48 protein-coding genes, 1 tRNA gene and 1 pseudogene (1 of these 50 running past the window's edge) are annotated in these 57,671 nt (G+C 46.3%); 27 read left to right on the top strand and 23 right to left on the bottom strand.

Translation table 11 applies throughout. The annotated features are described in order from the left end of the window. The 5 genes from DWX62_RS14530 to DWX62_RS14510 all read left to right on the top strand — a co-directional run. Positions 1-193: the 3' portion of a hypothetical protein gene (locus DWX62_RS14530; RefSeq protein ID WP_057253201.1), read on the top strand. The gene continues 1,328 nt to the left of window position 1, outside the view; only the last 193 of its 1,521 coding nucleotides appear in the window; its start codon lies beyond the left edge, outside the window; its stop codon occupies positions 191-193. Between the two features lie 22 nt (positions 194-215). Further along, positions 216-3,266 carry a TonB-dependent receptor gene (locus DWX62_RS14525; RefSeq protein WP_120172964.1) on the top strand — a complete coding sequence of 1,017 codons (3,051 nt, stop codon included), beginning with the start codon at positions 216-218 and terminating at the stop codon, positions 3,264-3,266. 13 nt (positions 3,267-3,279) lie between these two features. Beyond that, positions 3,280-4,941: a RagB/SusD family nutrient uptake outer membrane protein gene (locus DWX62_RS14520; RefSeq protein WP_005824219.1), complete on the top strand. Its 1,662-nt coding sequence runs from the start codon at positions 3,280-3,282 to the stop codon at positions 4,939-4,941. A 119-nt stretch (positions 4,942-5,060) separates the two neighbouring features. Beyond that, positions 5,061-6,668, top strand: a complete 1,608-nt coding sequence (locus DWX62_RS14515; protein ID WP_005824217.1) for a glycoside hydrolase — start codon at positions 5,061-5,063, stop codon at positions 6,666-6,668. A 36-nt stretch (positions 6,669-6,704) separates the two neighbouring features. Then, positions 6,705-9,146, top strand: coding sequence for a sugar-binding domain-containing protein (locus DWX62_RS14510; protein ID WP_034525340.1), 2,442 nt, complete (start codon positions 6,705-6,707; stop codon positions 9,144-9,146). A gap of 121 nt (positions 9,147-9,267) precedes the next feature. Here DWX62_RS14510 and DWX62_RS14505 read toward each other — a convergent pair whose 3' ends face one another. From DWX62_RS14505 to DWX62_RS14490, 4 genes are all read right to left on the bottom strand, one after another. Further along, positions 9,268-10,041, bottom strand: coding sequence for a biotin--[acetyl-CoA-carboxylase] ligase (locus tag DWX62_RS14505; RefSeq protein ID WP_005835105.1), 774 nt, complete (start codon positions 10,039-10,041; stop codon positions 9,268-9,270). Further along, positions 10,025-10,381, bottom strand: a complete 357-nt coding sequence (locus DWX62_RS14500; RefSeq protein ID WP_005824210.1) for an MmcQ/YjbR family DNA-binding protein — start codon at positions 10,379-10,381, stop codon at positions 10,025-10,027. Before DWX62_RS14500 ends, DWX62_RS14505 begins: the two co-directional genes overlap by 17 nt. Before the next feature lie 69 nt (positions 10,382-10,450). Then, positions 10,451-10,816: a YraN family protein gene (locus DWX62_RS14495; protein WP_005824208.1), complete on the bottom strand. Its 366-nt coding sequence runs from the start codon at positions 10,814-10,816 to the stop codon at positions 10,451-10,453. Then, the gene (locus DWX62_RS14490) at positions 10,816-12,618 is read right to left on the bottom strand and encodes a S41 family peptidase (protein ID WP_008665734.1); all 1,803 of its coding nucleotides are present in this window, start codon (positions 12,616-12,618) and stop codon (positions 10,816-10,818) included. Before DWX62_RS14490 ends, DWX62_RS14495 begins: the two co-directional genes overlap by 1 nt. Before the next feature lie 180 nt (positions 12,619-12,798). Between DWX62_RS14490 and DWX62_RS14485 the strand changes: the two genes are divergently transcribed. Then, positions 12,799-13,032, top strand: a complete 234-nt coding sequence (locus tag DWX62_RS14485; RefSeq protein ID WP_005824205.1) for a hypothetical protein — start codon at positions 12,799-12,801, stop codon at positions 13,030-13,032. A gap of 25 nt (positions 13,033-13,057) precedes the next feature. Further along, positions 13,058-13,492, top strand: a complete 435-nt coding sequence (locus DWX62_RS14480) for a nucleoside deaminase (protein WP_009037193.1) — start codon at positions 13,058-13,060, stop codon at positions 13,490-13,492. Between the two features lie 24 nt (positions 13,493-13,516). Here DWX62_RS14480 and DWX62_RS14475 read toward each other — a convergent pair whose 3' ends face one another. The 3 genes from DWX62_RS14475 to DWX62_RS14465 form a co-directional block, all read right to left on the bottom strand. Further along, a complete protein-coding gene (locus DWX62_RS14475; RefSeq protein ID WP_005824202.1) occupies positions 13,517-13,816 on the bottom strand; it encodes a DUF4834 family protein in 300 nt (99 codons plus the stop codon). 67 nt (positions 13,817-13,883) lie between these two features. Beyond that, on the bottom strand, positions 13,884-14,591 hold the full coding sequence (gene pssA / locus DWX62_RS14470; protein ID WP_005835110.1) for a CDP-diacylglycerol--serine O-phosphatidyltransferase: 708 nt from the start codon (positions 14,589-14,591) through the stop codon (positions 13,884-13,886). A gap of 13 nt (positions 14,592-14,604) precedes the next feature. Next, entirely contained in the window at positions 14,605-15,291 is a 687-nt protein-coding gene (locus DWX62_RS14465; RefSeq protein WP_005835112.1) for a phosphatidylserine decarboxylase family protein, read from the bottom strand. Positions 15,292-15,461: 170 nt separating this feature from the next. Between DWX62_RS14465 and dnaE the strand changes: the two genes are divergently transcribed. The 3 genes from dnaE to DWX62_RS14450 all read left to right on the top strand — a co-directional run bounded on the left by dnaE (position 15,462) and on the right by DWX62_RS14450 (position 20,184). Then, positions 15,462-19,259, top strand: coding sequence for a DNA polymerase III subunit alpha (gene dnaE / locus DWX62_RS14460; protein WP_057089757.1), 3,798 nt, complete (start codon positions 15,462-15,464; stop codon positions 19,257-19,259). Between the two features lie 166 nt (positions 19,260-19,425). Beyond that, a complete protein-coding gene (trxA, locus tag DWX62_RS14455; RefSeq protein WP_005824191.1) occupies positions 19,426-19,740 on the top strand; it encodes a thioredoxin in 315 nt (104 codons plus the stop codon). Positions 19,741-19,851: 111 nt separating this feature from the next. Beyond that, positions 19,852-20,184: a hypothetical protein gene (locus DWX62_RS14450; RefSeq protein WP_005824189.1), complete on the top strand. Its 333-nt coding sequence runs from the start codon at positions 19,852-19,854 to the stop codon at positions 20,182-20,184. Between the two features lie 61 nt (positions 20,185-20,245). Here DWX62_RS14450 and DWX62_RS14445 read toward each other — a convergent pair whose 3' ends face one another. The 5 genes from DWX62_RS14445 to DWX62_RS14425 all read right to left on the bottom strand — a co-directional run bounded on the left by DWX62_RS14445 (position 20,246) and on the right by DWX62_RS14425 (position 23,748). Further along, on the bottom strand, positions 20,246-20,464 hold the full coding sequence (locus DWX62_RS14445; protein ID WP_005835118.1) for an immunity 17 family protein: 219 nt from the start codon (positions 20,462-20,464) through the stop codon (positions 20,246-20,248). 39 nt (positions 20,465-20,503) lie between these two features. After that, positions 20,504-20,929, bottom strand: coding sequence for a tRNA (adenosine(37)-N6)-threonylcarbamoyltransferase complex ATPase subunit type 1 TsaE (gene tsaE, locus DWX62_RS14440; RefSeq protein ID WP_005824185.1), 426 nt, complete (start codon positions 20,927-20,929; stop codon positions 20,504-20,506). Between the two features lie 13 nt (positions 20,930-20,942). After that, positions 20,943-21,755: a metal ABC transporter permease gene (locus tag DWX62_RS14435; RefSeq protein WP_005824182.1), complete on the bottom strand. Its 813-nt coding sequence runs from the start codon at positions 21,753-21,755 to the stop codon at positions 20,943-20,945. A gap of 50 nt (positions 21,756-21,805) precedes the next feature. Further along, positions 21,806-22,234 (bottom strand): hypothetical protein, encoded by a 429-nt coding sequence (locus DWX62_RS14430; RefSeq protein ID WP_034523094.1) that lies wholly within the window; start codon positions 22,232-22,234, stop codon positions 21,806-21,808. Between the two features lie 254 nt (positions 22,235-22,488). Further along, positions 22,489-23,748, bottom strand: coding sequence for a 3-phosphoshikimate 1-carboxyvinyltransferase (locus DWX62_RS14425; protein ID WP_098032358.1), 1,260 nt, complete (start codon positions 23,746-23,748; stop codon positions 22,489-22,491). 177 nt (positions 23,749-23,925) lie between these two features. Here DWX62_RS14425 and DWX62_RS14420 point away from each other — a divergent pair, with 177 nt between their 5' ends. Beyond that, a complete protein-coding gene (locus tag DWX62_RS14420; protein WP_005824170.1) occupies positions 23,926-24,315 on the top strand; it encodes a DUF2721 domain-containing protein in 390 nt (129 codons plus the stop codon). Between the two features lie 5 nt (positions 24,316-24,320). On the opposite strand, the gene DWX62_RS14415 is transcribed toward DWX62_RS14420, so the two are convergent. The 5 genes from DWX62_RS14415 to DWX62_RS14395 form a co-directional block, all read right to left on the bottom strand. Then, positions 24,321-24,929, bottom strand: coding sequence for an aminotransferase class IV family protein (locus DWX62_RS14415; RefSeq protein WP_005835123.1), 609 nt, complete (start codon positions 24,927-24,929; stop codon positions 24,321-24,323). Then, a complete protein-coding gene (locus DWX62_RS14410) occupies positions 24,913-25,920 on the bottom strand; it encodes an aminodeoxychorismate synthase component I (protein WP_005824166.1) in 1,008 nt (335 codons plus the stop codon). The genes DWX62_RS14415 and DWX62_RS14410 overlap by 17 nt, the downstream gene beginning before the upstream one ends. A gap of 3 nt (positions 25,921-25,923) precedes the next feature. Then, positions 25,924-27,522 carry a TrkA C-terminal domain-containing protein gene (locus DWX62_RS14405; RefSeq protein WP_005824164.1) on the bottom strand — a complete coding sequence of 533 codons (1,599 nt, stop codon included), beginning with the start codon at positions 27,520-27,522 and terminating at the stop codon, positions 25,924-25,926. 180 nt (positions 27,523-27,702) lie between these two features. Continuing rightward, positions 27,703-30,975 (bottom strand): S41 family peptidase, encoded by a 3,273-nt coding sequence (locus DWX62_RS14400; protein ID WP_120137814.1) that lies wholly within the window; start codon positions 30,973-30,975, stop codon positions 27,703-27,705. 76 nt (positions 30,976-31,051) lie between these two features. Next, positions 31,052-31,831, bottom strand: a complete 780-nt coding sequence (locus tag DWX62_RS14395) for a DnaJ domain-containing protein (RefSeq protein WP_120137815.1) — start codon at positions 31,829-31,831, stop codon at positions 31,052-31,054. A gap of 880 nt (positions 31,832-32,711) precedes the next feature. Between DWX62_RS14395 and DWX62_RS22020 the strand changes: the two genes are divergently transcribed. Together DWX62_RS22020 and DWX62_RS22330 are read left to right on the top strand one after the other, a co-directional pair. After that, positions 32,712-32,876: a hypothetical protein gene (locus DWX62_RS22020; protein WP_005824152.1), complete on the top strand. Its 165-nt coding sequence runs from the start codon at positions 32,712-32,714 to the stop codon at positions 32,874-32,876. 187 nt (positions 32,877-33,063) lie between these two features. Further along, positions 33,064-34,065 carry a DUF3871 family protein gene (locus DWX62_RS22330; RefSeq protein WP_005824146.1) on the top strand — a complete coding sequence of 334 codons (1,002 nt, stop codon included), beginning with the start codon at positions 33,064-33,066 and terminating at the stop codon, positions 34,063-34,065. A gap of 837 nt (positions 34,066-34,902) precedes the next feature. Here the strand turns inward: DWX62_RS22330 and DWX62_RS14375 are convergent. Genes DWX62_RS14375 through DWX62_RS14365 form a run of 3 tightly spaced genes read right to left on the bottom strand, consistent with a single transcriptional unit; the run spans position 34,903 to position 37,337 of the window. After that, positions 34,903-35,574: a hypothetical protein gene (locus DWX62_RS14375; protein ID WP_008665713.1), complete on the bottom strand. Its 672-nt coding sequence runs from the start codon at positions 35,572-35,574 to the stop codon at positions 34,903-34,905. Between the two features lie 27 nt (positions 35,575-35,601). Continuing rightward, on the bottom strand, positions 35,602-36,498 hold the full coding sequence (locus DWX62_RS14370; RefSeq protein WP_227238988.1) for a BT4734/BF3469 family protein: 897 nt from the start codon (positions 36,496-36,498) through the stop codon (positions 35,602-35,604). 17 nt (positions 36,499-36,515) lie between these two features. Next, a complete protein-coding gene (locus DWX62_RS14365; protein ID WP_016274150.1) occupies positions 36,516-37,337 on the bottom strand; it encodes an SEL1-like repeat protein in 822 nt (273 codons plus the stop codon). Positions 37,338-38,154: 817 nt separating this feature from the next. On the opposite strand from DWX62_RS14365, the gene DWX62_RS14360 reads away from it, so the two are divergent. The 10 genes from DWX62_RS14360 (at position 38,155) to DWX62_RS14320 (ending at position 51,114) form a co-directional block, all read left to right on the top strand. Further along, complete coding sequence (locus tag DWX62_RS14360) at positions 38,155-38,823, top strand: GDSL-type esterase/lipase family protein (protein WP_005824132.1); 669 nt, start codon at positions 38,155-38,157, stop codon at positions 38,821-38,823. Positions 38,824-38,844: 21 nt separating this feature from the next. Next, complete coding sequence (locus DWX62_RS14355; protein ID WP_005824130.1) at positions 38,845-39,441, top strand: RNA polymerase sigma-70 factor; 597 nt, start codon at positions 38,845-38,847, stop codon at positions 39,439-39,441. 355 nt (positions 39,442-39,796) lie between these two features. After that, the gene (locus tag DWX62_RS14350) at positions 39,797-40,465 is read left to right on the top strand and encodes a FecR domain-containing protein (protein ID WP_229031936.1); all 669 of its coding nucleotides are present in this window, start codon (positions 39,797-39,799) and stop codon (positions 40,463-40,465) included. A gap of 267 nt (positions 40,466-40,732) precedes the next feature. Next, positions 40,733-43,984: a TonB-dependent receptor gene (locus DWX62_RS14345; RefSeq protein WP_227238993.1), complete on the top strand. Its 3,252-nt coding sequence runs from the start codon at positions 40,733-40,735 to the stop codon at positions 43,982-43,984. A gap of 11 nt (positions 43,985-43,995) precedes the next feature. Beyond that, positions 43,996-44,493 carry a RagB/SusD family nutrient uptake outer membrane protein gene (locus DWX62_RS22325; RefSeq protein ID WP_262715211.1) on the top strand — a complete coding sequence of 166 codons (498 nt, stop codon included), beginning with the start codon at positions 43,996-43,998 and terminating at the stop codon, positions 44,491-44,493. Further along, a complete protein-coding gene (locus tag DWX62_RS22320) occupies positions 44,453-45,898 on the top strand; it encodes a RagB/SusD family nutrient uptake outer membrane protein (protein ID WP_279387163.1) in 1,446 nt (481 codons plus the stop codon). The genes DWX62_RS22325 and DWX62_RS22320 overlap by 41 nt, the downstream gene beginning before the upstream one ends. A gap of 16 nt (positions 45,899-45,914) precedes the next feature. Further along, complete coding sequence (locus tag DWX62_RS14335) at positions 45,915-46,607, top strand: DUF3823 domain-containing protein (protein ID WP_005824122.1); 693 nt, start codon at positions 45,915-45,917, stop codon at positions 46,605-46,607. A gap of 82 nt (positions 46,608-46,689) precedes the next feature. Beyond that, a complete protein-coding gene (locus tag DWX62_RS14330) occupies positions 46,690-48,051 on the top strand; it encodes a glycoside hydrolase family 125 protein (protein ID WP_005824121.1) in 1,362 nt (453 codons plus the stop codon). 98 nt (positions 48,052-48,149) lie between these two features. Continuing rightward, a complete protein-coding gene (locus DWX62_RS14325; RefSeq protein ID WP_227238996.1) occupies positions 48,150-48,854 on the top strand; it encodes a DUF5040 domain-containing protein in 705 nt (234 codons plus the stop codon). Positions 48,855-48,858: 4 nt separating this feature from the next. Beyond that, positions 48,859-51,114: a GH92 family glycosyl hydrolase gene (locus DWX62_RS14320; protein WP_005824115.1), complete on the top strand. Its 2,256-nt coding sequence runs from the start codon at positions 48,859-48,861 to the stop codon at positions 51,112-51,114. A gap of 177 nt (positions 51,115-51,291) precedes the next feature. Here the strand turns inward: DWX62_RS14320 and DWX62_RS14315 are convergent. Further along, positions 51,292-51,414: pseudogene (locus tag DWX62_RS14315) on the bottom strand (Arm DNA-binding domain-containing protein); the annotation flags it as partial. A gap of 136 nt (positions 51,415-51,550) precedes the next feature. Further along, positions 51,551-51,624: transfer RNA gene (locus DWX62_RS14310), tRNA-Pro, on the bottom strand. A 522-nt stretch (positions 51,625-52,146) separates the two neighbouring features. Here DWX62_RS14310 and DWX62_RS14305 point away from each other — a divergent pair. From DWX62_RS14305 to DWX62_RS22145, 4 genes are all read left to right on the top strand, one after another. Beyond that, complete coding sequence (locus tag DWX62_RS14305; RefSeq protein WP_117688902.1) at positions 52,147-53,391, top strand: site-specific integrase; 1,245 nt, start codon at positions 52,147-52,149, stop codon at positions 53,389-53,391. A gap of 2 nt (positions 53,392-53,393) precedes the next feature. Next, a complete protein-coding gene (locus DWX62_RS14300) occupies positions 53,394-54,185 on the top strand; it encodes a helix-turn-helix domain-containing protein (protein WP_117688901.1) in 792 nt (263 codons plus the stop codon). A gap of 52 nt (positions 54,186-54,237) precedes the next feature. After that, positions 54,238-55,233: a phage/plasmid replication protein gene (locus DWX62_RS14295; protein WP_117688900.1), complete on the top strand. Its 996-nt coding sequence runs from the start codon at positions 54,238-54,240 to the stop codon at positions 55,231-55,233. An 883-nt stretch (positions 55,234-56,116) separates the two neighbouring features. Then, the gene (locus DWX62_RS22145) at positions 56,117-56,866 is read left to right on the top strand and encodes a hypothetical protein (protein ID WP_008764216.1); all 750 of its coding nucleotides are present in this window, start codon (positions 56,117-56,119) and stop codon (positions 56,864-56,866) included. A 618-nt stretch (positions 56,867-57,484) separates the two neighbouring features. Here the strand turns inward: DWX62_RS22145 and DWX62_RS22140 are convergent. Continuing rightward, positions 57,485-57,671: hypothetical protein (locus DWX62_RS22140; protein ID WP_207806024.1), on the bottom strand; the 187-nt coding region annotated here is incomplete at its 5' end.

The following is a 57,671-nucleotide window of genomic DNA, read 5'->3' as shown; positions in this document are numbered from 1 at the left end:
GAATGTAGAGAAGTTTGGTTACTTCAGTAAGAAAGGGGATGTGAATCCTAATTGGGAAGGCACCAATCAGCGTTGGGAAGACGGCTCGATGGTAGGTGACAACTGGATGAAGCCTACGGTTACGGTGACCGGCAACTACCGCTTTGAGTTTGACGCGCATTTGGGTCGCGGCAAGATTGTGCCTGCTAATTAAAAAGTAACATTAGATTTAAGATATGAAAAAGCAAATTCTATTATTATGTCTTGCGCTGATAAGCCTTTGCGGTTATGCGCAGCAGATAACGGTTAAGGGTGTGGTGACTTCGGCCACCGACCAGCAGCCGTTGATTGGAACTACAGTTCAAGTGAAAGGTACCGGTACGGGTACAATTACCGGTATCGACGGTGATTATACATTACCCAATGTAGACAAGAATGCAGTGTTGGTATTCTCTTCTATTGGTTTTGAGTCTCAGGAAATAGCTGTAGGTGGACGTACTACGATTAACGTGGTACTGAAGGAGGCTGCGGAATTACTGGATGAAGTGGTGGTTATCGGTTATGGTGCTGTGAAAAAGAGCGATTTGACCAGTTCTATTGCTACAGTAAAAGGCGATGAAATCACTGAAACCGTGACCGGTAATGCTATGGATGCTTTGCAGGGTAAGGTAAATGGTGTACAAGTCACCAGTGGTGGTGGCCCTGGAGCTACTCCGAAGGTGCTGATTCGTGGTGTAACTACCGTAAACGGTACGAATCCGTTGTATGTAGTGGATGGTATGCCGGTAGGTGACAATATCAACTTTCTGAATAGTAACGATATTGCTTCCATGGAAGTATTGAAAGATGCTTCGGCTGCCGCTATCTATGGTACACGTGCATCAAACGGTGTCATCCTGATTACTACAAAGAAAGGTAAGACTGGTAAAGCCCGCATCAATTGGAATTCTTCTGTTGGTTTCCAGACCGTGGCCAAACCTAATATTGCCGGTGCGGCTGAATATAAAGAAGTGTTCAATACTCGTTATACGAATGATGGCCTTTCTTCTATCTGGAACGATACGGGTGCTACGACCAATCCCGGTGGTACAGACTGGTGGGATACTGTAGTCAATAAAACAGCTTTGGTGCAGAACCATTCACTTAGTGTTGCCGGTGGCTCAGAACAGTTTGTTTATAACTTTAGCGTGGGCTATTATCGTAACAACTCACAGTTTGATGTAGGTTATTGGGATAAGATAAATATCCGTCTGAATACTGAATATACATTTAATAAGTATGTAAAATTGGGAGTTGATATTGCTCCACGTGTCGAATCATGGGATGATACCCCAAACCAGTTCTCGGCAGCCATGGCTATGGACCCGACAACTCCGGTATTCCGTCCGCAGGACCAATGGGAGGATAATGAGTACAACAACTATCAACGCTCTTACAACAACCAGGAGTGGAATCCCGCCGGTTCAATTGCCCGTAGCAATGCTCATTCTCGCGAGTTGGGTGCCATTCTGAATACCTATCTGCAGGTAAACCCGATAGAAAAGCTGACGTTGCGCACCCAGTTCGGTGCCAATGCACACTATCGCCGTTCTGATTCATTCGTTCCGAAGTTCAATATGGATCCGTTGGAGAAACAAGACTTGAACGAAATCCCCCGCCGCAATCAGGAGTGGTTTGACTGGAACTGGACGAATACAGCCACTTACATGGACACTTTCGCTGAAAAGCACAACTTGAATGTAATGGCTGGCTTTACTGCCGAACGTTTTGCATGGTACAATACTCAGGCACGGCGTGATAATGTTCCCAATAATCTGGACCAGATGCAGGAAGTGAATGCCGGACAGCAGGGTACGGACGAGGCCAACGGTGAAACCACTTACAATACACTGGTTTCTTTCCTGGGCCGTGTCATGTACAACTACGATAACCGTTACTACATTTCGGCATCTCTCCGTGCCGACGGTTCCTCCCGTTTCCCGAAGGGCAGCAAGTATGCCCTCTTCCCGTCTGTTTCCGCTTCCTGGCGTGTCATCAGTGAGGCATTTATGCAGGACCAGGACATCTTCAGTGACCTGAAGTTTCGTGGAGGCTGGGGCCGTGTAGGTAATCAGAATATCAACAATAATGCTACCCTTACTTTGTTGAGCGAAACCCAATACTATTATGGCAATACGTTGGCAAATGGTTACTTCGTGTCTACAGTAGGTAACAACCAGTTGAAGTGGGAGACTGTGGAAGATTGGAACGTAGGCGTGGATATGTCATTCCTTGATTCACGTTTGGGTGTAACATTCGAATATTTCCAGAAAAAGTCCATTGACATGCTCTACCAGAAACAGAACATCCTCTCTTTGGGATATGATAACTGGAACAGCCAGATTTGGATGAACATCGGTAGTATGCAGGCCCGCGGTTGGGAAGTGGGACTTACCTGGCGCGATGAAATCGGCAAGGATTTCTCTTACGATCTTGGTCTGAACCTTTCTGCCGTGCGCAACAAGGCCATCAAGTTCTCGGGCGACGGTCCTATCAATGTCGGTGGATTCAATAGCGACCAGATTATCCGTAACGAAGATGGTGGTTTTATCTCCCGTTTCTACGGTTACGTGGCCGATGGCTTGTTCCAGAATTGGGAAGAGGTGTATGCGCACACTGACGAACACGGAACACTGATTCAGCCCAATGCAAAACCGGGAGACATCCGCTTCAAGGACCGGGACCATAACGGAGTGCTCGATGCCAATGACAAAGATTATATCGGTAATCCTTATCCTGATTTAATGATGGGTCTGAATATTGGTATGCGTTATAAGAACATTGATTTTGCAGCCAATTTCTATGGTACGTTCGGTAATGATATTTACAATGTCACCAAAGGACGGTACTCCGGTTCAGGCGGACAGAATGTTTGGGCAGGTACACTGGAGAAAGCATGGCATGGAGAGGGTACCGGCAATGATATTCCCCGTTTGTCGAGCAATGACTTGAACCTGAACTATAACCGTGTTTCCAGTTTCTATGTGGAAGATGGTTCCTACTTGCGTTGCAAGCTGTTACAGATAGGCTATACGCTTCCTAAGAAATGGGTTGGAGGTGCTGACTTGCGTCTTTCCTTCTCTGCACAGAATCCGTTTACCATTACCGGTTATTCGGGAATGGACCCCGAACGCCCGATGGTTGACGGTACTACCGACAGCTCTGGCAGTGCCATCAATACCGGTATTGACAACGTGGCTTATCCTAATCCGAGAACATTCTTGTTTGGCATTGACTTCAAATTTTAATTCTTGATTATCCATGAAACGAATATTTACAATAGTAGTTCTGATTGCTTCGCTGGTGTTTACCTCTTGCGAGGACTTCCTGACCGAAGACGTACGCGGGCAATTGAACGTGGACACTTATTATAAGTCCATAGAAGAGTGTGAATCCGCAGTCACGAGCTGTTATCAGGCCATGACATATGGAGGATGGTGGCAAATCAACACCGTGTGGTTACTTTCCGAAATGTGTGGAGATGATGCCTGGATGGGGAATACCTCTCAGTCTCAGAGTGATTATATCTCATTGGCACATTATCAGGGAAACGGTGCCAGCAATGGTCCTATCTCCAATTTTTGGCAGTACCGTTACAAAGGTATTTTACGTTGTAACATAGCCATAGATCGCATTGCGGCTCTCGAAACCCAAGAGACAGAAACCAGAGACCGTCTGGTGGCAGAAGCCCGTTTCCTGCGTGGCTACTATTACTTCGAACTGGTGAGAAATTTTGGCGGGGTGCCCTTGATGACCAGTTTCCAAATGCCGGAAGAAGTGGAGGGAACAGAACGTGCTACGGCAGAAGCCGTGTACAAATTCATAGAGGATGACCTGATGGCAGCTGCCGAAATACTGCCGCAACGCAGTACTGCGCAAGTAGGGCATGCTACCCGTGGCGCCGCTTTAGGATTATTGGGTAAAGTGTACCTCTATCAGGAGAAATGGCAGGCTGCCCATGATGTGTTGAAGACTGTGATAGATGAAGGCGAATACCAATTGCTTCCCGATTTCGGGCAGGTATGGAATGTCGACTATGACAACAGTGCGGAGAGCCTTCTGGAAATCCAGTATGAATATCATCCCACTTTGGGCTTAGGAGGGGCGCTTGCTACGGTAACCGGTGCCCGTAATGGTCCTGGTGATGGTTGGAGCTGGTGTCAGCCTACGGCAAATTTGGAGCAAGCTTATATTGAGGCCGGTGATACGGAACGTTTGAAATGGACAATAATCAAGTCGGGCTGTACAGAAATTGCCGGCGAAGACCAATTCGAAGATTTCATTGACGCAAGCAAAGCGTTGAATAAGTATCAGGAATATCTTGATAAATATGGTTGGGACCCCAATTGCTATATTATCAATCCCGCTGACCATAAGTCTGCGCGTATCATCCGCAAGTATTTCCTGCCGATGAAATATCGTGCTCAAGGCGATGCAACGGCTTACGCCACGGACAAGAGTCCTTTGAATCACCGTATTCTGCGTTATGCCGATGTCCTTTTAATGTATGCTGAGGCTTGCAATGAACTGGGTGATGACGCTTCTGCCCGTGATGCTCTCAATCAGGTGCGCAGACGTGCCAAGTTGGATGACGTTACGGCAAGTGGAAAGGCATTGCAAAGTGCCATTCGCCTGGAGCGCCGTTTGGAATTGGCTTTCGAGCAGAACCGTCTGTATGATATCCGCCGCTGGACTGATACAAATGGTAAAAAGGTGATTAGCAATATCCTGGGACCGAACGGTTCCTTTGTGAAGTGGAACACTGAAGAGGCTACCCGTGACGCTCTTGAGTGGGAAAATCAAGGTGAAGCAAGTGACAAAGGCATCACTTTCAATGAAAACCGCGACATGGTGTTCCCCATTCCTTTGTACGAAATCACGATGTCCAACGGTTCCATTACCCAGAACCCGGGTTGGAATTAAACACATTCTGATGAAAACAGATTGTTGCAGGAACTGATTATTCAATAGGTCTTTATATTCTGTCGCGGATAGTTTGCAATGGATTATCCGCGGCAGTTTTTTTAATCCGAAACAATATCATGAATTTGAGACACATTTTTATTCTTCCGGCACTGCTTGCTGCAATGGCTTGCAGCGACGATTCTCCCGTTACGCCGGATACTCCAGACACTCCTGAGGGTCCGGACATTACAAACAGCGTAGAGAAACTGGTGAGCATCGATGCCGGACAGACTTTCCAGACAATAGCCGGCTTTGGCGCTTCGGACTGTTGGTCGCCTGCCTTTGTGGGCAAGTCATGGACTTCGCACCGTGCGGGGATTACGGAACTGCTTTTTTCTTCAGAGATTGTGGGCGGCAAGCCGAAAGGAATCGGCCTTTCCCAATGGCGGGTGAATCTTGGTGGCGGCAGTGCCGCGCAAGGTGAAGCCAGCGGCATCGAGGATAAATCCCGTCGTGCGGAATCCTATCTTACGGATGACTTGACGTACGACTGGACCCGTTGCGAGGGACAACGTTACTTCATGGACCGTGCCAAGGAGCTGGGATGTAACAATTTCGTTCTTTTCAGCAATACACCTCCCGTGCAGTACACCTATAATGGAAAAGGATTTTCCGCCAGAGGGGGACTTTCCAATCTGAAACCGGAGCATTATGGTGACTTTGCAGGATATATGGCCGATGTAGCGGCCCGTTATACCGGTGAAGGCTATCACATAAGCCATATCTCGCCCGTCAACGAGCCGCAGTACAACTGGGACAGCGGTCAGGAGGGCAGTGGCTGGACCAATGACGAAGTGGCTGCACTGGCACGCGAGTTGGATATGTCGTTGGATGACCGGGGGCTTTCCACAGACATTCTCTTGGGCGAATCCGGTGATTGGGAGTATCTGTATAAAGTGAAAGGCGATGCCAACCGCAGTAATATATTCTCAGCTTTCTTTACACCCGGCTCTTCCGCCTACGTGGGTGACTTGGCACACGTGAAGAATCTCATTTGCGGACACAGCTATTGGACTGACGGCACATGGGACGGTATGCGCAACGTGCGCAAGCAAGTGGCCCAGGCTGCCGGTCAGTATAATCTGGATGTTTGGCAGAGTGAATGGAGTATGCTGGGCGATAATTACAGCAGTTCCGAATTCGTGGGCTACGAGCAGGCTTCTGAGATGGATATCGCTTTCTACATGTCGAAGGTCATCCACAATGACCTCACTGTGGCTGGGGTGTCTTCCTGGAGTTACTGGACATCGATGGATGTTTCCCGTTGGGGGCATAAGAACCGTTTTCTCTTGATTTCGCTGGTACCTGCCGGTGGCGAGTATGGTGATATAGAGCAGGAGGGAAGCTATCAGGCTACTGCCACTCTTTGGGTACTGGGCAATTACAGCCGCTTTATCCGTCCGGGATACCGCCGTATTGCCCTCGACTTGAACGAATCGCGTACTTTTTTCGGTTCCGCCTGGCTTTCTCCCGAGGGGGATAAGGTAGTGGCCGTCTATACAAACATGTCTGATAAGGCGGTTCGCTTAGGTGAAACGCATGTGGGATGGAGCAATGAAGCGAAGTCAATAGCTACTTATACAACTACCGGTAGCAAGAATCTGGTGGAAGGAACGGTGGCGGCAGGCAAGCAGGTGATTCTGGAAGCCAAGAGTGTGACAACCGTGGTGTATAGCCTGAAGTAAGGAATTAGTTTAACTTCAAAGAAAATCTATATGAAAATGTATTTTAAGAATAACAGGACTGCTCTTATCTTTTTGCTGGCAATGCTGGTCGTTGCTCCGATAAAGGCGCAGGTGGCATTTGGCGATGCCGCAAAATTCAATGACGGATGGCTGTTCCGGCTGACGGACGACTCGGCTATTGTCCGGACTGACTATGACGACAGCGAATGGCGGAAGCTTTCTTTGCCACACGATTGGTCCATAGAGGGGCAATTGTCGCCCACACTGGCCAGTTGCACCGGGTACCTGCCGGGTGGGATAGGCTGGTATCGCAAACACTTCAGGGTTGAAGACAACGCAACACGTCATTATATCTATTTCGAAGGGGTATATAACCGGAGCGAGGTTTACCTGAACGGGCATCTGCTTGGCAGGCGCCCCAACGGCTATGTATCGTTTCTTTACGACATGACCCCTTACCTGAAGGAAGGCGACAATGTGCTGGCTGTCCGTGTAGACCATAGCCGTTATGCCGATTCACGTTGGTATACGGGGTCGGGCATCTATCGCGATGTATGGCTGGTGGCTGCTCCCGATACACATATTGCGCAATGGGGTGTGGGCTGGCATGCCGCTTCGCTGACAGACAAGCAAGCCGTCGTTGCGGTCGATGTAGAGGTGGAGAAGCACAAGGCAACTTCCGACAAACTGGAACTGAAGGCTTCACTGTACGATACTGCCGGAAAGAAGGTGGCACAACGCCGTGTGCGTGTTGCCGATGGAAAAGAGGGCATTGCCAAGCAAAGTCTTGACTTGAAAGTGTCCAAACCCCATCGTTGGAATCTGGATAATCCGTATCTGTATACATTGAAAACCGAATTGCTTGCCAATGGCAAACGCATTGACGGCAGTGAGACCAAAGTGGGACTGCGTACGCTGGAATTTGATGCCAACAAAGGTTTTGCCCTCAACGGCAACTGGATGAAGGTAAAAGGTGTATGCCTGCATCATGATGCAGGAGTGCTGGGTGCAGTAGTGCCGCCGGAGGTATGGGAACGCCGCCTGAATAACTTGAAAGGGATTGGCGTAAATGCCATCCGCATGAGCCATAACCCACAAGCCCCCGTTCTTTATGAACTGTGTGACCGCCTGGGATTTCTTGTAATGGATGAAGTCTCTGACGAATGGGAGTTTCCGAAACGCAAATGGGTACAAGGCTGGAATGTGGGTACTCCGAGTTATGACGGTACTTTCGACTTCTTCGAGGAGTGGATAGAACGGGACGTAACCGATATGGTACGTCGTGACCGCAATCATACCTGTATTTTCTTGTGGAGTATCGGCAATGAAGTGGATTATCCGAACGACCCTTATTCGCATCCCGTTCTTGATGGAGCTAAAATCAACCAGCCTATGTTCGGGGGCTATAAGCCGGATGCTCCCGATGCCATGCGCATCGGAACCATAGCAAAGCGTCTGGCTGCCTGTGTACGTGCCGTGGACACTTCCCGTCCCGTGACCGGAGCTTTGGCGGGTGTCGTGATGTCGAACGAGACGGAGTATCCCGATGCTGTGGATGTGGTGGGGTATAACTATACGGAAAACCGCTACGACCAAGACCATGCCACTTATCCGGACCGCATTATCTATGGAAGCGAGACGGGTTCGGGGCTTGATGCCTGGTATGCCGTCCGCGACAAGGATTTCATCTTCGGGCAGTTCATCTGGACCGGTACGGATTATCTGGGTGAATCGGGCAGATGGCCGTCCCGCGGTTTGTACACGGGTTTGCTCGATTTCGGAAGTTTCCCCAAGCCACGCGGACATTTCCGGGCTTCGTTGTGGTGCGAGAATCCGGTCACGTATGCAGGAACATATCCGGTATATGCCCATCCCAAGCATCCCGAGCATGTATTCCTTTCGCCTGATGCATGGGACATCTGGAACTATGACGAGGGGCAGAACATACGTGTGGTGTGTTATACCAATGCTCCGCAGGCGCGTTTGCTGCTCAACGGCAGGGTGGTAGGCGAGATGAAACCTTATGATGAAAAGACCGGCATCATCTACTGGGATATTCCTTTCCGGGCTGGTGAGCTTCGTACTGAGGGCTGCGATAAGGAAGGAAATGCCTTGTCGAGCTATTCCATCCGGACATCCGGACGTCCTTATGCCATCCGTGCCACGGCGGATCGCACTATTTTGTCCGGCGACCGCGCCACTGCGCACATCACCGTAGAGGTGGTTGACGAAGAAGGTACTGTTGTGAAACTTGGCGACAATGAAATTACGTGTACAGTTGAAGGAGCGGCGCGTCTGCTTGGGCTCGAAGGCTCTGACAACAGTGACATGAGTGATTATACCGATAACCGTCACCGCGTATACCACGGGCGTTTGCTGGCCTATATACAGACTACCGGAGGAGAGGGACCGGTTAAAGTAAAGTTTGCTTCCCCCCTTCTGAAAGGAACTGAAGTAAAGTTTGAAGTAGGGCAGTAGTACACTACTATGGACTTATGTTTGTGCCATCGTATTGGCACAGTCGTGCCAGTACGATGGCAAGGCTGTGCCAGTATGGTGGCACAACTTTGCCAATGCGATGGCACGGGTTGTGCATTTCTTACAGAATGTATTGCACTTCCTTGAACAGATATTCCCGTTCACTTCCTCCTTCATCCTCCAGCACGAACCGTCCGTCTTGCTCTACACGCAGCAACCGGGCAAGGAACTTGCCGTTGGCATCTTCATAAGGGTGCAATCCCCGGCGACGGAAAAGGGAGCGGGCATACCGTGTGGATATCTCGTCGGAGTAGACGGCGAAGTCCTCCATTTGGAGGCTGTTGTAGTAGATTTGTACACGTCTTAGGATATGGGCAAGGATTTCATAACGGTCGTGCTCCTTTCCGGTGATTTGTTTCAGTGAGACGGGGTTGGGAGCATCACTGTTGAAGACTTCCTGGTTGATGTTGATACCGATTCCGGCAATGCTGCGCCTGATATGATGTCCGGAAAGGTCGTTCTCTATCAGTATGCCGCAGATTTTCTTGTCTTTCCAATAAATGTCGTTCGGCCATTTGATGGTGATTTCATCAGACCATCTGCTCAGCTCTTCCTTAATGGCGAGGGAAACGATTTGTGAAAGGATGAACTGCCGGCGGGCTTCCAGAAAAGAAGGGTAGAGTACAAAGCTGAAAAGCAGGTTCTTGCCTTCTTCAGCTTCCCAGGTGTTGCCGCGCTGGCCTTTACCGGCAGTTTGGAACTCGGCAGTCACGGTTGTTAGTTCGGCAACGGATTCTTGCAACTGGTTGCAAAGCTGGCTGAGGTATTGGTTGGTCGATGCCGTCTCGTCCAATGCCACCAGCGGGAACGGGAATGTGTCAGGGCAGGGCTTCATATTCGGTACGCATTTTTTTGGTGAACTTCTTCAATACTTCTTCCACGGAGTGGTCTATCAGTTGCTTCAACAGTTTGTCGTCGACGTCACCGTCAAGGAACACCTGGTTCCAGTACTTTTTGTTGAAGTGATAGGCACCTTCGATGGCAACATAGTGCTCCCGCAGTTCGAGTGCATATTCGGGGTCGCATTTCAGACAAATCTTGTTGGCGCTTTCCAGGTCGATAAGTGCAAACATTTTATTCATGACTTTCATCACGAGCGAGTATTCGTCAAACGGAAAGCATTCCGTGACGGCTTTTTTGCTGAGGCAATATTCGCGGGCGGTTTCGATGTCCATGATGGTATTTACGGTTTTACGGTTTACAATTTACGATTGAAATAACTCTTGCTTGTCAATTTTCAACTCTCAGAACATCGGCGGATAGAAGGCTTCTTTGAGATGCTCTATCCTGAATGCACCCGGTTCGCCTACAGCCGTTATGATGTCGAAGCGGACGGGTGCATCCAAGCAGAAGTGCTTGATATAGGCATCGGCCGCTACGACAATACGTCGTATTTTCTGCCAGTTCACGGCATCCTGCGGCTCAATGTAATCCGTATTGCTACGGGTTTTCACTTCCACAATAATCAGTTCCTTATCTTTGTCGGCTACAATATCCAGCTCAAGGTGATTCTTCCGCCAGTTACGGTCACGTATGGTGTAACCGTTCTGTTCCAAGTATTTGGCAGCGGCGTCTTCACCGGCTTTTCCAAGAATATTGTGTGCACTCATTATTCTGCGTGTCTGGCAGGCATCAGCATACCGTCGTGTCCAGGACGGAAGATAGCGGGCAACTTATAAGTTTTACCATCCAATGTATTGACCACTGCACTGCGCGTTTGGGGGGCTGGATTTGTACCGGTAATCAGTTCAATGGCCTTGGCATACAGAGGTTCTTCATTGTTTCCATAATCTTTATGAATATAGAATACACCTTGTTCGTTATAAGGATTGGTTTCATCCATCAATATATCGGGTTCAAATCCTTTTTCATACTCCCCGAATCCTTTGGCGTTATAGCTTTGGAAGGTGATAGGAACAACACGATATGTGTTATTCCGGACAGTGTACTCCTCATATTCCATACCTACGTTCTTACCAGTGGTCTTTTCACCTATAAGTATTACGTCCAAATCTATTCCTTCTAAGGAATTAATGACGAGTTCACTGGCAGAGGCCGTTCCATTTCCGACAAGGCAGTAGACGCGGGGAAGGTTGAGGCTTCCGGCTGATAAGGAAGTACCCAAGTTGGGATAACTGGAGTATGCAAATAATTCATCTTCCCGTTTGTTATTGAGTTTTGCCATTCTTTCATCATTGTATCGTAAACTGCTGAATACTTTACCTTGAGAGGCAGTACCGGCAATACAAGTTGCTATCAGATTAGCCGACATGGTATGCCCACCACCATTGTACCGCAAGTCCAGAATCAAATCTGTGACGTTCTTGTTTTTAAAATCTTTGAAAACATTGAATAATTCTTGGTCAAAGCCTGCCTCGAACCCAGAATAAACGAGGTAACCGATTCTATGTCCTTCTATATCTTCCTTGACATTACTGAAGATGACGGGGTTGTTGTATGTGGCTTTGGAAGTTATGGTGTATTCCTTTTGCCCGGTAATGGTGCCTCCTTCTACGACATCTTCTGTCAAAGTATAGTTGATAGTTGCATCTGGTGACAATATGTCGTAATAGAAGTTATTAATATTGTTATTATTTATCTTCTTTCCATTTATCAGGCTTATCATTGCTCCTCGTTTGAGTCCAGCTTCGGAGGCCGGTGAATCGGGATATACACCTTGGAGGCAGAAATAAATGGTATTTTCTGCTTGTGTGCCAATGCTTATGGGGGTTATACCGGTGATACCGAAACTATATGCCAGTTCCTTGTTTACAATTTTGGTGGTACGGGTTGAACTAATATTGGGCAATAGCTGGATATAAGAGAAAAGATTATAATATGTCTTGCCGTCGCTACCGACATATGTTTTTTTATCCAATGTATTGGTAGTCATACTTCCCAATGCATCATAGAAGAAGTCTTCATAGCCTTTGTTATGGTCAAGATTCAACGTTTTGTATTCATCGTTCCAGAGATACATTTCCCTCAGATATTCATCAACTTTTGCGTTAATCTCCATATCTTCAGTGGTTTGGGGAACACTGGTCCCCTTTTGTGTAACTTCAAAACTTGCAGGAGAATAGCCGTCTATATTAATGGAAATTCTGGCTGTCCGGTCGGTGGTGGAACTTGTACTTACAGATAATTTCAAGGTGCTTTGTCCTTTTGTACCCGAGGTCGTATTCAGTTTGCACCAATCCGCTCCTGAGGTGACGGAAGCTACCCATTTGGCTGCAGCATTGAAGCTTACAGACAACTCATTATCCTGGCTGATCTCCAGGGATTTTCCCTCTGTCCAACTCTGATTGGTTATGCCGGTATTAAGTTTATTATCGTCATCGTCACTACATGAGATAAAACTTATACTGAACAATGTGAGTAGAAAGAAACTAAGATAATTTACATGTTTCATACCTTTTAAATTTAGAACTCTCCAAAAATACGTTTTTAATTACTAAATTAAAATGTTTTTAAGAAATACTTTAAGTTTACCGGTCAAAAAAATATTTCAGTGCTATTTAAGTGTTTCCGATATAAAAATTACGTAGGTTCGTTTTGTTTTTACAGAAGTAAAAGTAATTTTGCAGGAAATATGAGAAAGAGAGATAAAACGTGTGCGAAAGCAACGCCCGAAGAACCGAAACGCGAGCAGCGCATGGTATGCCTGATGAGCGAGGAAGAGCAGCGGATTGTGGACCGTTATCTGGAGAAATACAAGATAACGAACAAGTCGCGTTGGCTGCGGGAGACTATTCTCATGTTTATCCATAAGAATATGGAAGAGGATTATCCTACTTTGTTCGGTGAGCACGACATGAGGAGGTGAAAATTAAAAATTAAAGGGGGTGGCGTTGGACGATAGCTATTATATGAAGCAGGCGCTTTTGGAAGCCCATAAGGCCGGTGAACGGGGAGAAGTTCCCGTAGGTGCAGTTGTGGTGTGCAAGGACCGTATCATAGCTCGTGCCCATAATCTGACGGAGACTTTGACGGATGTCACCGCCCATGCCGAGATGCAAGCCATTACCGCTGCCGCTGCAACTCTTGGCGGCAAATATCTGAATGAATGTACTCTCTATGTCACAGTGGAACCCTGCGTGATGTGTGCCGGTGCCATTGCCTGGGCACAGATGGGGCGTCTGGTGTTTGGCGCCGAAGATGAGAAAAGAGGGTATCAGCGCTATGCCTCGCAGGCATTGCATCCCAAAACACAAGTAGTAAAAGGAATTCTGGCAGATGAATGTGCCGCCCTGATGAAAGAGTTCTTTGCCGCCAAGCGCAAATAATCTCTAATCCTTTATCCCTAATCCCTACTCCTTGATTTCTTCAAAATCCACATACTCTCCCTCGTCTTTGGAGAACAGTTTCTTGTGGCGGGGACGTATTTCACCTTCTTCAGTTTGTGCCTCCTCAGACGATTGTCTATTATCATTGTAGGAATACCCTCCCGGCTGGTAATTACCATTTCCTTTTTGGTAGGGACCGGAGTTGGAGGAAGTACGGCGTCCGCCCAATCCGAATATGTTCCGGATGACAGTACCGATAATGCTGAGGCCAATGAGCAGAATGGCAATTATGATGATGAATAAAAATCCTAAAATATGAAACATGGGCTAATGTCTTTTTATGTGTTCGTTTTCTGCGAACTTCAATACAACAACCGTGCCAAAGATTTGTTTATTTACTTTTCCTTGTAATAAGCGAAAGCAGTATATACCAGACGATGATTGCAGAAAAGCTGCAGATTCCCAAGAAGATGAGGAACGGAATGCAGACAAGCAGGAAAATGAAGCTTGTTTTATTGTCTTTCCATGACAGATTCTTGAATTTGAGTGAGAACATTGGAATCTCCGATACAAGCAGCCATGAGAAAAGGCAGACCAGCAGCAACAGATAAACCGGATGGAAATTGCTGCTCACCAGCCAGTCGTGAGCGCCCGTCACCAATGAAGCCCAGAACAAGGCGTTTGCCGGGACGGGAAGTCCTACGAAAGAGCTCGTCTGGCGGGTATCGTTGTTGAACTTGGCAAGCCGCAGTGCAGAGAATACGGACAAAAGAAATGCGAGATAGGGGAAAACGCCGGCCAAGCTTTCCATTGCGCCCGAATAGTCCATTTCCTTGAACAAGGAAAATACAATCAGGGAAGGGGCCACTCCGAAACTGACATCATCTGCCAGAGAATCCAAATCCTTGCCGATAATGGAGTGTGCGTCCAGTGCACGTGCCATCATGCCATCGAAGAAATCGAATACGGCACTGAAGATAATGAAAGCGAGTGCCCATTCATATCTGGCTTCGAATGCCATGACACAAGCAATACACCCGGAGAATAGGTTCAGGCAGGTCAGAGTATTTGGAATATGGCGGGTAATGCAGTTTGCCATTGTTGTTCTTTTATTATTTAAGTTTGGCTATCACAGTCTGATTGCCGGTAGTCAGTTGTCCTAGTTTAACGAATACTTCGGTGCCCAACGGTAGAAAGACATCCACGCGGGAGCCGAATTTGATGAAACCCATATGTTCGTCAATATAGCATTCCTCGCCCGGTTCGGCATAGGTCACGATGCGGCGCGCCATGGCTCCGGCTATCTGTCGTGCCATAATCTCCACGCCTTCCGGAGTTTCTATTACTACGGTGGAACGCTCGTTGTCGGTGCTGGCTTTGGGCAGCCACGCTTTCATGAACTTTCCGTTTTGGTGCCATACCTTCTTTACCGTGCCGTCTACCGGATACCAGTTGGCGTGTACATTGACCAGACTCATGAATATAGATACCATGATACGGCGGTCGTGGAAGTATTCGTTTTCCTCCACTTCTTCCACCACTACGATTTTACCGTCGGCAGGAGCTACCACGACTTTCTCCGTTTCTTGTCCGAACAAACGGATGGGGCAGCGGAAGAAGTTCACGAGTATGCCATATACTATGAGGCTGATGACCGCTACTACGTAAAAAGGAACTTTGCATTCCAATCCGAAGTAAAGGGCAGTGTTGACAGCCAGAATCAGAACCAGGCTGCCTGCCAATGTATGTGTTCCTTCACGGTGTATGCGTATCTTTTTTAATCTTTTTAATCGACCCATGTATATCGTATTTGCTAATTTAGATAGAAATTATCTGCAAAAATAGGCTTATTTTGAAAATCTAACAAGGATTTGGAGAGAGAAATGTGCATGTTGATAACTTTTTGGGAAATATTTTTGTTAGCTGTGATAGAGGTTGTAATTTTAGGCTCTCAATAGAAAGGATATATATGCAAGATTTTGTTCATTTACATGTCCATACCCAATACTCTCTTCTGGATGGTCAGGCAAGTGTCAGCAGGCTGGTTGACAAGGCCATGAAGGATGGTATGAAAGGCATTGCCGTGACCGACCATGGAAATATGTTCGGTATCAAGGAGTTCACCAACTATGTCAACAAGAAGAACAGCGGGCCAAAGGGGGAGATAAAGGACCTCAAGAAAAGGATTGCCGGTATTGAAAGCGGTGAGATAGAGTGTGAAGACAAGGAAGCGGAGATTGCCGATTGTCGTGCCAAGATGGCAGAAGCGGAAAGCAAGCTGTTCAAGCCGATTGTAGGCTGTGAAATGTATGTGGCCCGCCGAACCATGGATAAGAAGGAGGGGAAGCCGGACCAGAGTGGCTATCACCTGATTGTGCTGGCAAAGAATGAGAAGGGGTATCACAATCTGATAAAACTTGTATCGCATGCCTGGACAAGGGGATACTATATGCGTCCGCGTACAGACCGCAGTGAACTGGAAAAGTACCATGAGGGGCTGATTGTCTGCTCGGCTTGTATCGGTGGCGAGGTTCCTAAGAAGATTATCAATGACCAGCTGGAAGAGGCAGAAGAAGCTGTACGCTGGTATAAGAATCTGTTTGGCGATGATTACTATCTGGAGCTTCAGCGCCATAAAGCCACTGTTCCCCGTGCCAACCACGAAGCCTATCCGCTTCAGCAGAAGGCGAATGCCAAGTTGCTGGAGCTTGCCCGGAAATATGACATTAAGGTTATCTGCTCCAATGACGTCCACTTTGTGGATGAAGAGAATGCAGAAGCGCACGACCGCCTGATTTGTCTGAGCACGGGTAAAGATCTGGATGACCCTACCCGAATGCTTTATACCAAGCAGGAATGGATGAAGACAAAGGCTGAGATGAACGCCTTGTTTGAGGATGTTCCCGAAGCCTTGTCCAATACCTTGGAGATTTTGGACAAGGTGGAATATTATTCCATCGACCACGCTCCTATTATGCCTACGTTTGCTATTCCGGAAGATTTCGGAACGGAAGAGGGCTATCGGCAGAAATATACCGAAAAGGACTTATTTGATGAGTTTACCCAGGATGAAAACGGCAAGGTGGTGCTGGATGAGGATGCCGCCAATGCCAAGATAAAGCGTCTGGGGGGCTACGACAAGCTGTACCGTATCAAGCTGGAAGCCGACTATCTGGCAAAATTGGCATTCGACGGTGCTAAAAAACTGTACGGTGATCCCTTGTCCGACGAGGTGAAGGAACGTCTGGTCTTTGAGCTGTACATCATGAAGACGATGGGTTTCCCGGGATACTTCTTGATTGTGCAGGACTTTATCAATGCCGCCCGCACACAGCTGGGCGTTTCGGTAGGACCGGGACGTGGTTCGGCTGCCGGCTCGGCGGTGGCCTATTGCTTGGGCATCACGAAAATAGACCCGATTCAATACGACCTTCTGTTCGAGCGTTTCTTGAATCCCGACCGTATCTCTTTGCCTGATATCGATGTGGACTTCGATGATGACGGGCGTGGAGAAGTGCTCCGCTGGGTGACGGAGAAGTACGGGCAAGAGAAGGTGGCGCACATCATTACATATGGCACGATGGCGACCAAGATGGCCATCAAGGACGTGGCGCGCGTGCAGAAACTGCCTTTGAGCGAATCGGACCGTCTGTGCAAGCTCGTGCCGGATAAGATTCCCGACAAGAAACTCAACCTGCCCAATGCCATTGCCTACGTGCCCGAATTGCAGGCTGCGGAGGCTTCGCCCGATCCCCTGGTGCGCGATACGATGAAATATGCCAAGATGCTGGAAGGTAATGTACGCGGTACGGGTGTGCATGCCTGCGGTACTATTATTTGCCGTGACGACATCACGGATTGGGTACCCGTCAGCACGGCGGATGATAAGGAGACGGGCGAGAAGATGCTCGTTACCCAATACGAAGGTTCCGTCATCGAAGATACGGGACTTATCAAGATGGACTTCCTCGGACTGAAAACCTTGTCCATCATTAAGGAAGCCGTTGCCAATGTACGTCTGCACCGCGGCTTGGAACTCGACATCGACAAGATATCCATTTCCGACCCTGCTACCTATAAACTCTATTGCGACGGCCGCACCATCGGTACGTTCCAGTTTGAATCGGCCGGTATGCAGAAATATCTGCGTGAGTTGCAACCGAGCACTTTCGAGGACTTGATTGCCATGAACGCCCTCTACCGTCCGGGACCTATGGATTATATCCCCGACTTCATCGACCGTAAGTGGGGACGCAAGCCCATCGAGTATGACATCCCCATCATGGAGAAGTATCTGAAGGATACCTACGGCATTACGGTCTACCAGGAGCAGGTCATGCTTCTGTCGCGTTTGCTGGCAGACTTCACCCGTGGTGAGTCCGATGCCTTACGTAAGGCGATGGGTAAGAAACTGCGTGACAAGCTGGACCACATGAAGCCGAAATTCATTTCGGGTGGACAAAAGAACGGCCACGACCCGAAAGTGCTTGAGAAAATCTGGGCCGACTGGGAAAAGTTTGCGTCCTATGCCTTCAACAAGTCACATGCCACTTGCTATTCGTGGGTGGCCTATCAGACGGCTTTCCTCAAGGCCAACTATCCGGCCGAATACATGGCGGCGGTCATGAGCCGAAGTTTGGCGAATATTACCGATATAACCAAACTGATGGACGAATGCAAGGCAATGGGCATCAATACATTGGGGCCGGATGTGAATGAAAGTAACCTGAAGTTCACCGTGAACAAGGAAGGCAATATCCGTTTTGGTCTTGGCGCGGTGAAAGGGGTAGGCGAGGGTGCTGTGCAGAGCATCATGGAGGAACGCGAGAAGAATGGTCCTTTCAAGGGTATATTTGATTTTGTGCAGCGTGTCAATCTGACAGCCTGCAACAAGAAGAATCTGGAATGTCTTGCTTTGGCGGGCGGGTTCGACAGCTTCCCGGAGCTGAAGCGAGAGCAGTATTTTGCCGTAAATTCCAAGAACGAGGTCTTCCTCGAAACCTTGGTGCGGTATGGTAACCGTTACCAGGCCGACCAGGCTGCGGCTGCAAACTCCTTGTTCGGCGGTGAGAATGTGGTGGATATCGCCACTCCGGAAATACCGGTAGCGGAACGTTGGAGCGACCTCGACCGTTTGAACCGGGAGCGCGATTTGGTAGGTATCTATCTGTCCGCACACCCGTTGGATGAGTATTCCGTAGTTCTGGAGCATGTTTGCAACACTCACATGGCAGAGCTGGAAGATAAGACGGCACTTGTGGGACGCGAAATAACAATGGGTGGCATCGTGACCGCCGTGCGTCGCGGTATCAGTAAAAATGGAAATCCTTACGGCATAGCCAAGATTGAAGACTATTCCGGTTCGGCAGAGCTTCCTTTCTTCGGAAATGATTGGGTGACCTATCAGGGGTATCTGGGTGAACGTACCTTCTTGTTCATCAAAGCCCGTTGCCAGCCCAAGCAATGGCGGCAGGATGAGTTGGAGCTGAAGATAACCTCCATGGAACTGTTGCCTGACGTCAAGGAGAAACTGATTGAGAAGATAACCATTCTCATTCCGCTGAGTGTGCTGAACAAGGCTTTGATAACTGAACTGGCAGAACTGACCAAGGAACGTCCGGGCAGTACGGAGCTTTATTTCAAAGTCAGAGATGAGGATAGCAAGATGACGGTCGATTTGATTTCCCGTCCCGTGAAGCTTTCCGTGGGGCGTGAACTGATTACTTATTTAAAAGAGCGTCCGGACCTTGAGTTCAGGATTAATTAGTTATCTTTGTTGGAAAACGAAGATAGGCTGCACCTCGGCATAAAAAATGAACAAGTTCATTTTGTTTTGCATTCGGTTTGCACTATCTTTGCTTCGAAAGCGAAGGTTGATAAAACGCAATTGACAGTAAATTAATAATTATAGTTGACATTTAATATTAAAAGAAATGGCTTTAGAAATTACAGACAGCAATTTTCAAGAAATCCTGGCAGAGGGAAAGCCGGTCGTTATGGATTTCTGGGCACCTTGGTGCGGCCCTTGTAAGATGGTGGGACCAATCATCGATGAATTGGCTACTGAATATGAAGGAAAGGTGATTATTGGCAAATGTGACGTGGATGAGAACGGTGATGTGGCTGCCGAATATGGTATACGCAACATCCCTACAGTCTTGTTCTTCAAGAATGGAGAGCTGGTGGACAAGCAGGTAGGTTCTGCTCCGAAATCTGCTTACGTGGCCAAGATAGAAGCGATATTATAAGGTACTATTTGACGATTTACGATTTACCCTTTCGGCATCATGGCGCAGCTAAATAGTAAATAGTAAATCGTCAAATAGTCAATAACATTAACCCTTTAAGCAATAGTAAGTATGGGAATGGAAGACGATTTTTTGCAGAATGATGTCGATGATGAAAAGACCATCGAGTACATCAAGAATTATTTGCCGCAGGAGTTGAAAGAGAAGTTCTCTGACGACGAGTTCTATTATTTTCTCGATTTGATTGACGAGTACTATTCCGAGAGCGGCATCCTTGATGCACAGCCGGATGCGGATGGGTACATCGAGATTGATTTGGGGAAAATCGTGGACTATATTGTCAAGGAAGCCCATAAGGATGAGATGGGTGACTATGATCCGGAAGAAATCCTTTTCATCGTACAAGGTGAGATGGAATATACGGAATCTTTGGACGAAGAATAGTCTGTATCAAAAGTATAGTAAAATCGCGGATGAGCATGGCTTCATCCGCGATTTCTTGTTTTTATGTGACCGGTGGCGTATTCAGAAAAAAGAAGATGGACGTGCCGATGAGAATGACACCCAATACACCGTAGAACAGGCGAGCTTGTCGCCGCCCTACATTTTGTACGATAAACTGGGTGTTTCGGGCAGTAAAGAACCAGTTCCAGTCCAATATGGCTGCCAGCAAGGCGATGATGCCTGCGACGGCAAAAATCCCTTGAACGATGTATTGGCTCATGGAGAACTAAAAATTATAAATTAAAAAGAGGGGGAGGGGTTATTCAAAGTCTTCCAGGGTGACTTTCCGCTCTCCGTTCTCTATTTCCTCAATGGTCACTTTGATGGTATTACCCGGCAGAAGCTCCTCTACCAGCTCCGGCCATTCTATGAAGCAGAGGGCGCCGCTGTAGAAGTAATCTTCGTACCCCATGTCATACACTTCTTCCAGCTTCTTGATGCGGTAGAAGTCAAAATGGTAAATCAGTTCGCCGGCAGTGTCGGAACGGTATTCGTTGACAATGGCGAAGGTAGGGGAGGTGATGACGTCGGAAACGCCCAATTCCTCGCAAACGGCTTTGATGAAAGTCGTCTTGCCCGCCCCCATTTTTCCATAGAGGGCGAAGACGGTATTGTCACCCATTTCAGCGATGAACTGGCGGGCGGCTTCGTGAATCTGGTCTAATGACTGAATTTTGATTTCCATTGTGTCTTTTGATTTAGCGTTGCAAATATAGCCAAAAACTTTTTCCCGTCTTGCAAATGGCATAGATAATGATGGAAAAGAATATGATGGATGCACCCGAGGGGACATTCAAGTAGAAAGAAATCATCAGCCCGCCCAGGCAACTGAGGTAACCGATGCCGATGGAAAGCCAGATGATGCGGTGGAACCGGTGCGAGAACAAGTTGGCGGTCATCTGCGGAACGGTGAGCAGCGAAATGACCAGCACGATGCCCACCATGCGCAGGCATGCCACGATGGTCAGCGCAATGAACATCATCAGTACATATTCGAATACCTGCACCGGAATACCTTGCGAGCGAGCAAACTCCCGGTCGAAAGCCACGTAGATGATGGGATGGAGATACAGCGCGAAAAACAGTATCAGCAGGACGGCGAGCCCTCCCAATAGAGCGATGTCGCTCCAGGTAATCGTGAGAATGTTGCCGAAGAGATAGGCGGACAAGTCGGGGGCGAATCCCGGCGAGAGGAAAGTGAACATGATGCCCAGTGCCATGCCCAATGTCCAGAATACGGCAATGGCGGAGTCTTCCCGCATGTCCTTCCGTTTGCTGAGCCACTCTACACCGAAAGCGGACAAGACTGCAAACAAGGCTGCCGACAGAATGGGGGAAATGCCGGTATACAATCCCAGGCCGATACCGCCAAAAGATGCATGCGTCAATCCGCCGCTGATGAACACTAGTCTCCGGGTAACGATGTACGTGCCTATCAGCCCGCAAGCAATGCTTGCCAGCAGACTGCCGATGAGGGCATGTTGGAAAAAAGTGTATTGCAGTAGCTCCATTTATTCAATTAAAAATTAAGAATTAAAAATTAAAAGTTGGATGTGGAGTGTTAGGAATGGGGGGTGAGACGGCGTTCGCCGATGATGAGGAACACTTCATCCTTGATGTTGTCCGGCAAGGCTATGCCACGCAGTTGCAGGCTGCGCACCCATCCGGCTACGTCCGTGTCTTGCATGGTGTAGAACACGTCGCGGAACTCGTCTTCCTGCTCGGGAGTATAGGCATCGGGAGCGGTGCCGATGTATTTGTCCAGTTCTTCGTCATCGTAATATTCTATTTGCTTGCTGACGGCTGCCAGCAGGCTGTCACGTTCGCAGGTTTCGTGCTGTCCGCAGCACTCGGCATCCACTTCCTGCACTTCGGGCATGGCGTCCAGTTCGCCGCGGTCTATCTTCTTCTGCAGTTTCCGGTTGCGTATAATTCCGGCTGTGGCTGCCACGAGGGCAAGGGCAATCAAGCTAATAATCAATATCCACATGGGCTTCCTTTTCTTGAAAAACATGTTCCATTAATAGAACGGACAAAGATACATATTGTTTTGTACACGACAAAATAATGCTTCAGATTGCAGGTAGGTAGATTACTTCCACCCGACGCAGGCATTACTTGCTTGGAACGTAGTGTAAAACTACTTTGGATACATCCTAATCTTAGAATGTATCCTTTATTTCTAAGAATAAAGGTTATATTCTTAAGAATAAAGGCTGTATTTCTAAGAATAAAAGCTTTATTCTAAGATTGCATTGCATTTTGGCAGACTTTAAATCCCGCCTTTTGCAAGTCTTCCCAGTAAGCAGGGTAAGATTTGGTAACGACCTGTGGTTCATCTATCTGTATTTGGGGCAGTACAAGGCAGGCGGGGGCAAATGCCATGGCCATACGGTGGTCTTCGTAGGTGGCGATGACGGGGTCAGCGTCTGCCGGGCAGCGTTCGCCATCCCACAACAAGATGCTGTCTTGCTCGGAGCGCACGACGTAACCCAGTTTACGCAGTTCCGTAATGAGGGCGGTGATACGGTCGGTCTCCTTTATTTTAAGGCTTTGCAGTCCGGTGAAGCGGAAAGGGATGTCCATCAGGCAGCAGGTGACGACAAAGGTCTGCGCCAGGTCCGGGATGTCCACCATGTCTTCGTCGAGACGGGTGGCGGGAGTACCCTTACGGATCAGTTTTACTCCCCGGTCTGTATATTCGGTATGGACGCCGAGGCGGGCAAAGACTTCCGCGCCGCGGCTGTCGCCTTGATAGCTGTGGGCGAAGAGACCGAGCAGTTCGATTCCTTCAATTTTTAATTTATAATTTTTAATTCCTTCTATTGCCATCATCTGATACCAGTAAGAGGCGGCGCTCCAATCGCTTTCCACGGTGAAAGGGGTATCCGTGTATCTGCCGGGGCTGACGGTGATGCAATCTTCGGAGGTCCAGTCGGCTTGGGCACCGAAGTCGCGCATCAGTTGCAGGGTTAGGGTGATGTAGGGGCGGGAGATGATGCTGCCCGTCAAGTGCAGGCGCAGGCCTTGGGGAAGGACGGCGCCAATCATCAGCAGGGCGGATATGTATTGTGAGCTGACGTTACCGGCAAGGGATATGTCGCTGCCGGTCAGTTCCGTTCCGGTGATGCGCAAGGGGGGGAAACCTTCGTTTCCGACGTATTCTATCTGGGCGCCGAGCTTCCGCAGGGCGTCTACCAGTATGCGGATGGGGCGTTGCTGCATGCGTTGTGTACCGGTGATGATGCGGGTGCCCGGAGTTACACTGAGGTAGGCGGTGAGGAAACGCATGGCGGTGCCGGCGGCAAGGATATCTATATGTCCGGGATTTCCGTCGAGGGCGCGGGTCATCACCATGGTGTCGTCACAATCGCTCAGATTGCGGGGCAGGATATTGCCATGGGCAAGGGAGTGGAGGATGAGGGCGCGGTTGCTGATGCTTTTGGATGCCGGGAGTTGTATGGCGGCATGCAGGGCGATAGGGGCAGAAATGGTATATCGCATGGTCGTATTTGTTAAGTTACGGTGGTAAGGAGTTTTTTTATTGTCACTGCAAAAGTAGGATAAATCTTTGGGAAATGGAAAAAAGGAAACTTGTTTCTGTGGTTTCAATCTTTCGTTTATCTTTGCGGAGGTAAGTCCTGCTATCGGGACGGATAGATATAATTAAGCATCATTCTTATGGAAATAGATTTAACCACCCCCGCCTTGCTGTTTTCGGCCATATCGCTGATTATGCTGGCCTATACCAACCGTTTCTTGTCCTATGCCCAACTGGTGCGCACCTTGAAGGAACAGTACATGGAGAACCCGTCTTCGGTGAAGGCGGCGCAGATTGCCAACCTGAGGAAGCGGCTCTACCTGACGCGTGCCATGCAGGTGGCGGGTATCGGCAGCCTGCTGCTGTGCGTGGTCAGCATGTTCTTTGTCTATATCCGTCTCCATCTGCTTTCGGCCTATATCTTCGGTTTGGCGCTGATATTGCTGATTATTTCGCTGGCCATATCGGTGTACGAAATATATATATCGGTGAAGTCTTTGGAGATACATCTCAACGATATGCACGAGTAGAGGCACTACGGGATGATGTTCCGTACGGGGAGTTCCAGTTCTCCCCAGTCAATCATGGCATTGAACAGTCTGGCGGTGGAGAACGACGGCAAGTCTTCCGGTCTGATGTCTTTTTCCTGCAAGATTCCTTCTTCCAGCAAGGCTGCCCGTCTGGTCCCTTTCAGCAGGGGATGTGCTGGCGTGTACCAGTGGGTGCCGTCGGAAAGGGCGATGTTGGCGATGGAAGTGTCTGTCAGCAGGCCTTGTTTCACAATCAGAATGTCGTCGCATGCGCCGCGCAGGGCAAAGAGGCGGTTCAGCGGTTCGCGTCCGGCGCTTTTGTAGGTGTAGTCGATGTGGTCTGCCTGCATCAGTGCCAGCGAATGCACATGCCGCATGGCGTAGGGGGAGTAGCTGATGTCTTCAATGCCTTTTTCACCATACACTACGCGTGCCTTGACGATACCTGCCTTGCAGATGCCTGTCTCGCAGATAGAGTGCAGATAATCGGACAGTTGCAGCGGTGTGCTTTCCGGCCAGAAGTGGGCGCGGGTATCGTTCAGCCTTCGGTTGTGGCGGGAAAGGTTGCAGACCCTTCCGTGGTCGATGCGTATGGTCTCAATAAATAGGCACATATATTTTCTGTATTACTTCGTTGTATTCGCTTTCCCACCGGCTTTTGGCGGTGATGCCGCCTCCTGCCTTGAAGTGGAGCTGGCCGTTTTCCTGCTCGATGAAGCGTATCATGACAGCGCTGTCCAGCTGTCCGTCGGCATAATGCCCCATGATGCCGGTGTAGAAGCCCCGGCGGTAGTCCTCGGCCTGGGCGATGATTTCTACGGTTTTGGGCTTGGGGGCACCGGTGATGGAGCCGGCAGGAAGCAGGCGGAAGATGATGTCGCCCAGGTGTGCGGTGTAGTCTTCGGGCAGGGTGCCGCATATCTCGGAGCTGGTCTGGAGGATGGGGCCCTTATTGGTTTGCAGGCGGTCTATATATCGGTAGGAGGTCACTTCGACGTGTTCCGAAACCATGCTGAGGTCGTTGCGTATCAGGTCGACGATGGTGGCGTGCTCGGCTGCCTCTTTGGTGTCCTGCATCAAGAGCTGTTCCGCATCGGGCAGGGTAGCGTCGATGGTGCCTTTCATGGGGAAGGACTTTATCTTGCCCTTCTCTATGCGGACAAAGATTTCGGGGGAGAAGCAGACGAACCGGTCTTTCAGCCACAGCTTGTACAAGGCTTCGGAGTGGAGGAATATTTCTTCCAGTGTCAGATTGGTGGTGACGGGTACCCGGCAAGTGAGGTTCGTCAGGTAGCTGTTGCCTGCCAGCAGGTTTTGCTTCACGAGGTCGAACGAATGTCTGTATGCGGCGGGGGAAGGGGGAGTGATGTCCCACTGGATAGGGCCGGCGCATCGGGCGGCTGTGCTTCTGGCAAGGGCTGTTGCAGCCGTCTCCGTGTTGCCTGCCTTCGGGAATTGGAAAAGGCAGGTGGCGGGGTCTATCCGGTCGAGGGGCTCAATGTGCGACTGCTCTTGCGCGTAGTCTACGATGAAGAGGAAGGGCACATTGGCTCCGGCCAGTGCGTTCATGCGGGCGATGGTTTCTGTCCGGCTGTACGTCTTCATGCGTCAATAGACTGCGGAGGCTATCACCTGGATTATCAGAATGAGGAACACCATGGCAATGGGATATACCGTGGCATAGGCCACGCTCGGTATGTTGCTGTCCGTCATGGAGTCGGCGGCGGCAAGGCCGGGCGTACTGGTCATGCCGCCGGTGATGGTGCCCAGCAGGTCGAGAATGTTTATCTTGAACACGAACAGGCCTACGCATACTGCCACCAGCATGGGCACCAGCGTGATGGCGGCGCCTACGCCGAACAAGAGCCAGCCGCTTTCCTGGAACGTGGCCATCAGATTCCGTCCTGCCGATGTCCCTACTTCGGCAAGGAAGAGCAGCAGTCCCAGCTGGCGCAGCAGTTGGTTGGCAGGGCCGGACATGGACCACAGAATGGGGCCGGTCTTTCCGATGGCGCTCAGGAACAAGGCGACCATCAGGATGCCTCCCGTCAGTCCCGGAGAGAACGACAGACTGTCCGAGAAGGAGATGTTGAGCTTGCCGAAGAGCACGCCCAGCACGATGCCCAGGGCGATGGGGAAGAAGTCGGTGTCGGACAGTTGCTTGGTGTCGTTGCCCAGCAGGCGTGCCACTCCCTTGATGCCGTCCTTCTCGCCCACCACCATCAGTTTGTCGCCGAATTTTAGGGCCAGGTCGGGCGAGGGGGAGAGGTCGATGCCGCTTCGGCGGATGCGGGTGACGGTGCAGCCGAAGTTCTTCATCAGGTTGAGGTCGCCCAGCTGCTTGTTTATCATATCCTTCTTGGTGAGCAGCAGGGATTCAATCTCCTGCATGTCTACGAGTGGCAGTTCGCCTTCTTCGCGTTCGCCCACGAGGACGGCGAGCTGGTTTAAGGCCTCTTCGCTACCCACGGCTTGTATGTAGTCTCCCTCGTGCAGGATGGTCTGGGCGGTGGGGATGGCTATCTGCTCGTTGTGCTTGTGGCGTGAGATGACGGCTCCGGTCATGGCGCGCGCATTGATTTGCATCAGGCTCCGGTCGAAGACGGCGGGGTTGGTTACGCGGAACAGACAGGTTGTCAGTTCCGGGAACTGGCTGCGGCGTTCCTTCTCCAACCGGCGCGCCTCCTTGTCGAGGTCGATGCGCATGATACGGGGCAGCAGCTTAACGAAGAGAATCACGCCGATAACGCCGAAAGGATAGGCAATACCGTAAGCGATGGATGCCAGTGGGGAATGGGTGCTGTCAATGGCAACGGCGAGTCCCGGCGTACTGGTCAGGGCACCGGCTATCAGTCCCACGACACTGGGAGTATCGATGTCGAAGGCATATTTCAGTCCTACTGCCGTCAGGGCGGCGGAGCAGATGATGAGCAGGGTGATGATGATAAGCGTCTTGCCCTTGCTCCGGAAGGAGTCGAAAAATCCGGGACCGGCCTGGATGCCGATGGTGAAGATGAAGAGCACCAGTCCGAAGTTTCCTAATTCTTTGGGGATGATGACACCGAAGTGTCCGAACAGCAGGGCAATGAAGATGACGGCGGAGACGTCGAGCGAAAGCCCTTTAATCTTGATTCTTCCCAACATGAAGCCTAAAGCCACAATGAGAAAGAGCGCGAAATAGGAGGAGTTTAACAAGTCAGCAAACATAATCAGTTAAAGAGTTAGGAATTTATGTCACAAAGATAGTGCAAAAAAGTGAGATAGAAAAAGTATTGCTTCCTTGTGGCATATAAAAAAAGATGATGTGCCATCAACCGTTTTGACACATCATCTTAATATATATATCGGCCTATATGACCGGTATTCCTGCGTGGGGCAGGGCGGTACTTATTTTTCGAGTTCCTTCAGCAGTTCCTCTACGGCAGCTTTCAGCTGTGTGTCTTCTCCCTTCACGATGGTCTCGGGTGAATTGGCTACTTTGATGTCCGGCTCCAGCTGCGAGTTCTCCAGATAGCTGCCGTCCGACAGGCGGTAGCCCACGACGGGGATGCCGAATACCAATGACGGGTCTTGCAGGCGTTCCCACGACACGCTGGTCATGGTTCCCGGCACGGGCATGCCTACCAGCTTGCCCAGTCCGCGGTGGCTGTAAACCCACGGCGTGCCGTGCGCATTGGAGTAGTTGGCCTCGCACATCACCATGATGGAGGGTTTGTTCCAGCGGCGGCTGGGCATGTCGCACGTCTCGCGACCGCGCACCACTTGGGTGAAGTATTTTTGTCCACTGAAAAGTATTTCTATATCCTCGTGCAAGCGTCCACCGCCATTGAAACGGGTGTCGATGACGATGCCTTCGCGGTTGTTGTATTTTCCCAGGATGTCCGAGTAGACGGAACGGAAACTGTCGTCTCCCATAGACTCGATGTGCACGTAACCCAATCGGCCACCCGACCATCGGTCAACGTCTGCCGCACGCTGTTTCACCCAGCGGCTGTAGAGCAAATCACTGAACGCACCGTTCGTGATGGGGATAACGACCTCTTCCCAGCGTTCCTTGGTCTGTGGGTCGAAGAGGGAAACAAGTGTCTTCTTCCGTGCCTTGTTGTTGAGCAGCGTGTAGTAGTCTGCATCGGGGGTGATTTCCACGCCGTCTATCTTCTCGATGACTGTGCCGGCTTTCACCCGGGTGTTGGCTGTGTCGAAGGGGCCTTTCTCCACCACTTCGGCAATGAGCATGCCCCGGCCCGTGTAGTTCCAGTCGAAGAATAGTCCCAGACTGGCAGTAGGCTCGGACTGCCCTTTGGGATAGAAACGGCCACCGGTGTGAGATACGTTCAGTTCGCCCAGCCATTCGCTCAGCAGCTCGGCAAAGTCATAGTTATTGTCGATATGGGGCAGGAAGCGGCGATAGGCGGCGGTCATCTTGTCCCAGTCCACTCCGTGCATCGAGGTGTTGTAGAATCGCTTCTGCTGCTGGCGGTACACGTGGTCGAACATGTATTCGCGCTCCGCAGCCAGGTCCATCTTGGCATCTACCTGGAAGGTGATGGGGGTCAGCGCGTCGGATGAAGTGTCCATTTTCTGCATCTTGTGGCTGCCCAGCAGGAAGAGGCTTTTGCCGTCCTTGTCCAGCTGCATGTCCGCCCATCCGGCATCCATCTTGTGCAGCAGGCGGGTCTCTTTCTTGCGCAGATTCATCTTCCAGAGGTCGTAGCCGCCTTCGAAGGCTGCCAGGTAGTAGAGTGTCTCGCCATCCTTGGAGATGATGGTGCTGCCCATGTCGGAAGAATTCGGGGTGAGGCGCACCACACGGTCTTCGATGCCTTTCAGCTCTACGACGATGTCTTTCGGCTGGTCATCTTTTTCGTCAGCATTGCTGTCTTTCTTGTCGTCTTTCTTCTTTTTATCCTTGTTTTTGTCTTGGGGGGTGTCTTTTCCGGCAGACTTCTTTTGTTCCTTCTCCAGCTCCTTGCGCAGTTCGTAGTCTTCTTTGCTCAGGCAGTATTTGTCGTAGGCGTCTTGGTTGAGGAAGACGAGCATGGCGTCGTTCAGCGAGCCCCATGAGGCATGGGCACGCATGCCGTAGCGTTCGGTGGTGAAAAGGATGGCGTTGCCGTCCAGCGCAAAGTGGGGATAGCCGCTCATGTAGCCGCTATTGGTGAGGTTGATGATGTCTTTGCCTCCCTCTGCGCTGACCAGGCCGATGTCGGAGTAGGGGTCGTGCTTGTTACCCGTGAACTCAAGTGTAAACCATTTACCGTCCGGCGACCATGCGTAGTCAAATCCTCCGCCGGTGCTGTACCAGGTGGAGCCGTCCGTAATCTGGCGCACCTTCTTCGTCTCCAGATTGAGCACCATCAGCCGGATGCGGTCTTCGATGAAGGCGAGTTCCTTGCCGTCGGGCGAGAATTGCGGATAGGCACGTTCCACGGTGGTGGAGGGCAGCAGCACTTCTTCTTCAATCAGCGTGGCGTTCGGGAAGTTAGGGTCTTCCTTGCGGGCTATCTTGGCAAGGTAGAGCTGCCAGTTGCCGCCTCGCTCGCTGGCGTAGGCCAGGGTGCGGTTGTCCGTCGCAAAGGAGAGGCCCGCTTCGCGTGCCGGTGTGTGCGTCACCTGCTTGGTAGTGGCATAGTCTGCCGAAGTGACAAAGACTTCTCCGCGCAGCGTGAAGGCAATCTGTTTTCCGTCCGGGGACACAACGGCAGAGGTGGCTCCGTCGGAAGACTGCAGGTTGGCGAATTGCGGCCGGTCATCGCGCACCAGTTCTATGGCGACTTTCTTCGGGGTGGCATCCGGCTGCTGGGTATAGATTTCGCCGTCGTAACTGTAGCACAACGTCTCGCCGTCACTCATGGAGAGGAAGCGCACGGGATGTGTCTTGAAGCTGGTGATGGGCTTCACCTCTCGGGGCTGTGCCAGCGGGAAGGCATACACGTTGAATGAGCCGCCGTTTCTCTCACTCAAAAAGTAAACCGTTCTTCCATCGGGTGACAACACCGGGTTGCGGTCTTCGCCCGCGCGGTCGGTGAGGTTGGTATGGATACCCGTCTTTGCATCATACAGCCAGATGTCGCGGGTGATGGAGGAGGTGTGGTGCTTTCTCCATTCATCTTCAAATCCCTTGCGGTCTTGGTAGAGGAACTGCTGGCCCGCCTTGTCGAAGCAGACCGCTTCGGCAGGGGTGCCCAGCACTTGTTCCGTACGCCCTCCCGTTGCAGGTACTTTGTAAAGCTCGGTCATGGCCGACGTGGGGAAAAGAGCGCTGCTTGCCGGGTCCTGGATGGAGGCGGAAAACAGGATATACTTTCCGTCCGGAGTGAATGTGGAGGGTATCTCGCCGGTGGAGTGGGTAGTGAGCCGTTGGGCGGTTCCGCCGTCTGCCGGCATCACGAATACGTCGAAGTTGCCGTATCTGTCGCTGGCAAAGGCAATCTGTTTGCCGTCCGGCGACCATATGGGGGTACATTCGTAGCTCTCTTGGGTAGTAAGCTGTGTGGCGGTTCCACCTTTGGCAGGCACCTTGTAGATGTCTCCTTTGTAGCAGAATGCGATTTCCGTACCGTCGGGAGAAATTTGCACATCGCGCATCCAGAGCGGCGTGGCGGCATGTCCGGCAATGGCAGTAAGGCCTAGTGCAAGGATTGCAAGGGTTTTCTTCATAAATGTGTGGGTTGATGTTAATATAGAATGTTTATAAACGTCATGATGCTGTCCACAAGGCAAGGCACGAGGTATGTCATTTCATACCTCGTGCCTTGTATATCTGTTCTTTGGCATTGTTGATGCTTTGGAACTTCTCTTCTGCGGCTTTCTTGATGTCTTCGCCCAGCGTTGCCACCCGGTCGGGATGGTGTTTCAAGGCTAGGCGGCGGTAAGCGGCACGCACTTCGTCATTGGTGGCGGTAGGTTCAATTTCAAGTACTTTATAGGCCTCGTTCAGTGAGCTGCCGCCCAGGTTGAGCATGGATTCCACTTCCTTGACGGATAGTCCCATGTACATGGCCACTTCTTTCAAGGCTTCTATCTCCTCGTTGCAGACGTGTCCGTCGCTTTTGGCAATTTCTACCAAGAATACCAGCAGTTGCAAGCGTTCCTCGTATGTCAGGTTGGCGGCAATCTGCGTTCCGCAGTCACGGATGGTGTTTTTAAATGCCAGTGGGTTTTGTCTGTCCATCTGCTTGCGCTGTTCGAAGAGGTTGAGTAATATCCGTTCTCCCTCGCCCACGGCAGCCTCACCGAATGTGCTTCTCAGAAAGCGGCGGACGAATTCCATTTCACTATGCATGATGCGCCCGTCTGCACGGATAATGTACGAAGCCATCACGAGCATGGAGAAGAGGAAACTGTTCCGTTGCCCGGTATAGGTAGTGCCGTGCGTTGGTTCTTCTCCATAATAACTGCCTGCGCCACTTGAATCGGTGTCGAACAGTGAACCGAATACAAAACCTGCCAAGGCTCCCAGCGGTCCTCCGGCCATGAAGCCGATGATGCCGCCTATCCATTTAGCTGCTCCCATAATTTTTCTTGTTTAAAGTGCAAAAATAGAGATTTCTTACGAGAATTCCAGTAATTTGATGAGCTATTCCCGCTGAAGCGAATAGGCACCGTCTTCTTTTTGTACATATTCAGCATATTTATGGCAGCAAGTCTGTCATTAAGAAATACTATAAAAATTAAGGAGTTAAGTCTTAGACTTAACTCCTTAATGCTCAACAGTCGGGATGACAAGATTCGAACTTGCGACCACACGCCCCCCAGACTTCGCGAGAGATAAACTGATAACGGCTGATTATCAATTGTATATACTCTATTGCATCTCTTTCGGTTTACACTATGGTTTACCTATAGTATAATGCTGCTTGTTAATACTAAATCTTTATTTGGAATTATTGCTAATTAGTTAATTCCTATATGTCTAATTCTCATTTGCAAAAATAATACTTTTATTATTAATCTGTGCCTTCTATCGAGTAATTTTTATAGTCAGTTTTCCTTTTCAAATCCCCTCAAACTCTTATATATGATAAGATAGCTTGGAGCATTATTCAGCACTGCAATGAAGAGTGCGTACGGCTTCAAGCATTAATGATAAAAACAATTACCGGGTCACACTTATTTTCAGAAGATGGATAAGCATGTAGATTCGATGATGCGTAGCAATTTCAGTATGTGGACAAGACATAAAGTTCCCCACGAAAGAATGTATGCCGCATGATAGGCCAAGTAAATGCGAGGAGCTATTTACAACGGTTCAACTATCACAACCAGTCGAAAGATTGGTCTATTTTTTTCTTCTCCCCTTCCTTGATTTCCCTTCAAAGCCTTATATATGAGAAAAGTATATAAGAGAAATAGAGAATAGAAACATAATTACTAACAATTTAAAACTAAGAGACATGGGAAATTTAATTAAAGGATTGAAGGTCGCAGCTTATGTGGCCGAGATTATCGTGGCAGGTTCCGTAGTAATCGAGCTTGCAGAAAAGTATTGTGGCAAATTCGGAAAAAAGAAGATTGCCACGGGTGAAGTCAAGGCCGTTGATGCTGCGACTGAAAACTGATAGTACGTCTGATGAATGGATTATGACAAGAAAGCGGACGTAATAATAACCGTATTGGAGGTAGCAACTTCAATACTCAAAGGAATAAAGAAGCTAAGAGGTATATTCATAAAAGCAAAGAAATGACACCTCTTGGCTTTTTGTTTTTTCATCGCATTTTATTAACCGACTAAAAAATAACAAGAGTATGGAAACAATGACTAATGAACTTACTGTCATTCCAAGAACAATCGGAATGGTAACAAGAATGATGGATGCAGTTAATATCGAAGATGCTGTAATCGTATCTGAAGAAGAACAGAAAGAGCATCCTAATTTTATTGAGAGTAACACTTCGGGTATTACACTTGAAGAACTTGAAAGGAACTGTATTGTCCCTAGTTTTGGGGATAACCAGCTTACAATCAGCCACCAGAAATTTATCCACCAGGTAGAGGATGCCGCGAAAGTATATTTTACCGGAGAGAACTTTGGTAACACGGAAATCAGAGTATCACATAAAATCCTGGGCAGGGTTCCGGGAGCATTGACAAAAAGGAAAGAAGAGCTTAGACCGGAGGACGAGACCATCTATTATCAACGTATGGCTTTCTGTTTTCATATCCGTTCCATGAGCAGAATGATGAACGGCGAGGAAGTACATTTATGTATCGGAGGTGTAAGAAGCCTGAACGAGGAAAACTTATACGCCCGAAAATCACCCGAGAAATTCAAGATCTTTATCGGGTGGAGGGTTCGTGTGTGTTCAAATCTGGATAGTCACCTCATCCGGCTTCAGACTGTTTTGCCCGATTATCCTTATGATCGACTTGACCTCATTGAGAAATATGCAGGCTTCACGGGAACAGACTATATTTCCATCCACTATTTTCCTTTCAAAATATCCGTCCCTTCTGTAACGTTGTATCAGTTCCCCACACAGTTTCTCCGCAGTCTCACCGTTCCTCATCTGCCTCTCCTTCAATGTCGGCTCCACAATCACATCAGGATCCCATTCCAGTTTATAGTAGGGAATGTTGGCGAATTGAGGTATGTAGTCAAGGTAGATGTCAGGGACAGGTGTAGCGGACAAGTAACAGATACGTTTCACTTCACTGTCAAGCCGGATGAGAAAATTCATGTCCGTACTGCCCTTGAACGTCGCATCGCCCATAAGACATTGGAACTCATCGACCACAAAGAGGCATGAATCCAGCATATTATTTCCTCTAAGGACACCAAGAACCTTGTCCGATGAATCCAGTGTAACCAGTATCTTGGCAGGTCTCATTGGCAAGGGGGTAAATGGTGTGCTTCCATGATGACAGTCCAGGTACGAATCAAGATCACGCATCATTTGGATTATTGCTTGTCCTCTATTACCACTGAATGGGACATGGAAGTGAAAACTGTCGGGATATTGTCTGTGCTTCTCTTTCAACACCTGAAGTCGTGGCGAAATTATTACCACAGGAAAGTTCGAATCGAGAAACAGGGATGTACCACCACAACCGGTTACAGTCTTGTTCAGGATAAACTTACCATCCAATGGCAATTCCCCATTCAAGAGATTTTCATAATCACTCATATACCTGCAACCTTTCGGCATACTAATTGATATCATATTATTTATATTATTATCCATAATTGTTTTATTTTTGTTTATACTCATTTCATATATAAAGGTTTGCAATGTTTTTATATACCCTTTTTACACTTCGATGAGTAAACGGAACGCATCAATATTTTTCCTTATGCAATCTATTTCTTTTAAGTAAAATCTCTCATTTTGACAAAAAAAGTTGCATGAAACTATTGTATATCTTTCTTCTTTCGTTTGTTGTAGGCTCACGCCGCCTGAGTGGGTATTATAATAAAATATGCAGTATATGTATAATAAACTTGCCTCCGGTTAACTCACAAGGTGTTATTTTGCAATATTTTTCACCTGTATCCTTGACATATGGATTCTTTATTGGCTTTGACGAAATTTTAAAGGAGAGCTTATGCAGCATCTCCTTTATCTTTCCAATCAGTCAGTACATTCTCAAGTCCAGCACTTGGCATTGGATTTGACTACCACTTTGGTAAATTTCTGAAGTTCGGTTATCAATGCCTGCACTTCATTCCTTGTCGGTTCGGGAAGGGTAATGTCCTGTCGTGAGTTCCTGCCGATATTGACTTGTACAGGAGAACACATGCTGACAAGTTCAACCATTTCGGGCAAGTCGAATTTTATCAGAGGTTCACAGGTCACATAGGTTCTCATTCCAAGGCTCGCCAGTTTTTGCATGGCTTTGGCACGTTTCCGGGTACCTGGAGCATTCCTTACGATGTCCGGATAAAAGACATTGGTTTCAATGGTCGTGCACAAAACCGATTTCTTCATTACCGGATGCCCTATGAACTCCAAGAAACGTATGGGGTCCTTGGATTGGAAAAGATAGTTATTATCAAACTTGTCACAATAATCCAGAACCCGGGCAATCCAGTCCGAAGGTACGTCGAAAGCCCATGCGTCCGTTCCGCTACCAACGAAAATAAAATTGCCGTTACCCAGGTTTACTTCCAGTTCCTTGGGGTCAAACCGTATAGGAAGCAGACCATCGAATTTTTTCATGTAACAATAGGGGCAGTCATGAAAACATATTCCTTTTATTGCATTCCACGTGTGGGTAACAAAAGGATACATGTTACCCCGGCTTTTTGTCAGTGCCATAATTGTTTTTTTAAAGGGGTGATTAAATCAGTGTATTGTAAATATCAATGTTCCGAAGTTCTTCTCTTCGGTCTTATAGGCGTTGCCCACATGGCTTCTGATTTCCTTTTCATCCATTGTGTCATCTTCCCAGCCATCAATGAAATACTCAGTAGCCAATTCCTCGTCAACACCCCATTTGCACATCCAGCAGGCTAACCTGAAGATGCAGTTTCCCCTGTTGCCTTTTTTCCAATATTCAGGATTGTTCCTTTTCCAGTGGGAGTTCATGATGCTGATGATGCTTTTGTCCGACACTGTTCTTGTCCCGGATGATTGTGGCATCTGTACCTGTGGCTTTATGGTGGGGACATAAGGGTACGGTTCAGGATTTGGATTGGTCCAGATGTCAGGATCGTAACTCAGATAATTTCTGCGTGCCAGGTCTTTACAGCTTGCATCATTTCTGTTTGCCACATAGAATTTATCCAGTAGCTGTCCATACAAATCTTCATGTCTGGCCGGATCTGTATTGTCATGCAAAACCAGAGCCTTCAGTCCATTTCCACTGGGTGTAACAAAAACACTCAGGACACATTCGGTTATCATCAGCTTGTTCCGTAACCGGATCATTTCATCCGGTGTTGCTATATGGTCAAAATCCAATGCCGTCACACGCGAGTATTCAATCAGCCCCGCACCGTTAAGTTCCCTGAATGTACCGTTATAGGCAACAGCGGGCAGGAGTCTGGCTTTCCATTTCCGCATGTCACCTGGAGCTACACTTCTGATATGCTCTATTGCCTGCTTCAATGTATAGTCTCCAAACTCATTGTCATGCAATTGCATGTCTCCCGTGCGAATCATCTGTATAACATCTCCTAACTCAGGATAAGCCAGGTTGTACTTTGTCCAATTAATCTTTTCTGTCAATGTCGTTTTCATATTCTTTACCATAGACTTTATTGCTTTTTTATCCATCTGAGATTATCAGCCGCATTGTTGGACATGTCGCCGTCAATATGCTCCACTTCCGTATAGGCCTTCGGATCAGGATTGACCAGGAATGTCTCAGCAACGAGGAGATCGACATAAGCCTTCTCCCCGCCGATGATGATGTACTGTCTGCCGTTTGCCTCCCCGAATACCGGTACATTGCCTCCATTTGCGGATGATGGCATTGCCAGACCGGTACGGGAACCTCCTTTTTCAAGGCTTTTTCTGACATCCGACCATAACCTGTATTTCCTGATGTCCCTCATGCCCCGTGAATACAGACCTTCATACAGGTCACAGAGGAAGTCCACACTGTCATATATCCCCAGTTCATAGGCCTTCTCGAACCATCCTGTCGCTTCCTTGTACATTACGGGAGTCCCAAACAGCCCTTTGAGGCGTATATGCCCCATTGTGAAAGCCGACAGTCCGTCACCTGAATCCGCAGCCTGTCCGAGTAACCCGATACCTTTCCCTATATCCTGCGGACATCCCTGCCCTTCCAGGTATATATGGCCCAGATTGGCTTTGGCTGTGGGGAATTTATCTGCAATACTCTCTAGAAGAGCGATTGCCTTGCCGGTATCATGCTTTACAGCCATCCCTTTCAGGTAATATATGGCAACGGCGTTGATTCCATATACGAATCCCTGTGTAGCCGAACGGTCATACCATAGGAAAGCCTCGTCGGCATTTCCCTTATCCTCATAATACAGACCGGTTAGATACTGAGCCTCTGCATCACCTGCCTGGGCCTTTTCCAAAATTCTTTTTGTTTCTGTTTTCATGTTTCTTTCATTTTTGAAATTGAACATTTTTTTAAAATCACACATGTAAGGATTTCGGGGTTTTGTCAGACGGCAGTTTTTTATGTGTGTAAGTTGAAGTGGGAGAATATGCGGATGATGGTCCGATGGATTTGTCCGGCAATCGTTTCGGTATGTCAAGACTTTCCGGTAAAGTTATCAGATGAAGATGATAGCCAGAACCGAGGGAGTGAGTGTTAGTACGGTCTAGAGATTGAAAAAGATGTTCGGGCTGTAGAAATAATGATGAGGACTATATATGTTTTAAAAACAGCTGATTTTTTTTACTGACGTTTCCGCGGCCGAATAGTTTCTTTGCGGTGCCAAACGAAAAATGTACCAGGCTGATCTAACGGAGACCGAATGGCGTATATAACAAAAGTGTTAAATTTGCAGGAAGAGTAAAATATGATTTGTAATGCTGTATTTTTTAGTTAAGACTAGTTGTCAATGGCATATGCCTCTTTTCGAATTCCCAAAGTGACAGTTGTTTTATCACCACTATCGTAAATGAGGTTCTTTGTCGGAGTTGGGCTTATTGTTAGAGAAATTACGTGAAGATATACGTGTGAAACATAGCATGGGACCAATTGTAAATAGTATCGTGGACAATCAAAATGTCAAAGGGGAACAATGCTTCCTTGAACGGTGTTGACGGGAATAAAAAGCAAAAGGCATAAAACGTAATATCATAGTAGATAAAAATCTTTTTCTTTTAACTATTAGAATACGTACTTTTGATAGTGTAGTTGTCTTAATATAAGATATTGCTAACAATCATTACTAAATAATACTAAATATGAAACACTTATTCTTTGCTCTTCTGTACTTTTTCGCAACAGTGGCAACGGCCCAAACACTGAGCGAGTATCCTGATTTTGAAAGATATCAAAAGGATAATGAACGCATCATTCAAAACAAAACTTATCCGAAAGTGATTTTTATCGGAAATTCCATTACCGACGGATGGGCTAGCAAACGCCCCGTTTTTTTTACAGGTCATCAATTTTTAGGTCGTGGCATCAGCGGTCAAACCAGTCCGCAACTCCTGCTCCGCTTCCAAAAAGATGTGATTGACCTTAAACCAAAAGCTGTTGTCATCAACATCGGTACGAACGACATAGCCGAAAATACTGGTAAGTACAGCATCGAATATACGGTGAGTAACATCAAATCAATGGTAGAGTTAGCCAAATCACATAAAATCAAAGTGTATCTTTCTTCGGTTCTTCCGGTTGATGTGTATCCTTGGAGAAAAGACATTACGGATGCAGTGAAACAGATTTATGAGCTGAATGTGCGGATCCGGCAACTTGCCAAAGCAAAACATGTACACTACATTGATTACTTCAGTGAAATGAGCAAAGAGAACGGAGGCATGATTGATGAATATACGTATGATGGTGTCCACCCTACAGATAAAGGATATGAGGTTATGGAAAAAATCGTATTGTCTGCCATCAAATAGCCACAGATACAAACCGTTATTATGGACTCTCAATATTCAAATGGAATGCAAGAAAAGGGGGGGGATTCTATCAGTCATTTTAGACAAGTTTATGATGAACTGTATCCTAAATTGATGGTTCATGCATGTAAATTTGTTGATGAAGAGGTTGCTGAAGATATAGTACATGATGTATTTGTCGCTTACTGGGAACAACATCATATGATTGTTTCCAGTAGGCTGGCCGCCTTTCTATTCAAAGCCACGCAAAACAGTTGTCTAAACTATCTGAAGCACCAAAAGGTAGTGGAGAACTACCGGGAACAGTGGCAACTGGCCATTGATCGTTGTGAATATTACAACCAGAAAATTGAATCGACTGTTTCGATGTCTGAAACGAATGAGGAGTTGAACTATAAGTTACTGGAAAATGCAATCAGGCAATTGCCTCCCAGACGTGCGGAAGCTTTAAACTTATTCTACTTCGAAGGGAAGTCACAAAAGGACATAGCCAATCAGATGCATGTGTCCTTACGTACGGTACAGACACACCTTGCCCAAGCCATCGCGGAATTGCGCAAGTCCTTGAGGCATGTCGGAATTTGGATTGCTCTAATGTTGAATTATATATTACTGTAATATGGATTTAAATGTATTAAAGCGTTTTTTAAATCATTCCGCTTCGGAGGAGGATTACAAAAAGATCAACAAATGGAGAAGGGAAGAACCTGCTAACTCGACTTTTTTGTTCTCGTTGGAGGAAATCTGGTCGAAAAAAGAAGAAGCCAACTATGCAACAAAGATACATCTGAATGCATCTTACCAAAAGATGATAGAGAAGATGATGAGTAGATCTGAATCCAAAATTAAGGAACAGGAGACATACAATACAACACAAAAAAACGATATCCATAAACCTAAATCATCACTCTTCCTAAAAATAACTGCATCAATAGCAATTGTATTGTCAGTAGGGTTGGGAACGTTATATTACATGGAGGTTACACGACCGGTTGGATTTAATACGGTAATTGTCCCCAACTCGCAGACAGCCAATTTGGTATTGGAGGATGGTACACACATCTGGTTGAACTCAGGTAGCCGGTTTACTTATCCCACCAAATTTGCTAGGGGTTACCGTACGGTCAAACTGGCAGGTGAGGCTTTGTTTCAAGTGAACCGTGATGAACACAAGCCGTTTTTGGTGGAAACGGAGAGGTTGAAAGTACGTGTACTGGGTACTACATTTAATGTGAAATCGTATTCCGGTGAGGATCCAACAGTTCTCTTAAAAGAAGGGCAGGTGGAAGTGTATACTGATAAGAATAAAAATATACGGATAAAGCCCAATCAAATGCTGACAGTCTCTCTCGAAACGGGTCTGAGTTCGATTCGTGAAATGGATGCTTCTACGGCTGGTACGTGGCGGACGGGGGAACTGATGTTCCCCGGGGAAACACTGAAGACCATTGTGTTGGAATTGAAACGGAAATTCGACAGGGAAATTGTCATTGAAGATCCTTCGCTTGAAAAAAAACGGTTCTTCTGCCACGTGCATAGGGAATCGACCTTGACGGAGGTCTTGGACCTGTTGCAGGAAAGTGGGCAATTGACGTATCTGGAAAAAGAACATATATTTATAATAAGAAAGGAGGACAATTAACAGAAAAAGAAGAAAAAGAAAAAGGATTGCAAATTGTTGCAGCAATTCACAATCCTTGTCGTCGAATAAATTAATTAAAGATTAAATCAATTACTCAGTTACAAATTTATGAAAAATCCAACCAGTTATTTCTATCTAAAAGAATGCGTAACTTTTTTTAGTAGATGGAATAGGAACTCTTGCAGTTTTGTGCTTTTGTTAACATTTTTATTCCTATTTAACGGAGTACTTGCATTGCATGCTCAAAATGTTACCATTTCACTGGATGTGAAAAACAAAAGCATCACGGAGGTGCTATCAATCATTGAAAAAAAGAACAATCTGTTTTTTACTTATGATTACAATCTGTTCAATCCCAAGCGAAAGATTTCGGTGTCTTTAAAAAATAAAAAGATTGAGGAAATCTTGAAGGTGGTTTTCAAAGGGGAAAATATCGGCTATAAAATTAAGGGAAAGAATGTGGTGTTGTATAAAATTGATTCCAAAGTGTCGAAAGGACAGCAGAGGAGTGCCAAAAGGATTTCGGGGATTATCCGAGACCTCTCTGGTGTTCCTATCATCGGCGCTTCCATTGCTGTGGAAAACGGTGCCGGTGGTACCATTTCTGATTTGAATGGTAAATTCTCTTTGAATGCGCACGAAAACGACTTGCTGACGATTTCGTACATCGGTTTCGGCAAGAAGGAACTGAGAGTGAAGAAGGATTATTACGAAATTACGCTGGAAGAGGATGCCAATCTAGTTGATGAAGTGGTAGTTGTGGGGTATGGTACGCAGAAGAGAGGTAACTTGACGGGAAGTATTGCTTCGTTAAAGACCAAGGAGATCAATACGACTGTGAGCTCCAGCCTGGCGCAATCTTTACAGGGTAAGATGCCGGGATTGCAGATAAGACAGCAGAATGGTGAGCCGGGTACTTTTAATTCTATGATTAACATCCGCGGCTATGGAGAACCTTTGTATGTCATCGATGGTATTGTACGCGATGGTAGCGTTGAATTCCAACAATTGAATCCTAGTGACATCGAAAGTGTTTCGGTGTTGAAGGACGCTTCCGCTGCAGTATATGGCATGAATGCCAGTAATGGTGTGATTGTGGTGACTACGAAGAGAGGGGAATCCCACCGTCCTCAGTTTACGTATTCGGGTAATGTGGGCTGGCAGAAGGTTACTGACCGTCCCCTCATGGCCAATGCGGCCCAATATCTGGAAATGTACGATGATGCGATTTTTTATAGAGACGGGGTGCATAGTATTACCAATGAAGAACTAAATAAGTGGAGAGCTGGCGGACCGGGTTATGAAAGCACGGACTGGTACAATGAAACCATGAAAAAAGCCAGTTTGAGACATAATCATAACTTGTCTATTGAGGGTGGCAATAAGATTATGAAATACTTCCTCAGTTTCAGCTACTATGATGAAGACGGTATTTTCAAGAGTGGGGATATGGGTTATGACCGCTATACGTTCAGAAGCAATGTTTCTGCCAAATTGAACCGTTATCTGACAACGGATGTGATGGTTTCGGGCCGTTATGGCATGAGGGATTTCCCGGGTGGTGATGGCTTTATATGGATGTACAAAGGTACCATCATCAGTCATCCGAACGAACGTCCGTATATTAACGATGACCCGGCTTATCCGGCGAATATCTACAATCAGGAAAATCCGGTGGTGATGTCACAGAAAAAGCATGCAGGGTATACGGTGGACAAGAACAAATCGCTTCAGTCGGCTGTTTCGCTGACTTATGATGCGCCTTTCTTGAAGGGACTGCAGGCGAAAGGCACCATTGCCTATGACAGCTATAGTGTATTCAATAAAAATTTATGGAAGAGTTATCGCATTTATTCGTCCGATTTGAATTATCAGTTGAAAAACAAGCCGCGTATTGCCAATAATGTGGAAGATGCAGACCGCATTGTGTTGCAGGCGCAGGTGACATTCGACAGAACCTTCCTGGACAAACATCATGTTTCGGCATTAGTTGCTTACGAACAGAAGAAATATGAGAAGAAACACTCTTACTTGAAACGTGAATATGATTTTTACACGACAGATGTGATGGATTATGCATCGGGGGTACAGACGAATAGCGGTACGGAACATGAAGAGACAACTATGGCATACATCGGTAAATTTAACTATGACTACATGGGTAAGTATTTATTTGAATATGCTTGCCGTTATGACGGCTCTTACCGTTATGCACCCGGCAAAAGATGGGCGTTCTCTCCTTCTTTATCAGCCGGCTGGAGAATCTCTGAAGAAAGCTTTATCAAAGATAATTTTTCGTTTATTGATAATTTGAAAATCCGTGGTTCTTATGGCGTCATTGGTGAAAATGTAGGAGAGCCATTCCAACACGTGATGGGTTTCACACCTAATGTGAATATTGGTTATGAGTTTGAAGATGGCAAGTTCCTGGGTACGATGGCAGCTCCGGGTGTGATCAATCGGGACTTTACGTGGGTGCGTTCGGAGATGTATAATGTGGGGGTCGAGTTTTCTGTGCTAAGAAACAAACTGAATTTTGAACTTGACTTCTATAAGAAACACAAGAGCGGAAAGTTGAAAATCAGAGAAGGCAACTTGCCGAATACGTTTGGTGGATCAATGCCGGTGGAGAATGTGGAAAGTGAACGTACACAGGGTTTTGACTTGACCATTTCTCACAAAAATCGCATCAATGATTTCTCTTACAGCGCTTCTTTCAACATGAATATTGCCAGAACCATGCATCGCACAGTGGATAAACCGGCTGCACGAAGCAGTTACGACCGTTGGAAGAATGGATATACAAACCGTTGGAATGACTTGGTTTGGGGATTCGACAAAGTCGGACAGTTCCAAAATTATGAAGAGATTTTACATGGGGCTATTCATTGCGACAATAGAGGAAATACGCAGTTGTTGCCGGGTGATTATATCTATGATGATTATAACGGTGATGGTGTGATCAATGGTTATGATACCAAACCGATATTCAGAAACAAGACACCGAAACTCTTTTATGGTTTTACGTTGAATGCACAATGGAAAAATATGGATTTGACAATGGTGTTCCAAGGTGCTGGTATGTACAACATCCGTTTCAATGAGGTATTCAGCCAAATGTTCTTCAACAATGGTAATTTACCTGCTTATTTCTTTGACAGATGGCATTTGGAGGATTCCTATGATCCTGACAACACCAATTGGGTGCCTGGTAAATGGCCTGCTAATCGTTTCTCTCAGGAAATGGGTTCTTCTTACCGCGATAGTCAGGCATGGAACATGAAAGCGTCTTATTTACGCCTGAAGAGCTTTGAAGTGGGTTATATATTGCCTAGAACATTTACTAAAAAATATGGTGTTGAAAATTTGAGACTCTATTTCAATGCATACAATCTCTTTACATTCACCGACTCGTTCTTGAAACAGTTTGACCCTGAAAAGACGGAGGGTGACTATGGTGCCGGATACAACTATCCTTTGACAAAGAGTTTTAATGTAGGCTTAAGTGTTTCATTCTAAATATTATACGTATGAAAAAGATGTTAAATTTTAAATATGTAATTGTGGGGTTCTTGCTCGTGTTATGTGGAGCTTGTTCTGATTTTCTGGATTTAGAACCAAAAAATAAAATACCGGGTGAAAGTGTCTTGTCGGATCCCAATGGTATCAAGTCGTTTCTAGCTGATCTCTATTATGGTTCACCGATTGAAGATTTTGTATATATGCCTGCTGCCGGATTTAACGCCAGAGGGAATACTGGTTCTTTGACGTTGGCGCAATATGCGCTGGAAGCCATCCATTCGGAATGGCCCAACTGGAACCAATTTGCCAATGACTGGTGGAATAAGGGGTATTTTTTGAACAGAAATATCAATCTGCTGATGACGTATATTCCCAATTTGGATATTTCGGTAGAGGAAAAGGATGCGTTGATGGGGGAAGCCCATTTCTTAAGGGCGTATACTTATTTTGGTTTGGCGAAGCGTTATGGGGGGGGTATCCATCATTACGAAGTATCAGGAGTTTGAGCCGAATACGGATAACTTGAAGGTACCTCGTAGCACAGAAAAAGAAACGTGGGATTTTGTGATGGAGGAATGTGACAGGGCGATTCGTCTGTTGCCGGAAACCAGAAACAATCCGAGTGAAGAGAAGCGCAGGGCGACGAAGTGGACGGCGTATGCTCTGAAGTCAAGGGCAGCATTACATGCAGCTTCTGTAGCTAAATATTGGGACAAGGCTCCGTTGGAAGGGGAAGCGGTGGATAAGAATTTTGTTGGTTTGGACAAGTCAGATGCCAGCCGTTATTATCAGGCTTGCATAGATGCTTCTAAAGCTATCATCGCTTCCAATAGGTTTGGGTTGTATAAGGCGCATCCAGGTAGTGTGCAAGAAGCGATTGCTAACTACAGAGCGCTTTTCACAGATCCGAATGTGGCTGGTGAAGAGGCTATTTTTATCAAAGGCTATGGAGCTCCGGGTACTCGGATTGCACATGATTATGATGCCTGGAACAATCCGAATCAGAATGCGGAAGGATTCCCTCACAGAGGTAGAACCAATCCAATTCTTGAGTTGATTGACTTGTATGAGGATTATACCAATCCGGGGCATGCTGCTCCGATCATCACTACGGAAGATGGAAAGGTGAGCGATAATGAAGGCTATCGTCCGTATGTTGCTTATCGCCATTTTGATTCGCCGGAGGAAATCTTCAAGCATAAGGATGCCCGCTTTTTTGCTTGCATCACATATCCGAACAGTGTGTGGAAAGGGAAGAAGATTGTAATCCAGGGGGGGGTGATTAAACCGAATGGTGACTTGATGAGTTCACCGGGTGCTTGTGAACATAATGGTAAGACGTATTATACATTCGGTGCTCAATTCTCGAAGGATTATTCGGGTTTTGACGGTACACCGAACTGTACGCGTACGGGGTTCTTGATGCGCAAATTCTTAAATGAGAACCTGACCGTGACCAAGGAGTTGCAGTCGACTACCGACTTTATGGATTTCAGATACGCCGAAATCTTGCTGAACTTTGCGGAAGCGGTTGTTGAAAAGGGTGAAACGGATGGTAATTTGCTGGATATGGCCAAGAAGGGACTGAATGACTTGCGTAAGAGAGCAGCTCATACTACAGAGGTTGACTTGACTCTTGATAATGTGTTGCGCGAAAGGAGAATTGAGTTGGCTTTTGAAAATAAGGGTTACTGGGATTTGATTAGACGCAGGGATTTCCATTCGGAATTCGATAACCGCCGTAAAATGGCGTTGGTGCCTATGATTGATTTACGAGGGGAAAAGCCTCAGTATATTTTTGTGCGTAAGTTTGTACCGGGTGCAAACTCTTGTACTTTCCAAACGCATCATTATTACAGACATATTCCTGGAACTTCTACCAATGGTTTAACTCAGAATCCAAAACACTAATTTAACAATAGCAACTATGAAACGTAACATTAAAAATATGGCTTTCGCTTTGCTGACATTGTTTGCAGTCACTTCCTGCGACTTGTTGGAAATAGACAACTATGATGGTCCGAATGCTACCATTGAAGGCAAAATCTTAGACATTGAAACTGGCGAACTGGTTGAACAGGATATTATTGACGGGGCACAAATCGAATTTATCGAACATGGGTTTGAGAATCCTGAAACGCAATACATGGTAATTAAGAACAATGGTACGTATCGAAACAACGTGATGTTTGCAGGTTCGTATACGATGAGTCTGATGCGTGGTAACTTTGTGTCTGTCAAAGATCAAGAAGTTGTGGTGAAAGGTAATACGGTATATGACTTCAGAGTGCAGCCTTACATCCGTATTAAAAATGCTTCCATTCAAAAAAATGGTAGCAAGGTTGTGGCTAAGTTCCGTCTAGAAAAGACGGTTGACCAAGAGGTGGCGGAAGTGGCTCTTTACGGTCACCGTGAACCGAATGTTGGCGAACCACTCAAGGAGTTTGTGGTAAAGCAAGGTGTGGATAACTCGTACCTTGGCAATGAGTTTACATTGGAATTGGACTTAAAACATGAAAATATAAAATCCGGCACGCAATATTACTTTAGAATTGGCGCAAGAATTAACATTGGCGGTGCGAAATTCAATTACGTTCCTGCAGTAAGACTAGCTTTGTAAGATGAAGAGACAATTACTCACTATAGGCTCTTTATGGGTCTGTTCTCTACTTTTTGCACATCCTTGTTCTTCGGGACAAGAAATGCAATGGATCGATCATGTTGAAATGTATACGTCTAAACGTCCACCGGTGGAAAAAAGACTTTTCCGGTCAGAAGTCGTCGAACGGGTTATTGAGGAGACGGTCACTCTACTGAAAAATGAGAAGCTCAAATGGATGTTTGCCAACTGTTTTCCCAACACATTGGACACGACGGTGTTTTATGAATCGGAACCGGAGGACGACACTTTTGTGGTAACGGGGGATATTCCGGCAATGTGGCTTAGGGATTCTTCCGCCCAGGTGTGGCCTTATCTGATGTACGCCAATGAGGACGAGCGGTTGAGGAAAATGATTCGGGGGGTGATTCTACGACAGTTCAGATTAGTTCTGCTGGATCCGTATGCGAATGCGTTCTACCGTGATCTCTCTGGAAAAGGGGAGTGGCAAAATGACAGGACACCAATGAGAGGGGGAATTCACGAAAGAAAGTGGGAAATCGACTCGCTGTGTTATGTTGTTCGTCTGGCTTATCATTATTGGAAAGTAACCGGTGATGACAGCGTTTTTACAGCGGAATGGATGCAGGTGGTTGAATCTATCCTGACAGTTTTCAAAGACCAGCAACGGAAGGAGAATCGGGGTAATTATTCGTTTTTACGTGTGACGGACCGGCAGTATGACACGTTATCCAACGATGGATATGGAAATCCGGTCCGTGCCAACGGACTGATTGCCTCTTCTTTTCGCCCTTCGGATGACGCGACTGTTTATCCGTTCCTGATTCCTTCCAACTTTTTTGCTGTGACCAGCTTGCGTCAGATGGAGGAGATCCTATTGAAGGTGAACAAAAACAAAGCAATGGCTCGTGCGTGCAATGTGTTGTATATGGAAGTGGGCGAAGCGTTGAAAAAACATGCCATACACAAGCATCCTACCTATGGAAAGATTTATGCTTTTGAAGTGGACGGATACGGCAATCAGCTCTGCATGGATGATGCTAATATTCCCAGTCTGCTGGCTTTGCCCTACATCTGCGATGTGAAGCCCTCGGATAGGATTTATCAGAATACGCGAAAATATCTGTTGAGTCTGGACAATCCGTATTTTTTCAAGGGCAAATATGCCGAAGGCATCGGTGGCCCTCACATAGGAATGGACATGGTGTGGCCCATGAGCATAATCATACGTGCCATGACGTCGGAGAACGATGAGGAAATCAAATTGTGCGTTGCCATGCTGTTGGCTACGGATGCTAATACAGGCTTTATGCATGAGTCTTTTCACAAAGATCAGCCTGAAAAGTTCACACGTTCGTGGTTTGCCTGGCAAAATTCCTTGTTTGGTGAATTGGTTCTTAAGATTATTAGAGACGGAAAGTTACATCTTTTAAATGAATTATGATGAAAAGGATTTATATTATAATACTACTCCTATACTGCTGGGTCTCGTTTTTACCGGCACAGGATATATGTTCTCCGGTACGAGAAGGTTATTTATCAATGTCTGATGAGAAGAAGAAGCTGACCGTTCTCTTGTCAGGCGCTTCTTTTGCATCCGTGGATAACGGTTGGTTTGAGTTGGGGTGTGAGGCGTTGCGTGCGAAGGGAATCAACCGGGCCATCGGAGGAGAAGCCATTGCGGATGTGGCGAACCGAATGTCACGTGGCGATTTGTATTCCCGTGAGGAATTGGACGAGGTGGATGTCTTCGTGATTATGCAGGTACACAACCGGGATGTGTATGCCCCGAATGAGCTGAAAAAGGACTATCACGAATATGCCTTGCCTTTTACCCGTGGGAACTATGCGGCCGCTTTTGATTATGTAATCAAGAAATACATATCCGATTGTTATCAACTTCAATTTGACAAAGGTTCGAAGTATTACGGTGTGAAAGGGGGGAAGCCGGCTGTGATTCTGCTTTGTACCCATTGGCACGATGCACGCGTGGTGTATAATGAATCTATCAGGAAACTCTCCGACAAATGGGGCTTTCCACTGGTAAAATTTGATGAACAGATTGGCTTTTCAAAGACCGTTGAGCATCCAGAAACACACCGACAAACGAGCACTCTCTTTGCCGATGACACAGAGTGTATTGATGGGGTTGAGTATGGATGGCATCCCAACCGGGGTAAAGACTGTTATATTCAAAACCGTATGGCTGCTGTTTTTGTAGCCCAAATACAATCCTTAGTTCTGTAAGAAAATGAAACATTTATACTTTTTGTGTGTTGTGTTTGTTTTTTTATTCGCAGGGTACGCCCTCTCTCAGGGATCGAATAAAGAACATAACTTGACTCCCGTTGACTATGTCAACCCTTATATGGGCAACATCAGCCATTTACTAGTACCCACTTATCCTACGATTCATTTGCCCAACAGCATGTTGCGTGTATATCCCGAACGGAGTGATTATACAGGTAGTCAATTACATGGATTGCCGCTCATCATTACCAGCCATCGGGGCACTTCGGCCTTTAACCTTAGTCCTTGCCAAGGAGAGCCGTTACAGCCGGTCGTAAACTATAGCTATGACCATGAGAACGTCAAGCCCTACTATTACGAAGTGTTTTTGGATGAAGAACAAATTGAGGTCAAGTATGCGCCTTCACGTCAATCGGCTTTATACCAACTCCGCTTTACCCAAACGGACAAACCGGCTTATCTCATTGTGAATTCCCGGCACGGAAAAGTTCAGGTAGCGGAAAACCATATCAGTGGTTACCAGCATTTGGATAACAACACTCGAGTCTATCTGTATTTGGAAACTGAGCAGATGCCAGTACAATCAGACATGCTGGTGGATGGGAAATTGAGCCGTACGACGACTGCAGAAGGTCACAATGCGTGTGCGGTGTTGGCCTTTGCAAAACAAACTGAGTATGTGCGTGTAAGATACGGTATTTCATTTATCAGTGAAGAACAAGCTCGCAAAAACATGGAACGTGAATTGTCCGGTTATGATGTGGTGGCACTGGCTGATAAAGGGCGGAATATCTGGAATGCTTCCTTGGGCAAGATAGACGTTAAGGGAGGAGATACTGACAGTAAGCGGGTATTTTATACTTCTTTGTACAGGGTATTTGAACGCCCAGTCTGTATCAGCGAAGACGGGCGCTATTTCAGCGCGTTCGATCATCGGGTACATAATGATTATGGTTTGCCTTTCTATACAGATGATTGGATATGGGACACATATCGTGCAGCCCATCCATTACGTGTACTTATCGATCAAAATACGGAGTTGGACATCATTCGGTCCTATTTGCGTATGGCAGAACAGATGGGAACGATGTGGATGCCTACTTTCCCGGAAATTACAGGAGATTCTCGACGAATGAATTCTAATCATGGAGTGGCTACGATTGCAGATGCGGCTGCCAAAGGAATCAAGTTTGATTTAACCAAAGCATACAATGTGTGCAAACGTGCTATTGAAGAGAAGACATTGGCTCCTTGGTCAGCAGCAACCTGTGGCTGGATTGATCTGTTTTATAAAGAAAAGGGGTATATCCCTGCTTTGCAGCCTGATGAAAAGGAAACTGATCCGAATGTACATTCCTTCGAAAAACGTCAATCTGTAGCCGTGACACTCGGAACGGCGTATGACGAATGGTGTCTGTCACGCATCGCTGAAATGCTAAATAAGGATGAAGAAGCTGCCTACTATCGTTGTCGTTCGTTTAATTATCGCCATATTTACAACAAGGAAACGTGCTTTTTCCATCCAAAGGATAAAAATGGCAAGTGGATTAGCCCATTTGATTACCGCTTTTCTGGTGGTCAGGGTGCCCGTGAGTATTATGGAGAAAATAATGGTTGGGTGTATCGTTGGGATGTGCCGCATAATATTGCCGACCTTATTGAACTGATGAATGGCAAGGAACAGTTTGTTGCCAATTTGGATCAGATGTTCAATGAGTCTTTGGGAAAAAGTAAATTTGATTTCTATTCTCAATTACCCGATCATACTGGCAATGTGGGACAATTCTCCATGGCGAATGAGCCGTCTCTGCATATTCCTTATCTTTATTGTTATGCTGGTCAGCCTTGGAAAACTCAGAAGCGTATCCGCCAGTTGTTAAAGATGTGGTTTCGCAATGATTTGATGGGCATTCCTGGGGATGAAGATGGAGGGGGCATGTCAGCCTTTGTTGTCTTTTCTTCTCTCGGTTTTTATCCTGTCACTCCGGGACTGCCTATTTATACCATTGGCAGTCCGATGTTCAGTGAGGTCCGTATCAAGTTACATAACAACAAGTTTTTCACAATTATAGCAGAGGGGGTGTCAGATGAAAATAAATACATCCAGTCGGCCACTCTCAATGGCAAAGAATTGAATCATGCCTGGTTTGCACATGAGGATTTGATAAATGAAGGTGTATTGATCTTGAAAATGGGAAACAGACAAAATAAGATGTGGGGTATCGATTGTCCACCACCCTCTCATGGGCTGAAATAAAGAAGTTGTAAATTATATCAACGACTATCCCAGTTCTGATTTTAATTTTACTATTGGTCAAGGTTGGGTTTATGTTTATTTATGACTGATTCCAATCAAGATTTATACATAGTGGTATGAGTTTGGGTTAAGAATATATGGGTATAAGCCAATAAAATTTTGGTAACCATGTCATATTACGGATATTCCCAAACTTTTCATTACTCTTTTTTTGCTCTCTGTAATACGTAACATGAGAGGGTGCTCTCCGTTTGATAACACTTTACTCTTAAAACAAATCACTGAAACCTTGATACTCATTGCTTTAAAGGTTGTGCAGCGGTTTACACTATGGTTTACACTAACCTTGATTTTGTCCCATTTCTACTGCTAAAATCAGGAAATGTATAAAAAGAAAAAGTGCCGATAATCATTGGATTACCAGCACTTTACTCAGTCGGGATGACAAGATTCGAACTTGCGACCACACGCCCCCCAGACGCGTACTCTACCGGGCTGAGCTACATCCCGAATTGCGGTTGCAAAAGTAGTGCTTTATTTTTAAATAGCAAATAAATCGCTGATAAAATATATATGGACGCATCCTAATATTGTCATATCTTGCTTATTATCATCTATATATGTGCATGCTTTAAGTCTTTATTTAGACATGGTTCTAAATAGTATCCCGTGTGTTTCGGTGGTTGTTTTGTATCCTACACAGTGCAAAATACATGCAAAAAGCCTCGTTTTATTGCAATAAAAAGCGTCTAATCATCCCGAAACCTTAATCAAACCTTAATCGAACCTTAATCGAAAAACAGGACGAACAATTGGGATGCAAATAGACTGCAAAGTTAATGTAGGTTAAAGTCTGTCTCAATTTCGCCATGTTTTAAGTGCCCCTCCTTGTTGAGCCATTGCAATGATGTAGTTTTAATCATCGGAATTATCTATCTTTGCATTGAGCGAGAGTGAAGCTCTATACTTTATTCCTATGTAAAGTATAAAATAATTTCGTCGGCCATATAACTTAAAAAGAAAAACAACAACATGGCAAGGACAAAAATCGTGCTTTTCAAAAGCAACATTAGAAGGGACGGAAGCTGCCCCGTCTGTTTAAGGGTGGCAAAAGAGGACAAAACAAAGTACATCGACTTGCAACTGTCGGCAACGAAAGGACAATGGGATGAATTGGCATCCCGATTTAAAAAAGACAAGCGTGTCAATCCTAACTACGAAAATTACAATGCGTTGCTGAACCGTTATGAAGTTCGAAAGGATGAAATCCTACAAAAGTTCATGGAGGAACGGGTAAACTGGACGCTTAACCAGTTCGAGGAGGAGTTTCTTGGTATGTCAAAGCAGGGTAAGGTTTATGACTACTTCATGCGACAGGTGGAAAACCTAAAAGCCACAAGGCATATCGGTAACGCAAAGGTCTATGAGCGTACTTTGCATATGCTGGCAAAGTATGATGACAAGATTGAGGAACGGCTGTTTTCCGAGTTGGATGTAAAGTACATCAATCGGTTTAACCTTGAAATGGAAAAAGACGGCTGTTGCGGAAACACCCGTAAATACTACCTCAAAACATTGAGGGCGGTTATAAACAAGGCGATAAAAGAGCGTGAAGCCTCATCAAACACCTATCCTTTCGGTAAGGGTGGCTTTGAAATCGGTAAGCTGGCAGAGGAAACAGCCAAACGCTACCTTTCACCACATGATTTGGAGCTGATAAAAAACTCGCCTCAACAAAATCCTGTGTTGGAGTTGTCCCGTAGGATGTTCCTGTTTTCCTATTTATGTTTCGGTATGAGTTTTATAGATGAAGCCATGCTGACTAAAAACAATATTGACACGTTTGGGACAGAGGAGCATATCGTTTATAAAAGACAAAAGACACAAAACGCTAAAAATGCAAAGCCTATAACAATACCTGTAACCCCTGCCATAAGAGAGCAGTTGGAATGGTTTAAGGCAAATACTGCTTTGACAGGCAACTATTTGCTGCCAATAATAACAAGGGATTATGAGGGGGAACAACTGTATGACCATATCCGTAGTCGTTACAAACGTATAAATGACGGTTTAAAGCAATTAGGCAAGTTGCTCCGTATTCGTATGAACCTGACTACCTATGTCAGCCGTCATACAATGGCCATGACCTTACAAGGCAATGATGTCCCCCGTGAAATTATCAGCCAAGCGTTGGGGCATCGTAATCTTACAACGACAAACGTATATCTTGACAGTTTTTCAACAAGCGTATTAGACAGAGTAGCTAAAATCCTTTAATTATGAGTATGGCAATAAATATGCCTTTGGGCGGCTTGATAGACAAGTCGCTCAAAGGGGAAGCCCGTTTTGCGCATGAGGAATGGTTGCGCACCTATGTAAAAAGACTGACGAATGGTAATAAGACAAAGCTAAAACAGGCTTTAAATGAGGTGGATGAGGCTATAAACCAATGGCGGGACGGCTTCTTCATATCCACTTATGACGAAAAGTTATCAGCCGTCCGACAAGGCAAACTAAACATGGACAGCCAAGAGTTGGAAGATGTCTATAACGAGGAAACCTATTTGCAAAAAGAGGGTAAAACAGGTTTGGTTGCAGATTTCCTGTATAATTCCATAGCTCAATACGGCTTTATCAATGAACATCACCGTGATGCAATAGAGAGCGCATGGATGTTTCACGACATGGAGTTTTTACAACAGCAATGGGAGTATTACGCTTTGGCTCAAATAAGGTCGTTACGGGCAGTTATTGTTTCCATGCTGGGAACAGTACCAACGATACCCGAAACCGAACCACAGAACGCCAAAAGAGAGCCAAAACGGATAGAAGATTATCCCGAAGTGTTTGATATTACACTTTGTTGTGAGCTTACGAACTATGCAAAGGACACTATTTACAAGTGGACCCGTACCCGTGAAATACCTTGTCATCGTTCCGGGACAAACGGGCGCAAACTTGTGTTCAAGCGTGACGAAATCGTAGCGTGGATGACTGCCCGAAAGCAGGAAACCAAGGACGAATTTATAAAACGAATGGAAAGCCAGTTAGCTGCACGGCTTCGTAAATAGTTAATATGCTTTATTATGTATAACTTTCTATATACATTCCAATCTCACAGCCATGTATGACAAAATCAAATTAATACTATATGACCTGCCAACAGGGTACGACTGGCAAACAGTCCTGCAACGTACAGTTGTAAAGGACTATTTTGCCAATGGTACGGGTGGTAAGGGGTATTGGCTTGGACGTAGGGTCATAGCCACTGAAACGTATGTGTCATTTGAGGGCAGTCTTCCTAAATGTCTGTGGGGACATAATCTAAAGACCTTGTCATTAAGGCAGGTCAAGTGGCTTATAATGAAGTTGAGCAAGGACTTGGGTGTACCTATGTATAAGGCAGTGGTGGAGTCTGCGGAGTTTGCACATAACTTTAGCATGACAGAGCCTCCTATTATGTATATGCAGAAGTTGGACGCCATGAAGAAATTTAGACCTAATGAGTGGAATGGTACTAAGTACATAGAGGACGAAGAGGTGCGTTGCAAGTTTTATGATAAGATACAGGAGGCAAAGAAGAAGCGTGAGTTGCCTAAATATGGAAGAGAGAACTTGCCGAGAAATTTATTGAGGTACGAGGTGACATTTAGCACCAAAGGACTGAATAGGTTGTTTGGTAGGGATATAGTGGCAGAGGAGCTTTGGAGTAAACAGGTATTTTGGACGCTGGTTGCAGAGTGGTTTGGATATTATGAGGATATGGTGAAACTGCCTAATGACTGTTGGGATGTGGATTACCATATTTTTGAGAGCGCCAAAGACTTTGCCAAGTGGTGTATTTGTATAGCAAATGCCGACCAAAACCTGTCTTATTATGTGAAGCACGTCCTTTTTAAACTTCGGGCAAATCCGCAGCCAGCCGACCGTGTCCTACATGGGCAAATACAAAAGAAAATCCAAGAAGCGTTGGAGTGGGGCAAAAAGCATTTGGCTCTCCCTAACCTGACCTTGGAACTAACAGGCAAAATAGAACAATATCTTGCTGGGCTGTTGGAGCAGTCGGCAGACGGTATGAGCGTCGCAGAGGAACGACGAATATTCAATACCGCCTGTTAGTCCTCTCTCTAATCAAGTAAGGCTTGGTAATCATCATAGGGTGTAAACTTCACTTCCTAAGTTTACTCTTCGGGTGATTATCAAGCCTTATCTTTTAATAGAGGGGGCTATTGGTCGTGCACAGCCAAAAACTTATCAGATACAATAAAAGTGTTCGGTGGGGTGTAATAATGGCTTAAACGCTCTAATACGAGGTTGCTTAATTCTATGTGATAAGGTGGTTATGCTCGGTCGATAGAATCCATGCAGGTGGTAAGTAGAGAGGATGTAACACTCTCAAATCTTCATTCTATGATGATAAACTTATGTAATGACAGGGTATTACGTCATAGAGGGCTTGCAATGTGGGGGACAAAAATGTCATGCAGCACCTAAAAACGAGTGGAATGTAATCGAATGGTAAGGTCTGTTTGAGGTCGTGGGTATGATGATGAGGCTGTTTCGAGGCATCCATAAGAGGTACGACATTTCAAAATGCAATAGCCTCATCGGAGTTCCTTCTCTAAAATCTTGTGAACTATCAATAAATGAGTAAATTTGTTCCACGACATCCCTAAAAACGTTTGTAGAACGCTGGATTTTAGTTATATTTGTCCCGCTAACAGGTTAAAGACCTGTTGGTGACATATTAATTAAAGGATGCGTTTAGCTTTATCCCGTATTTAGAAATCTGGACAATTTCGAACCACACGGGGATAGACGATACAAACGCTCATGCTAATCTTGTATATATCAGTGATATATATGGCTTGGCGTGGGGTGTCGTTTTATCTCGTGTGGTGGGTTTGTCCAGAACCTCTAAAACAGATAATTCTAACAGCCTCACGCTATCTTTTTATATAAACCTTTCCTGTCGGGGCTGTGGAAAGTAAATCACAGTATTATGAAAAGAACTTTTCTTATTGTACTTTCTCTTTGTGCTATGTTGATTGGTAAAGCGCAAGAAAGACCCGTTTTAGACCTTTCCAATAATAATTGCCGTTTTGAGGTGGGCTATAATAAAGTAAAAACAATCTGTACGGGAGCGCGTTCTATCGAACAATTACACGACCTGTATAATATGGATGTTTGCAGTTACTACAATCTAACCCAATATGATACAGAACTAAAAAGGAAGACATTTGCAAATTCAGAGGACGGCAAGACATTGCTTGAAACAATGAAAAACATAAAAACTAATTTAAATGCAATGAAGCATTATTATATCTTTCCTTTTTCGGCAAATATGGGGTGGGACAAAGCGTATAATTTAAAAACAAAGACGTTCGACTTTGGATATGTCGTTGACGAGACAGGTTTTCTTCCCGTTAGCGGATATTTGAACTTTCCTCAGTTTGCTATTAAATGCACTCCTAAAATAAGGCAAACCGTACAAAAAAGACAAAGCACTGACAGGGCGAGTTATTTAACAACTATAAAAATACCAATGACGGAGAGCGAGGCTTTGGCTATTGAGGAGCATATTGCCGATTTGGCATTGGCTGTTCAGTTTACTATACAAGGTTGGGGTGAAACAAAAAGGAAAATAAACTTGGGCGGTGCTGTATTCATCACAACAACCTGCGTAAAGGCTGTATCACCTAAAATATATATCATCGATAAAAACACCAATGAAATTTATTTTGAGTTATAACTCTTCAATGCAATAATGCAAAATCCACATAGTAAAAGGCAATAATCGGATTAAATAAACCAAGTTTCCCGAAAACCTTATTCGTAGGATATTCGTAGGTAAAAAATAAGGAGTTAAGTGATTACTTAACTCCTTGATTTATATGTTGTTGTAATTTTATTATCGGTAATCTTATTCAATTCCCCCAGACGCGTACTCTACCGGGCTGAGCTACATCCCGTCTTTCTTTGAATTGCGGTGCAAAGGTACGTATTTATGGGGATTCTGCAAATTTTCTTCCTCTTTTTTTGTATTAATAATGAGTTTTTTTCTTTTGATATGCGTAATTTGTTGTTTAGTAGTTGATTATCAGCTGCTGTGATGTTGATTGTTGTTTGTATTTGTTTATATACAGTCTACTTTAATATTTTAGGAAAGTTTTAGGGAGAAAACGTGGCAGAAATTAGGTATATATTTTCTTCTGTTAATCAGTGTTAAATAGGCGATATTTTTATGAATCTATTTTTCTTCTTTTGAGAAATAACCCTATATTTTTGCTGCACTAAAAAAATGTGATATGGCAACTGGAAAATCCAGTGTAAGCTGCCCCCTAAAACCAAGCGATTCTGCCCCCTTGTGCTAAAATAATCCTACCCCCTTGATTCCAATATAAAAATACCCCTGCTTGGCAATGCCCGGCAGGGGATTTTTCGTAGATTTGATTCCCGTCTTGACCGGTGGGATAAAATCATTTCTACTATGACAACAAAGATAGCAAACATCCTCCAATGTTACGCATTGGGGATGGGGATAAAGCAGATAAGCA

Origin of the sequence: Bacteroides sp. AF20-13LB (genome assembly GCF_003603065.1) — a bacterium.
Taxonomy (GTDB): Bacteria; Bacteroidota; Bacteroidia; order Bacteroidales; family Bacteroidaceae; genus Bacteroides; species Bacteroides uniformis.
The sequence above is the reverse complement of the archived record's forward strand: the minus strand, read 5'-3'. Positions and strand labels throughout refer to the sequence as shown.

What these genes read in the sequence shown, in the direction of transcription:
- DWX62_RS14305 (WP_117688902.1), top strand. Translation starts at nt 52,147, where the DNA reads ATGGCAAGGACAAAAATCGTGCTTTTCAAAAGCAACATTAGAAGGGAC.
- DWX62_RS14350 (WP_229031936.1), top strand. Translation starts at nt 39,797, where the DNA reads ATGGAGGTTACACGACCGGTTGGATTTAATACGGTAATTGTCCCCAAC.
- DWX62_RS14490 (WP_008665734.1), bottom strand. Translation starts at nt 12,618, where the DNA reads ATGAAACATGTAAATTATCTTAGTTTCTTTCTACTCACATTGTTCAGT.
- trxA (WP_005824191.1), top strand. Translation starts at nt 19,426, where the DNA reads ATGGCTTTAGAAATTACAGACAGCAATTTTCAAGAAATCCTGGCAGAG.
- DWX62_RS14515 (WP_005824217.1), top strand. Translation starts at nt 5,061, where the DNA reads ATGAATTTGAGACACATTTTTATTCTTCCGGCACTGCTTGCTGCAATG.
- DWX62_RS14355 (WP_005824130.1), top strand. Translation starts at nt 38,845, where the DNA reads ATGGACTCTCAATATTCAAATGGAATGCAAGAAAAGGGGGGGGATTCT.
- DWX62_RS14330 (WP_005824121.1), top strand. Translation starts at nt 46,690, where the DNA reads ATGCAATGGATCGATCATGTTGAAATGTATACGTCTAAACGTCCACCG.
- DWX62_RS14475 (WP_005824202.1), bottom strand. Translation starts at nt 13,816, where the DNA reads ATGTTTCATATTTTAGGATTTTTATTCATCATCATAATTGCCATTCTG.
- DWX62_RS14505 (WP_005835105.1), bottom strand. Translation starts at nt 10,041, where the DNA reads ATGAAGCCCTGCCCTGACACATTCCCGTTCCCGCTGGTGGCATTGGAC.
- DWX62_RS14405 (WP_005824164.1), bottom strand. Translation starts at nt 27,522, where the DNA reads ATGTTTGCTGACTTGTTAAACTCCTCCTATTTCGCGCTCTTTCTCATT.
- DWX62_RS14325 (WP_227238996.1), top strand. Translation starts at nt 48,150, where the DNA reads ATGTCTGATGAGAAGAAGAAGCTGACCGTTCTCTTGTCAGGCGCTTCT.
- DWX62_RS14400 (WP_120137814.1), bottom strand. Translation starts at nt 30,975, where the DNA reads ATGAAGAAAACCCTTGCAATCCTTGCACTAGGCCTTACTGCCATTGCC.
- DWX62_RS14520 (WP_005824219.1), top strand. Translation starts at nt 3,280, where the DNA reads ATGAAACGAATATTTACAATAGTAGTTCTGATTGCTTCGCTGGTGTTT.
- DWX62_RS14445 (WP_005835118.1), bottom strand. Translation starts at nt 20,464, where the DNA reads ATGAGCCAATACATCGTTCAAGGGATTTTTGCCGTCGCAGGCATCATC.
- DWX62_RS14410 (WP_005824166.1), bottom strand. Translation starts at nt 25,920, where the DNA reads ATGAAGACGTACAGCCGGACAGAAACCATCGCCCGCATGAACGCACTG.
- DWX62_RS14425 (WP_098032358.1), bottom strand. Translation starts at nt 23,748, where the DNA reads ATGCGATATACCATTTCTGCCCCTATCGCCCTGCATGCCGCCATACAA.
- DWX62_RS14320 (WP_005824115.1), top strand. Translation starts at nt 48,859, where the DNA reads ATGAAACATTTATACTTTTTGTGTGTTGTGTTTGTTTTTTTATTCGCA.
- pssA (WP_005835110.1), bottom strand. Translation starts at nt 14,591, where the DNA reads ATGGCAAACTGCATTACCCGCCATATTCCAAATACTCTGACCTGCCTG.
- DWX62_RS14335 (WP_005824122.1), top strand. Translation starts at nt 45,915, where the DNA reads ATGAAACGTAACATTAAAAATATGGCTTTCGCTTTGCTGACATTGTTT.
- DWX62_RS14495 (WP_005824208.1), bottom strand. Translation starts at nt 10,816, where the DNA reads ATGAGTGCACACAATATTCTTGGAAAAGCCGGTGAAGACGCCGCTGCC.
- DWX62_RS14395 (WP_120137815.1), bottom strand. Translation starts at nt 31,831, where the DNA reads ATGGGAGCAGCTAAATGGATAGGCGGCATCATCGGCTTCATGGCCGGA.
- DWX62_RS22320 (WP_279387163.1), top strand. Translation starts at nt 44,453, where the DNA reads ATGGGGGGGGTATCCATCATTACGAAGTATCAGGAGTTTGAGCCGAAT.
- DWX62_RS22330 (WP_005824146.1), top strand. Translation starts at nt 33,064, where the DNA reads ATGGAAACAATGACTAATGAACTTACTGTCATTCCAAGAACAATCGGA.
- DWX62_RS14415 (WP_005835123.1), bottom strand. Translation starts at nt 24,929, where the DNA reads ATGTGCCTATTTATTGAGACCATACGCATCGACCACGGAAGGGTCTGC.
- DWX62_RS14370 (WP_227238988.1), bottom strand. Translation starts at nt 36,498, where the DNA reads ATGAAAACGACATTGACAGAAAAGATTAATTGGACAAAGTACAACCTG.
- DWX62_RS14295 (WP_117688900.1), top strand. Translation starts at nt 54,238, where the DNA reads ATGTATGACAAAATCAAATTAATACTATATGACCTGCCAACAGGGTAC.
- tsaE (WP_005824185.1), bottom strand. Translation starts at nt 20,929, where the DNA reads ATGGAAATCAAAATTCAGTCATTAGACCAGATTCACGAAGCCGCCCGC.
- DWX62_RS14485 (WP_005824205.1), top strand. Translation starts at nt 12,799, where the DNA reads ATGAGAAAGAGAGATAAAACGTGTGCGAAAGCAACGCCCGAAGAACCG.
- DWX62_RS14375 (WP_008665713.1), bottom strand. Translation starts at nt 35,574, where the DNA reads ATGGCACTGACAAAAAGCCGGGGTAACATGTATCCTTTTGTTACCCAC.
- DWX62_RS14500 (WP_005824210.1), bottom strand. Translation starts at nt 10,381, where the DNA reads ATGGACATCGAAACCGCCCGCGAATATTGCCTCAGCAAAAAAGCCGTC.
- dnaE (WP_057089757.1), top strand. Translation starts at nt 15,462, where the DNA reads ATGCAAGATTTTGTTCATTTACATGTCCATACCCAATACTCTCTTCTG.
- DWX62_RS14300 (WP_117688901.1), top strand. Translation starts at nt 53,394, where the DNA reads ATGAGTATGGCAATAAATATGCCTTTGGGCGGCTTGATAGACAAGTCG.
- DWX62_RS22020 (WP_005824152.1), top strand. Translation starts at nt 32,712, where the DNA reads ATGGGAAATTTAATTAAAGGATTGAAGGTCGCAGCTTATGTGGCCGAG.
- DWX62_RS14510 (WP_034525340.1), top strand. Translation starts at nt 6,705, where the DNA reads ATGTATTTTAAGAATAACAGGACTGCTCTTATCTTTTTGCTGGCAATG.
- DWX62_RS14360 (WP_005824132.1), top strand. Translation starts at nt 38,155, where the DNA reads ATGAAACACTTATTCTTTGCTCTTCTGTACTTTTTCGCAACAGTGGCA.
- DWX62_RS14430 (WP_034523094.1), bottom strand. Translation starts at nt 22,234, where the DNA reads ATGTGGATATTGATTATTAGCTTGATTGCCCTTGCCCTCGTGGCAGCC.
- DWX62_RS14365 (WP_016274150.1), bottom strand. Translation starts at nt 37,337, where the DNA reads ATGAAAACAGAAACAAAAAGAATTTTGGAAAAGGCCCAGGCAGGTGAT.
- DWX62_RS14525 (WP_120172964.1), top strand. Translation starts at nt 216, where the DNA reads ATGAAAAAGCAAATTCTATTATTATGTCTTGCGCTGATAAGCCTTTGC.
- DWX62_RS14420 (WP_005824170.1), top strand. Translation starts at nt 23,926, where the DNA reads ATGGAAATAGATTTAACCACCCCCGCCTTGCTGTTTTCGGCCATATCG.
- DWX62_RS14450 (WP_005824189.1), top strand. Translation starts at nt 19,852, where the DNA reads ATGGGAATGGAAGACGATTTTTTGCAGAATGATGTCGATGATGAAAAG.
- DWX62_RS14465 (WP_005835112.1), bottom strand. Translation starts at nt 15,291, where the DNA reads ATGGGTCGATTAAAAAGATTAAAAAAGATACGCATACACCGTGAAGGA.
- DWX62_RS14435 (WP_005824182.1), bottom strand. Translation starts at nt 21,755, where the DNA reads ATGGAGCTACTGCAATACACTTTTTTCCAACATGCCCTCATCGGCAGT.
- DWX62_RS22145 (WP_008764216.1), top strand. Translation starts at nt 56,117, where the DNA reads ATGAAAAGAACTTTTCTTATTGTACTTTCTCTTTGTGCTATGTTGATT.
- DWX62_RS22325 (WP_262715211.1), top strand. Translation starts at nt 43,996, where the DNA reads ATGAAAAAGATGTTAAATTTTAAATATGTAATTGTGGGGTTCTTGCTC.